This is a genomic window from Micromonospora sp. NPDC049060, from assembly GCF_040649055.1.
Classification (GTDB): Bacteria; Actinomycetota; Actinomycetes; order Mycobacteriales; family Micromonosporaceae; genus Micromonospora; species Micromonospora reichwaldensis.
The window spans coordinates 1-42,420 of record NZ_JBEZEV010000050.1 but is presented as its reverse complement, the minus strand read 5'-3'; the positions used below and the strand labels follow the sequence as shown (position 1 = coordinate 42,420).

The 42,420-nt window shown below is 73.1% G+C and carries 41 protein-coding genes; 24 read left to right on the top strand and 17 right to left on the bottom strand.

What is annotated here, in order from left to right:
- Nucleotides 1-83 precede the first annotated feature (83 nt).
- The 8 genes from AB0B83_RS18745 (at nt 84) to polA (ending at nt 9,345) form a co-directional block, all read left to right on the top strand.
- Nucleotides 84-1,034: a branched-chain amino acid ABC transporter permease gene (locus AB0B83_RS18745; RefSeq protein ID WP_357579256.1), complete on the top strand. Its 951-nt coding sequence runs from the start codon at nt 84-86 to the stop codon at nt 1,032-1,034.
- Entirely contained in the window at nt 1,031-2,140 is a 1,110-nt protein-coding gene (locus AB0B83_RS18740) for a branched-chain amino acid ABC transporter permease (RefSeq protein WP_151455512.1), read from the top strand. The genes AB0B83_RS18745 and AB0B83_RS18740 overlap by 4 nt, the downstream gene beginning before the upstream one ends.
- A 46-nt stretch (nt 2,141-2,186) precedes the next feature.
- Nucleotides 2,187-2,978: an ABC transporter ATP-binding protein gene (locus AB0B83_RS18735; protein WP_357579258.1), complete on the top strand. Its 792-nt coding sequence runs from the start codon at nt 2,187-2,189 to the stop codon at nt 2,976-2,978.
- Nucleotides 2,968-3,678: an ABC transporter ATP-binding protein gene (locus AB0B83_RS18730; RefSeq protein ID WP_357579255.1), complete on the top strand. Its 711-nt coding sequence runs from the start codon at nt 2,968-2,970 to the stop codon at nt 3,676-3,678. Before AB0B83_RS18735 ends, AB0B83_RS18730 begins: the two co-directional genes overlap by 11 nt.
- A gap of 33 nt (nt 3,679-3,711) precedes the next feature.
- Nucleotides 3,712-4,623 (top strand): ABC transporter substrate-binding protein, encoded by a 912-nt coding sequence (locus tag AB0B83_RS18725; protein WP_357579254.1) that lies wholly within the window; start codon nt 3,712-3,714, stop codon nt 4,621-4,623.
- A gap of 2 nt (nt 4,624-4,625) precedes the next feature.
- Nucleotides 4,626-5,606: an amino acid ABC transporter permease gene (locus AB0B83_RS18720; protein ID WP_357579253.1), complete on the top strand. Its 981-nt coding sequence runs from the start codon at nt 4,626-4,628 to the stop codon at nt 5,604-5,606.
- On the top strand, nt 5,603-6,412 hold the full coding sequence (locus tag AB0B83_RS18715) for an amino acid ABC transporter ATP-binding protein (protein ID WP_357579252.1): 810 nt from the start codon (nt 5,603-5,605) through the stop codon (nt 6,410-6,412). The genes AB0B83_RS18720 and AB0B83_RS18715 overlap by 4 nt, the downstream gene beginning before the upstream one ends.
- 233 nt (nt 6,413-6,645) lie before the next feature.
- Entirely contained in the window at nt 6,646-9,345 is a 2,700-nt protein-coding gene (polA, locus tag AB0B83_RS18710) for a DNA polymerase I (RefSeq protein WP_357579251.1), read from the top strand.
- Nucleotides 9,346-9,367: 22 nt separating this feature from the next.
- Here the strand turns inward: polA and AB0B83_RS18705 are convergent, their stop codons facing one another.
- The 6 genes from AB0B83_RS18705 to AB0B83_RS18680 are packed head-to-tail and all read right to left on the bottom strand — an operon-like array spanning nt 9,368 to nt 12,649.
- Entirely contained in the window at nt 9,368-9,733 is a 366-nt protein-coding gene (locus AB0B83_RS18705) for a MerR family transcriptional regulator (RefSeq protein WP_357579257.1), read from the bottom strand.
- 47 nt (nt 9,734-9,780) lie between these two features.
- A complete protein-coding gene (locus tag AB0B83_RS18700; protein WP_357579250.1) occupies nt 9,781-10,530 on the bottom strand; it encodes an SDR family oxidoreductase in 750 nt (249 codons plus the stop codon).
- A gap of 50 nt (nt 10,531-10,580) precedes the next feature.
- Nucleotides 10,581-10,931 (bottom strand): DUF3140 domain-containing protein, encoded by a 351-nt coding sequence (locus AB0B83_RS18695; protein WP_132236459.1) that lies wholly within the window; start codon nt 10,929-10,931, stop codon nt 10,581-10,583.
- Nucleotides 10,918-11,139: a DUF2945 domain-containing protein gene (locus AB0B83_RS18690; RefSeq protein ID WP_132236460.1), complete on the bottom strand. Its 222-nt coding sequence runs from the start codon at nt 11,137-11,139 to the stop codon at nt 10,918-10,920. Before AB0B83_RS18690 ends, AB0B83_RS18695 begins: the two co-directional genes overlap by 14 nt.
- Nucleotides 11,140-11,186: 47 nt before the next feature.
- Nucleotides 11,187-11,789 carry a Uma2 family endonuclease gene (locus tag AB0B83_RS18685; protein ID WP_357579249.1) on the bottom strand — a complete coding sequence of 201 codons (603 nt, stop codon included), beginning with the start codon at nt 11,787-11,789 and terminating at the stop codon, nt 11,187-11,189.
- On the bottom strand, nt 11,786-12,649 hold the full coding sequence (locus AB0B83_RS18680) for a class I SAM-dependent methyltransferase (RefSeq protein WP_357579248.1): 864 nt from the start codon (nt 12,647-12,649) through the stop codon (nt 11,786-11,788). Before AB0B83_RS18680 ends, AB0B83_RS18685 begins: the two co-directional genes overlap by 4 nt.
- A gap of 297 nt (nt 12,650-12,946) precedes the next feature.
- Here AB0B83_RS18680 and rpsA point away from each other — a divergent pair, with 297 nt between their 5' ends.
- Complete coding sequence (gene rpsA, locus AB0B83_RS18675; protein WP_151455503.1) at nt 12,947-14,542, top strand: 30S ribosomal protein S1; 1,596 nt, start codon at nt 12,947-12,949, stop codon at nt 14,540-14,542.
- A 94-nt stretch (nt 14,543-14,636) separates the two neighbouring features.
- On the opposite strand, the gene AB0B83_RS18670 is transcribed toward rpsA, so the two are convergent.
- On the bottom strand, nt 14,637-15,266 hold the full coding sequence (locus AB0B83_RS18670; RefSeq protein WP_357579247.1) for a GyrI-like domain-containing protein: 630 nt from the start codon (nt 15,264-15,266) through the stop codon (nt 14,637-14,639).
- Nucleotides 15,259-15,783, bottom strand: a complete 525-nt coding sequence (locus tag AB0B83_RS18665) for a PadR family transcriptional regulator (protein ID WP_357579246.1) — start codon at nt 15,781-15,783, stop codon at nt 15,259-15,261. Before AB0B83_RS18665 ends, AB0B83_RS18670 begins: the two co-directional genes overlap by 8 nt.
- A 94-nt stretch (nt 15,784-15,877) precedes the next feature.
- Between AB0B83_RS18665 and coaE the strand changes: the two genes are divergently transcribed.
- Nucleotides 15,878-17,059: a dephospho-CoA kinase gene (gene coaE / locus AB0B83_RS18660; RefSeq protein ID WP_357579245.1), complete on the top strand. Its 1,182-nt coding sequence runs from the start codon at nt 15,878-15,880 to the stop codon at nt 17,057-17,059.
- Between the two features lie 4 nt (nt 17,060-17,063).
- Here coaE and AB0B83_RS18655 read toward each other — a convergent pair whose 3' ends face one another.
- Nucleotides 17,064-18,515, bottom strand: a complete 1,452-nt coding sequence (locus AB0B83_RS18655; RefSeq protein WP_357579244.1) for a hypothetical protein — start codon at nt 18,513-18,515, stop codon at nt 17,064-17,066.
- Nucleotides 18,516-18,813: 298 nt separating this feature from the next.
- Here AB0B83_RS18655 and uvrB point away from each other — a divergent pair, with 298 nt between their 5' ends.
- Both uvrB and AB0B83_RS18645 read left to right on the top strand, forming a co-directional pair.
- Nucleotides 18,814-20,922, top strand: a complete 2,109-nt coding sequence (gene uvrB, locus AB0B83_RS18650; RefSeq protein WP_311413579.1) for an excinuclease ABC subunit UvrB — start codon at nt 18,814-18,816, stop codon at nt 20,920-20,922.
- 138 nt (nt 20,923-21,060) lie between these two features.
- Entirely contained in the window at nt 21,061-21,921 is an 861-nt protein-coding gene (locus tag AB0B83_RS18645; RefSeq protein ID WP_357579243.1) for a helix-turn-helix transcriptional regulator, read from the top strand.
- Between the two features lie 7 nt (nt 21,922-21,928).
- On the opposite strand, the gene AB0B83_RS18640 is transcribed toward AB0B83_RS18645, so the two are convergent.
- Together AB0B83_RS18640 and AB0B83_RS18635 are read right to left on the bottom strand one after the other, a co-directional pair.
- Nucleotides 21,929-22,687 carry an SDR family oxidoreductase gene (locus tag AB0B83_RS18640; protein ID WP_357579242.1) on the bottom strand — a complete coding sequence of 253 codons (759 nt, stop codon included), beginning with the start codon at nt 22,685-22,687 and terminating at the stop codon, nt 21,929-21,931.
- A 136-nt stretch (nt 22,688-22,823) separates the two neighbouring features.
- Nucleotides 22,824-23,117 carry an antibiotic biosynthesis monooxygenase gene (locus tag AB0B83_RS18635; protein ID WP_132240368.1) on the bottom strand — a complete coding sequence of 98 codons (294 nt, stop codon included), beginning with the start codon at nt 23,115-23,117 and terminating at the stop codon, nt 22,824-22,826.
- A 100-nt stretch (nt 23,118-23,217) separates the two neighbouring features.
- On the opposite strand from AB0B83_RS18635, the gene pnuC reads away from it, so the two are divergent.
- The 3 genes from pnuC (at nt 23,218) to AB0B83_RS18620 (ending at nt 26,340) form a co-directional block, all read left to right on the top strand.
- Nucleotides 23,218-23,871 carry a nicotinamide riboside transporter PnuC gene (pnuC, locus tag AB0B83_RS18630; RefSeq protein WP_357579241.1) on the top strand — a complete coding sequence of 218 codons (654 nt, stop codon included), beginning with the start codon at nt 23,218-23,220 and terminating at the stop codon, nt 23,869-23,871.
- Nucleotides 23,868-24,995, top strand: coding sequence for an AAA family ATPase (locus AB0B83_RS18625; protein WP_357579240.1), 1,128 nt, complete (start codon nt 23,868-23,870; stop codon nt 24,993-24,995). Before pnuC ends, AB0B83_RS18625 begins: the two co-directional genes overlap by 4 nt.
- 343 nt (nt 24,996-25,338) lie before the next feature.
- Nucleotides 25,339-26,340 (top strand): TerC family protein, encoded by a 1,002-nt coding sequence (locus AB0B83_RS18620; RefSeq protein ID WP_357579239.1) that lies wholly within the window; start codon nt 25,339-25,341, stop codon nt 26,338-26,340.
- A 64-nt stretch (nt 26,341-26,404) separates the two neighbouring features.
- On the opposite strand, the gene AB0B83_RS18615 is transcribed toward AB0B83_RS18620, so the two are convergent.
- Both AB0B83_RS18615 and AB0B83_RS18610 read right to left on the bottom strand, forming a co-directional pair.
- The gene (locus AB0B83_RS18615) at nt 26,405-27,322 is read right to left on the bottom strand and encodes an NlpC/P60 family protein (protein ID WP_357579238.1); all 918 of its coding nucleotides are present in this window, start codon (nt 27,320-27,322) and stop codon (nt 26,405-26,407) included.
- Nucleotides 27,323-27,380: 58 nt separating this feature from the next.
- Complete coding sequence (locus tag AB0B83_RS18610; protein WP_357579237.1) at nt 27,381-28,478, bottom strand: dipeptide epimerase; 1,098 nt, start codon at nt 28,476-28,478, stop codon at nt 27,381-27,383.
- Between the two features lie 125 nt (nt 28,479-28,603).
- Here AB0B83_RS18610 and AB0B83_RS18605 point away from each other — a divergent pair, with 125 nt between their 5' ends.
- Entirely contained in the window at nt 28,604-29,401 is a 798-nt protein-coding gene (locus AB0B83_RS18605; protein WP_357579236.1) for a tyrosine-protein phosphatase, read from the top strand.
- Between the two features lie 4 nt (nt 29,402-29,405).
- On the opposite strand, the gene AB0B83_RS18600 is transcribed toward AB0B83_RS18605, so the two are convergent.
- Complete coding sequence (locus AB0B83_RS18600; protein ID WP_357579235.1) at nt 29,406-30,266, bottom strand: serine hydrolase; 861 nt, start codon at nt 30,264-30,266, stop codon at nt 29,406-29,408.
- Between the two features lie 65 nt (nt 30,267-30,331).
- Here AB0B83_RS18600 and AB0B83_RS18595 point away from each other — a divergent pair, with 65 nt between their 5' ends.
- Nucleotides 30,332-30,997: a methyltransferase domain-containing protein gene (locus tag AB0B83_RS18595; protein WP_357579234.1), complete on the top strand. Its 666-nt coding sequence runs from the start codon at nt 30,332-30,334 to the stop codon at nt 30,995-30,997.
- An 81-nt stretch (nt 30,998-31,078) separates the two neighbouring features.
- On the opposite strand, the gene typA is transcribed toward AB0B83_RS18595, so the two are convergent.
- Nucleotides 31,079-32,947 carry a translational GTPase TypA gene (typA, locus tag AB0B83_RS18590; protein WP_357579233.1) on the bottom strand — a complete coding sequence of 623 codons (1,869 nt, stop codon included), beginning with the start codon at nt 32,945-32,947 and terminating at the stop codon, nt 31,079-31,081.
- A 137-nt stretch (nt 32,948-33,084) separates the two neighbouring features.
- Here typA and AB0B83_RS18585 point away from each other — a divergent pair, with 137 nt between their 5' ends.
- On the top strand, nt 33,085-34,482 hold the full coding sequence (locus AB0B83_RS18585) for a DedA family protein (protein ID WP_357579232.1): 1,398 nt from the start codon (nt 33,085-33,087) through the stop codon (nt 34,480-34,482).
- Nucleotides 34,483-34,610: 128 nt separating this feature from the next.
- On the opposite strand, the gene AB0B83_RS18580 is transcribed toward AB0B83_RS18585, so the two are convergent.
- Nucleotides 34,611-36,746, bottom strand: coding sequence for an efflux RND transporter permease subunit (locus AB0B83_RS18580; RefSeq protein ID WP_357579231.1), 2,136 nt, complete (start codon nt 36,744-36,746; stop codon nt 34,611-34,613).
- Between the two features lie 169 nt (nt 36,747-36,915).
- Between AB0B83_RS18580 and AB0B83_RS18575 the strand changes: the two genes are divergently transcribed.
- From AB0B83_RS18575 to AB0B83_RS18560, 4 genes are all read left to right on the top strand, one after another.
- On the top strand, nt 36,916-37,431 hold the full coding sequence (locus AB0B83_RS18575; RefSeq protein WP_357579230.1) for a MarR family transcriptional regulator: 516 nt from the start codon (nt 36,916-36,918) through the stop codon (nt 37,429-37,431).
- A 4-nt stretch (nt 37,432-37,435) separates the two neighbouring features.
- The gene (locus tag AB0B83_RS18570; protein ID WP_357579229.1) at nt 37,436-39,118 is read left to right on the top strand and encodes a CocE/NonD family hydrolase; all 1,683 of its coding nucleotides are present in this window, start codon (nt 37,436-37,438) and stop codon (nt 39,116-39,118) included.
- Between the two features lie 154 nt (nt 39,119-39,272).
- Nucleotides 39,273-40,181, top strand: coding sequence for a hypothetical protein (locus tag AB0B83_RS18565; protein WP_357579228.1), 909 nt, complete (start codon nt 39,273-39,275; stop codon nt 40,179-40,181).
- 122 nt (nt 40,182-40,303) lie between these two features.
- Complete coding sequence (locus AB0B83_RS18560) at nt 40,304-40,450, top strand: hypothetical protein (RefSeq protein ID WP_357579227.1); 147 nt, start codon at nt 40,304-40,306, stop codon at nt 40,448-40,450.
- A 50-nt stretch (nt 40,451-40,500) separates the two neighbouring features.
- On the opposite strand, the gene AB0B83_RS18555 is transcribed toward AB0B83_RS18560, so the two are convergent.
- A complete protein-coding gene (locus tag AB0B83_RS18555) occupies nt 40,501-40,704 on the bottom strand; it encodes a cold-shock protein (RefSeq protein WP_088961229.1) in 204 nt (67 codons plus the stop codon).
- Between the two features lie 163 nt (nt 40,705-40,867).
- Here AB0B83_RS18555 and AB0B83_RS18550 point away from each other — a divergent pair, with 163 nt between their 5' ends.
- Together AB0B83_RS18550 and AB0B83_RS18545 are read left to right on the top strand one after the other, a co-directional pair.
- Nucleotides 40,868-41,551: a 50S ribosomal protein L11 methyltransferase gene (locus tag AB0B83_RS18550; protein WP_357579226.1), complete on the top strand. Its 684-nt coding sequence runs from the start codon at nt 40,868-40,870 to the stop codon at nt 41,549-41,551.
- Nucleotides 41,552-41,648: 97 nt separating this feature from the next.
- On the top strand, nt 41,649-42,260 hold the full coding sequence (locus AB0B83_RS18545) for a VTT domain-containing protein (RefSeq protein WP_357579225.1): 612 nt from the start codon (nt 41,649-41,651) through the stop codon (nt 42,258-42,260).
- The last annotated feature ends 160 nt before the right edge of the window (nt 42,261-42,420 follow it).

Sequence of the window (42,420 nt, the reverse complement as noted above, 5' to 3'; positions counted from 1 at the left end):
CTGCTGCTGGTGGAGGACCGCGCCGAGGTGGAGCAGCGGCTCGCCGCGCTGGTGTCTCCAGACCCTGATGGAGTGTCCCTTCATTGAACTTCGACGACCTGTTCTCCAACTTCGGGACATACACGACGACCGGCCTGACGCAGGGTGCGATCTACGCCCTGGTCGCGCTCGGCTACACGCTGGTCTACGGCGTGTTGAGACTCATCAACTTCGCCCACTCCGAGGTCTTCATCGCCGGCGCGTTCGCGGCGATCTGGACCTGGAACGGCTTCGGGCTCGACCAGAACTCGCAGGTCAGCGGCATCGGGTCGATCATGTTCTACCTGCTGGTGGCGATGATCGTCGCGGCGATCGCCTCCGCCGGCACGGCCACCGTGATCGAGCGGGTGGCGTACCGGCCGCTGCGTAAGCGCAACGCGCCGCCGCTGGCCTTCCTGATCACCGCGATCGGCGCGTCGATCGCCATCTCCGAGGCGTTCGGCATCTGGACCCGCCGTCGCCCCGAGGGTGCCCCGATCCTGGTCAGCCAGGATCCGCTCTTCCACGTCTTCGGCGTGCCGATCGACGGGGTGCAGCTGCTCACCCTCGGCGCCGCGCTGGTGATGATGATCGCGCTGGACCTGTTCATCAACCGCAGCCGGGTCGGTCGCGGCATCCGGGCGGTCGCCCAGGACGCCAACACCGCCGCGCTGATGGGCGTGAACAAGGACCGGATCATCCTGATCGTCTTCATCGCCGGCGGCAGCATGGCCGGCGTCGCCGGTCTGCTCTACGACGTACGGATCCAGACCCTCACCTACAGCGTCGGCTTCCTGCTCGGCCTGAAGGCATTCACCGCCGCGGTGCTCGGCGGCATCGGCAACCTGCGCGGCGCGCTGCTCGGCGGCCTGCTGTTGGGCTTGATCGAGAACTACGCCTCCGGTCTGTTCGGCAGCGAGTGGAAGGACTTCGCCGCGTTCGCGCTGCTGGTGGTGCTGCTGATGTTCCGGCCGACCGGTCTGCTGGGTGAGTCGCTGGGGAGGGCACGGGCATGACGACCGTTCTGGAGAAGGTGCGCTCCGGCCGCGAGGCGGCCGGGGAACGGTGGCGCGGGGCGCCCCGCTGGGTGCGCTGGGCGCTGCTGGCCGCGGTGATCGTGTTCTTCTACGCGCTGCCGAACAAGGAGTTCTACCAGTACCTCGGGCCGATCCCGACCCCCGGTGCGAACTTCACCCAGGTGATGTTCACCGTCTCGATCTACGTGCTGCTGGCCGTCGGTCTGAACATCGTGGTCGGCTTCGCCGGCCTGCTCGACCTCGGCTACTTCGGCTTCTTCGCCGTGGGCGCGTACACCGTGGCGGTGCTGACGTCACCGAGCAGCAACCTCAAGACGCTCTGGCCGTGGCTGCTGGCGGTGCCGGTGGCGATCGCCCTGACGATGGTCTCCGGCGTGATGCTCGGTACGCCGACCCTGCGGCTGCGCGGCGACTACCTGGCGCTGGTGACGCTCGGCTTCGCCGAGATGATCCGCATCGGCGCGGTCAGCTCGGAGTTCCTCCGGGGGCAGCGGGGCTTCAACCAGATCCCGCACCCGCCGGGCGAGTTCGCCGACGGCAAGCCGGTCTTCGGCGTGCTCGACGCACGGCCGTACTACTGGCTGGTACTCACGCTGATCATCCTGGTGGTCATCGGGGTGCGGAACCTGACCCACAGCCGGGTCGGGCGCGCCTGGATCTCCATCCGGGAGGACGAGGACGCGGCGCAGCTGATGGGCGTGCCGACGTTCAAGTTCAAGCTGTGGGCGTTCGCCGCGGGTGCCGCGATCGCGGGCCTCGCCGGCGCGCTCTTCGCGGGCAAGCAGAACTTCGTCAACTCGCAGAACTTCGAGCTGCTGAACTCGATCATCATCCTGGCCGCGGTCATCTTCGGCGGCTCGGGCAACATCGTCGGCGCGATCGTCGGCGGTGGACTGGTGGCGTACATGATCGAGCGGTTCCGTGGCATCGAGCTGCTGGGCGTCGAGCTGTACGAGTACCGGTTCCTGTTCTTCGGCCTGGTGCTGGTGGTCATGATGATCTTCCGGCCGGAGGGTCTGATCCCCAACCGACGACGTGCGGCGGAGTTCAAGGATCGTCGCAAGGAGGTGACCGTCGGTGAGTGACACCGAGCAGACGCCGGTCGTTCCGGCGCAGGCCGGCGCGCCGGCCGTGGAGGCGGTGCCCACCCGGGAGCCGCTGCTGGAGGTCGACAAGGTCACGCTGCGCTTCGGCGGCGTGGTCGCCCTGAACGAGGTGGACTTCACCCTCTACAAGGGCGAGATCCTCGGTCTGATCGGCCCGAACGGTGCCGGCAAGACCACCTGCTTCAACGCCATGACCGGCATCTACCAGCCCACCGAGGGGCAGATCCGGTTCCGTGGCCAGAAGGTCAGCGGCAAGAAGCGGCACCAGATCACCAAGATGGGCATGGCGCGGACGTTCCAGAACATCCGCCTCTTCCCGGAGATGACGGCGCTGGAGAACGTCCTGGTGGGCGCGGACGCGCACAACAAGACGAGCGTCATCTCCGCGCTGTTCCGCCTGCCGCGGTACTGGAAGGAGGAGCGCGAGAGCCGGGAGAAGGCCGAGCGCCTGCTGGAGTTCGTCGGCGTCCGCAAGCGGATGCACGAGTTCGCCCGCAACCTCTCCTACGGCGAGCAGCGGCGGCTGGAGATCGCCCGCGCGCTGGCCACCGACCCGGTGCTGCTCTGCCTGGACGAGCCGGCCGCCGGCTTCAACCCGGCGGAGAAGGAGGAACTGCTCCAGCTCATCCGGCAGATCCGGGACACCGGCGTGACCGTGCTGCTCATCGAGCACGACATGCGCCTGGTCATGGGCGTCACCGACCGGATCGTGGTGCTGGAGTTCGGAAAGAAGATCGCCGAGGGGCTGCCCGCCGAGGTGCGGGAGAACCCGAAGGTGATCGCGGCGTACCTGGGGGTGCCGGACGATGCTGCTTGAGATCGACGATGTGAGCCTGCTCTACGGGCGGATCCAGGCGCTGCACGGCATCAGCCTGACGGTGGACGAGGGCGAGATCGTCGCCCTGATCGGCGCCAACGGCGCCGGCAAGTCGACCACGATGAGGGCGATCTCCGGGATCCGGCCGGTCGCCAGCGGCAGCATCCGGTTCGACGGTGAGGACATCACCAAGCTCCGGGCGGACCTGCGGGTCCGGCGAGGGCTGTGCCAGGCACCCGAGGGCCGCGGGATCTTCCCGGGCATGACGGTGCTGGAGAACCTCGACATGGGCGCGTACACCCGGCGCGACCGGGCCGGCATCGCCCAGGATCTCGACCGGGTGCTGGGCCTCTTCCCGCGCCTGGCCGAGCGGCGCAAGCAGCAGGGCGGCACCCTCTCCGGCGGCGAGCAGCAGATGCTGGCCGTCGGGCGGGCGCTGATGAGCCGGCCGAAGCTGCTGCTGCTCGACGAGCCCTCGATGGGTCTGGCGCCGATGCTGATCCAGCAGATCTTCGACATCATCGTCGAGATCAACCAGCAGGGCACCACCGTCCTGCTGGTCGAGCAGAACGCCCAGCAGGCGCTGGCCCGGGCCCACCGGGCGTACGTGCTGGAGACCGGCGTGATCGTCAAGAGCGGCACCGGTGCCGAGCTGCTGCACGACCCGGCGGTCAAAGAGGCCTACCTCGGCGTGGCCTGACCGGCCGTCACCCCTCATCGCAAGGAGTACCCCATGTTCCTCATCAGTGGTGGCCGCCGGGCCGCCCTCGGCGTCACCGGCGCCGCGCTGCTGGCCCTCTCGCTGGCCGGCTGCGGCGAGAAGGAGAACACCGAGCAGCCCGGCGCCGGCCCCAGCGTCACCGCCGCCGCCGACTCGGCGCTGGCCGCGAAGGTGCCCGACGCCATCAAGGCCGACGGCGTGATCAAGGTCGGCACCGACTCGACGTACGCCCCGGCGGAGTTCCTCGACGCCGACGGCAAGACGGTCGTCGGCTTCGACATCGAGCTGTTCAACGCGGTCGCGCAGAAGCTCGGCCTGAAGGCCGAGTACGAGTCGGCGCCGTTCGACGCGATCCTGCCCGGCGTCGGCTCCGGTAAGTACGAGGTCGGCGTCTCCTCGTTCACCATCAACGCCGAGCGGATGAAGACCGTCAACATGGTCAGCTACTTCTCCGCCGGCACCCAGTGGGCGACCAAGTCGGGCAACCCGGCCAAGGTCGACCCCGAGAACGCCTGCGGCAAGAAGATCGCCGTGCAGGTCGGCACGGTGCAGCTCGACGACATCACCGCCCGGTCGAAGAAGTGCACCGACGCCGGCAAGCCGGCGATCACCATCGACCAGTACCAGGCGCAGAGCGACGCCACCGCCGCCGTGGTCAGCGGCAAGGACGACGCCATGCTGGCCGACTCCCCGGTCGGCGCGTACGCGGTGAAGCAGAGCAGCGGCCAGCTGGAGCTGCTCGGCGACATCTACGAGTCGGCCCCGTACGGCTACGCGGTCAAGAAGGACCAGGCCGCGTTCGCCGAGGTGCTCAAGGAGGCCGTCGCGGCGGTCATCGCCGACGGCTCGTACGAGGGCGCGCTGAAGAAGTGGGGCGTCGAGGGTGGCGCCATCACGACCCCGGCGCTGAACCCGACCAGCTGACCATGTCGGTCGGAACAGACACACCCGAACGGGCACGGCCGGAACCCATCCGAGCCGTGCCCGTGCGGCATCCCGGGCGGTGGGTCGCCGTCGCCGTGATCGGGGTGCTGGTGGCCATGTTCGTGCACCTGCTGGTGACGAACGAGGCGTTCAACTGGTCGTTCATGGTCGACGAGATGTTCCGCCCGCCGATCATGGCGGGGGTACGCGGCAGCCTCGCACTGCTGCTGACCGCCATGCTGATCGGCATCGTGCTTGGCGTCGTCATCGCCATCATGCGGCTGTCGGAGAACCCGATCCTGCGTGGCGTCGCCTGGGCGTACACCTGGTTCTTCCGGGCGGTGCCCCGGCTGGTGCTGGCGATCCTCTTCGGCAACCTGGGCATCCTCTGGGCGCGCATCGAGTTCGGGCTGCCCTTCGACCGGCAGATCGGCGCCCTGTTCGGGGTCGACGACTTCGAGGCGCGGCTGTTCGGCTTCTCCGCCGTGGAGATCCTGACCGGGTTCGTCGCCGGCATGCTGGCGCTGGGCCTGTCGGAGGCCGCCTACATGGCGGAGATCGTCCGGGCGGGCATCCAGTCGGTCGACGAGGGGCAGACCGAGGCGGCCCAGGCGCTGGGCATGCGGCGCGGGCAGATCCTGCGCCGCATCGTGCTGCCGCAGGCCATGCGGGTGATCGTCCCGCCGACCGGCAACGAGACCATCGCCATGCTCAAGGACACCTCGCTGGTGGCCTTCGTGCCGGTCTCCACGGAGCTGTTCTTCCAGCTCAGAGCTGTGAGTAGCCGGACCTACCAGGTCGTCCCAATGCTGGTCGCGGCGACCATCTGGTACCTGCTGCTGAGCAGCGTGCTGCTGGTCGGGCAGTACTACCTGGAGCGGAACTTCTCCAAGGGCGTCGGGCGCGGCGCGCGGGCGAAGACCAAGCTGCGGGGGATCGCGGCCGAGAGCGGCGGCACGACCGGGAAGGCGGACGGCACATGACCGAGCTGACGGTGCCGACACCGGCTGACGGGGCGGCGGTGGAGTCCGCGCCGATGGTCCGGGCCGAGCAGGTGCACAAGTCGTTCGGGGCGATCGAGGTGCTCAAGGGCATCGACCTGGAGGTCCGCAGCGGCGAGGTGTGCTGCCTGCTGGGTCCCTCCGGCTCCGGCAAGTCGACGTTCCTGCGCTGCATCAACCACCTGGAGAAGATCAACGCCGGCCGCATCTGGGTGGACGGCGACCTGATCGGCTACCGCGAGCGCGGCGGCAAGCTGCACGAGATGCGGGAGAAGGACGTCGCCGCCCAGCGCCGCGCGATCGGCATGGTGTTCCAGCGGTTCAACCTCTTCCCGCACATGACGGCGCTGGAGAACGTCGCCGAGGCGCCGGTGCTGCTGGGCCGCGAGAAGAAGGCCGCCGCCCGCGAGCGGGCCGCCGCGCTGCTGGAGCGGGTGGGGCTGGGCGACAAGCTCGGCAACTACCCGGGCCAGCTCTCCGGCGGGCAGCAGCAGCGGGTGGCGATCGCCCGGGCGCTGGCGATGCAGCCGAAGCTGATGCTCTTCGACGAGCCCACCAGCGCGCTCGACCCGGAGCTGGTCGGCGAGGTGCTCGACGTGATGAAGGACCTGGCGCGCGACGGCATGACGATGATCGTGGTCACCCACGAGATCGGCTTCGCCCGTGAGGTCGGCGATTCGCTGGTCTTCATGGACGGCGGCGTCGTGGTCGAGTCCGGCGTGCCCCGCGAGGTGATCGCCAACCCCCGGCACGACCGGACGAAGGCGTTCCTGGCCAAGGTGCTCTGAGCGGTACGCCGGCGCGGCCCACCCCGGGCCGTGGCGGCGTGCGCCCCCCGCGGCCGCGGGGGCCGCGCCCGGGCGCCGCGCGGGCCCCCCCCCGGCCCCCCCCCGGGCCGTGCCGGCGTCCGCCCCGGGCCGCGCCGGCGTCCGCCCCGGGCCGCGCCGGCGTCCGCCCCGGGCCGCGCCGGCGTCCGTGCCGGTGTCCCGGAGTGTCGGAGCGGGCGGCTAGAGTCGCTGCCGTGACAGCTACGACGCCGCGCCTGCTCCTCGTCGACGGACATTCCATGGCATACCGGGCGTTCTTCGCCCTGCCCGTGGAAAACTTCTCCACCACGACGGGGCAGCCGACCAACGCCGTCTACGGCTTCACGTCCATGCTGATCAACGTGCTGCGCGACGAGCAGCCCACGCACATCGTGGTCGCCTTCGACGTCTCCCGCCGCTCCTTCCGCACCGAGAAGTACGCGGAATACAAGGCCGGCCGCAGCGAGACCCCGACCGACTTCAAGGGCCAGGTCAGCCTGGTCAAGGAGGTCCTGGCGGCGCTGCGCATCCCGGTGGTGGAGAAGGAGGGCTACGAGGCCGACGACATCATCGCCACCCTCGCCTGCCAGGCCCGCGACCAGGGCATGTCGGTGCTGATCAGCACCGGTGACCGGGACGCCTTCCAGCTCGTCGGTGAGAACGTCACCGTGCTCTACCCGCGCAAGGGCGTCTCGGACCTGGCCCGGATGGACCCGGCGGCGATCGAGGCGAAGTACGGCGTCGCCCCGGAGCGCTACCGCGACCTGGCCGCCCTGGTCGGCGAGACCAGCGACAACCTGCCCGGCGTCCCGGGCGTCGGCCCGAAGACCGCCGCAAAGTGGATCAACCTGTACGGCGGGGTCGACGGGGTCATCGCGCGGGCCGACGAGATCAAGGGCAAGGCCGGCGACAGTCTGCGCGAGCGGCTCGCCGACGTGATCCGCAACTACGAGATCAACTGCCTCGTGTCCGACCTGGAGCTGCCGCTGCGCCCCGAGGACACGCGCTGGGAGGGGTGGGACCGCGAGGCCGTCCACCAGGTCTTCGACACGCTCGAGTTCCGCATCCTGCGCGACCGGCTCTACCAGTACCTGGAGGCGGTGGAGCCGGAGGCCGAGTCCGGGTTCGACCTGACCGGCGAGGTGCTCACCGAGCCCGGGGCGCTCGCCGGGTGGCTGGAGACGCACGCGCCGGCCGACACCCCGGTGGGCGTGGCGGCGAAGCTCGACACGGGCCCCAACCGCCGGCACACCGCCTCGGTGACCGGGCTGGCGCTGGCCACCGCCGGCGGTGCGGCGGCCTGGTGCGATCCCGCCACCCTGGAGCCGACCGACGAGGCGGCCCTGGCGGCCTGGCTGGCAGATGCCGGGCGGCCCAAGGTGCTGCACGACAGCAAGCCGGCGGTGCTGGCGTTCGCCGCGCACGGCTGGCGCCTGGAGGGCATCCTCCGCGACACCCAGATCGCCGCCTACCTGGCCCGCCCCGACCAGCGCTCCTACGACCTGACGGACCTGGCCCTGCGCTACCTGCACCGCGAGCTGCGGGTCGACGCCCCGGAGACCGGCCAGCTCACGCTGGAGGGGCTCGGCAACGACGGCGAGGCGGAGCAGAACCTCATGCTCCAGGCCCGCGCCACCCTCGACCTGGCCGACGCGATCGACGCCGAGCTGTCCCGCGACGGCGAGCAGTCGGCGCGGCTGATGGCCGGGGTGGAGCTGCCGCTGATGCGGGTGCTCGCCGGCATGGAACGCACCGGCATCGCCGCCGACACGCACTACCTCTCGGAGCTGGAGGCGCACTTCGCCGCCGAGGTGAAGGCCGCCGCCCAGGGGGCCTACGAGTCGGTCGGCCGGGAGTTCAACCTCGGCTCGCCGAAGCAGTTGCAGGAGATCCTCTTCGGCGAGCTGGGCCTGCCCAAGACCAAGAAGATCAAGACCGGCTACACCACGGACGCCGACGCCCTCCAGTGGCTGCACGCGCAGAACCCGCACCCGGTGCTGGCCCACCTGCTGCGCCACCGGGACGTGGCGAAGCTCAAGACGACCGTCGACGGGCTGCTCAAGTCGGTCTCCGACGACGGCCGCATCCACACCACGTTCAACCAGACGGTGGCGGCCACGGGGCGGCTCTCCTCGACCGAGCCCAACCTGCAGAACATCCCGATCCGCACCGAGGAGGGGCGCCGGATCCGGCGCGCCTTCGTGGTGGGGGAGGGCTACGACTGCCTGCTGACCGCCGACTACAGCCAGATCGAGATGCGGATCATGGCGCACCTGTCGTCGGACGAGGCGCTCATCGAGGCGTTCAACTCCGGTGCCGACTTCCACGCCGCCACCGCCTCGTCGGTCTTCGGGGTGCCGGTCGGCGAGGTCACCGCCGACCAGCGGCGCAAGATCAAGGCGATGAACTACGGCCTGGCGTACGGGCTGAGCGCGTTCGGCCTCTCCCAGCAGCTCGGGATCACCGCCGAGGAGGCGCGCGGGCTGATGGAGAACTACTTCGCCGGTTTCGGGGGCGTGCGTGACTACCTCCAGGAGGTCGTCGCCCGCGCCCGGCACGACGGCTACACCTCCACCATCCTGGGCCGCCGCCGCTACCTGCCCGACCTGGTGAGCGACAACCGGCAGCGCCGGGAGATGGCGGAGCGGATGGCGCTCAACGCCCCCATCCAGGGCTCGGCGGCCGACATCATCAAGGTCGCCATGCTGCACGTCGACACGGCGCTGCGCGAGGCGGGGCTGCGCTCGCGGATGCTGCTCCAGGTGCACGACGAGTTGGTCTTCGAGGTCGCCCCCGGCGAACGGGAGACCCTGGAGGCGCTGGTGCGGCGGGAGATGGGCGGGGCGCACCCGCTGTCGGTGCCGCTGGAGGTCTCCGTCGGCGAGGGCCGGGACTGGAACAGCGCCGACCACTGACGGGCGCCGTCCCGCGTCGTCGTCAGGCGTCTGGGACGGTCGTGCCCGCCGCGCGCAGGGCCGCCGCCAGCCGGTCGCGTACCGCCGTCTGTGCGGAGATGCGGGCGTCGAGCACCGCGAGGCGGTCCAGTCCGACCCGGACGCCGGCCGGCGCGGGCGGGGCGGCGGCCACGTCCCCGTCCAGGCAGGGCAGGAACGTCCGCACGTCGTACAGCGTCAGGCCGGCGGCCAGCAGGTGACGGATGTTGCGCACGCGGCCCACCGACCGCTCGTCGTAGATCCGGTAGCCGTTGTGGGCCCGCCGGGAGTCGAGCAGTCCGTGCCGCTCGTAGTGCCGCAGCGCGCGCGGGGTGGCGCCGGTGGCCTCCGCCAGCTCGCCGATCAGCATGGTCCGCACCTCCGGGCACCGTTCTACCAGTGCGGCGGGCGACGCCGTCACGCGATCACGGCGCCACCGTCGACCGGCAGCACGACGCCGGTGACGAAGCCGGCCGCCGGGTCGGCGAGGCACCGGATCGCCCACGCCACCTCCTCGGGACGCCCGACGCGTCCCAGCGGCGTCCGCGCCACCTGCCACCGGCGGACGTCGGCCTGCTGCTGCGGCGTCAGCCCCTGGTGCGCGCCGATCGGGGTGTCGACGGCGCCGGGTGCCACCGCCACCACCCTGATCCCCGACGGCGCGAGCTCCACCGCCCAGCTGCGGGTCAGCGAATCCAGGGCGGACTTCCCGGCCGCGTACAGCGAGCTGCCCGGCCAGGCCCGCGCCCCGACCGACGTGGTGACGTTGACGACGACGCCCCGACTGTCGGTCAGCGCCGGCACCGCCGCCCGGGTGAGCAGGATCGGCGCCACCAGGTTCGTCGCCAGGTGGCGCGCGACGGTGTCGGGGGCGAGCGAACCGAGCGGACCGCCGCCGGCGACGCCCGCGTTGTTGACCAGCACGTCGAGGCGGCCGTGCCGCTGCGTGGCGGTGCCGACGATCAGCTCCGCGGCGCCGGGGGCGGTGACGTCGGCGACCAGCGGTTCGATGCCGGGGTGACCGGCGGCGGTCTCCGCCAGGGGCGCGGGCCGTCGGCCCACCGCGACGACGCGCGCCCCCTGGGCGCTGAACCCACGGGCGGTGGCCCGTCCGATCCCGGTGCCCGCACCGGTGACGACGACGATCCTGCGTGGCGCTCGACTCATGGTGCGGATCGTCGGACCCTGCCGTCAGTGGCAGGGTCAAGCGGCCGGGCTCAGCGCTTCAGGGGGTCGTGGCCCCAGTTCATCAGGGACCAGCGCCACTTCGTGTCGCGGACGTCGCCGGAGGGGCGCTGCGCCATGTGCCGGCGGACGTAGCCGACGACCTTGCGCATGTGCCGGTAGTCGCCCTCGGAGAGTTCGGCACGCTTGCGCCGCAGCAGCTCGATGATCCTGCGGCCCGACTCGTGCCCGACCGACTCGCCGCCGCCGGAGCGCCCACCCTTGTGCCAGCCGACCTGCTTCGACTCGTCGGTCTCCAGCCACGTCGACAGCTCGGCCGGCTTCATGTTCACCGCCTCGGTGAACTCCCGGTAGGTGTCCCGGCCCTCGTCAGCCCTGCTCATGGCGCAGCACCTCCGGTCGGTGTGCGACGTCCCGCCCCGAGTCGTCGTTGCGGATCCGGTACTGCGGGTCGTCCGGTGACGCGTTCACGGCGTGCCCGCGTACGTGCGTCCGTTCGGTGATCTTCTCCTTGACCACGCCGTACGCCCGGCCGCTGTGGCTGGCCCAGGAGACGTGGTCACCGCTGTGGAACTCGCTCTGCTCGGCCATGCGACGCGGGTACCCGGCGTCGATGCCCCGAAACGACGACCCGCGGGCTACGGCGTGATGTCGGCGATCGGCAGCTTGATCTCGAATGGTTCGACCAGCTCGATCAGCTCCGCGCTGTCGGCGATCAGTTCGTACTGTCGCTCACCGCCCGGCCCGAGCCGATCGCCCCGCCGGTAGGCGTAGAGGTGGATGGGGTCCTGTTCGATCCGCCAGTAGTAGGGGATGCCGGCGGCGGCGTACTCGCCGGGCTTGGCGAACCGGTCGGTGCGGCGGGTGCCGGGCGAGACGATCTCCACCGCGAGTACCACGTCCTCCGGCCGCAGCAGGGACCGGCCGGACGGCACCTCGGCATGTCGCAGCAACACGTCCGGCTGGCGGCTGGTGTTCGTGTTCAGCGCGACGCCGACCGCCTGGGCGACCCGCAGGTGCCCGGGCGTGTGCTGCAACAGCCAGTGCGCGAGCAGCAGTGAGATGTCCTGGTGGCCCAGGGTGGGGGAGGGTGTCACCTGGATGACTCCGTCGACGAGTTCGACGCGGGGGGCGTCGTCCGGCAGGTCGAGCAGGTCTTCCAGCGTGTAGTCGGCACGCTGCTGCCGGATCGGGTCCGGACACCATGGGCCAGGTGGTGTCGCGATCGGCTCGGCGCTCACCGGCTCAGCGTAACCCCGCGGTCCGCCTCGGACGTCGCACTGACTGTCCGGCTCGCGCGGGCGGGTTTCTCGGCGACGAAGATGGCGGTGCCGGGGAAGAGGCGGCCGCGCAGCGGGCTCCACTGCCCCCAGATCCCCTCGTGCCCCTCGGGCCACTCCGGTTCCACCAGGTCGAGCAGGCGGAATCCGGCGCCCACGAGCTCGCGGATCCGGTCGCCGAGCGTGCGGTGCTGCTCGACGTAGGTGGCGTCGCCGGCCTCGTCCTGCTCCACGTAGGGGGAGCGGTCGAAGTACGAGTGCACCGCGGTCAGCCCGCCCTCGCCGGGGTCGTCGAGGAAGATCCACCGCATCGGGTGGGTCACCGAGAACACCCATCGGCCGCCGGGGCGCAGCACCCGGAACACCTCGCGCATGACCGCCGCCGAGTCGGCCACGAACGGGACCGCCCCGAACGCCGTGCAGGCCGTGTCGAACGCGGCGTCGGCGAAGGGCAGCGCCAACGCGTCGGCCTGCACCAGCGGCACGCGTACGCCGGTGCGTCCGGCCGCCAGCGCGGCGTGCCGCAGCATGCCGGCGGAGAGGTCCAGGGCCACCGGCCGGGCCCCCTGGGTGGCGAGCCACCGCGCGGCGGCGGCGGCCCCGCAGCCGACTTCCAGCACCCGCCGCCCGGCCAGGTCGCCCAGCAGCCGCACGTCGGCCTCCCGCACGCCCTCCGGACACCAGACGAAGTCCAGGTCGCCGAGGAAGCGGCCGTGCTCGGCCTGGTAGTCGTCGGCGTCGGCGTCCCACCAGCGGCGGTTCGCCCGGCGGGCCTCGGCGTTGCCGACCCGGCGCCGGGTCACCCGGCTGTCGTCATCCACCCGCCCACGCTAGCCCCGCGCGCGCCGCGCGCCGGGCGACCCCCGGAGTGCGGGGTACGGCGCCCGGCGCTACCGTTCACCGGTGATGCCCCTGTGACGGACGCGACACCTGCGACGCCTTCCTGCCGATATCTCCGCTTTCGTAGCTGACGAGGCGGCGAGAGGACGGGAGGGCTTGCACGCTGTGGTAATGCAGCGGGTAGGCTAGATGATGCGCTCGCGGATCGTGTGCCTCGGCAGGGAGCAGGTGCGCGGTCTCCGGGACCACTGGCGGAGCCACATCCATGATCTCACGCGATGATCTTCCGGTGTGCCCGGCGACGGATCCGCTGGCGCGAACAGGTCACCGCGACACACCAGCCTGCTGTGACACACCATCCGACCGGAGCAACCGCCCACATGACGAGCAGCATCGAGGCCCCCTCGAGCGCCACCCGGGTCACCCACGACGATCTCGGTTCCGAGGAGGCTTTCCTCGCCGCGATCGACGAGACCATCAAGTACTTCAACGACGGCGACATTGTCGAAGGCACCGTCGTCAAGGTCGATCGGGACGAGGTCCTGCTCGACATCGGCTACAAGACCGAGGGTGTCATCCCCTCTCGGGAGTTGTCGATCAAGCACGACGTGGACCCGGCCGAGGTCGTTTCGGTTGGTGACCACATCGAGGCCCTGGTCCTCCAGAAGGAGGACAAGGAGGGTCGTCTGATCCTCTCCAAGAAGCGGGCGCAGTACGAGCGGGCCTGGGGCACCATCGAGAAGATCAAGGACGAGGACGGGGTCGTCCGCGGCTCTGTCATCGAGGTGGTCAAGGGCGGCCTCATCCTCGACATCGGGCTGCGGGGCTTCCTGCCCGCCTCCCTGGTCGAGATGCGTCGGGTGCGCGACCTGCAGCCGTACGTCGGGCGCGAGCTCGAAGCCAAGATCATCGAGCTGGACAAGAACCGCAACAACGTGGTCCTGTCCCGCCGGGCCTGGCTGGAGCAGACGCAGTCCGAGGTGCGCACCGAGTTCCTCAACAAGCTGCAGAAGGGCCAGGTCCGCAAGGGCGTCGTGTCCTCGATCGTCAACTTCGGCGCGTTCGTCGACCTGGGCGGCGTGGACGGCCTCGTGCACGTCTCCGAGCTGTCCTGGAAGCACATCGACCACCCGTCCGAGGTCGTCGAGGTGGGCCAGGAGGTCGAGGTCGAGGTCCTGGACGTCGACCTGGACCGCGAGCGGGTCTCGCTGTCGCTGAAGGCGACGCAGGAGGACCCGTGGCGTCAGTTCGCCCGCACCCACGCGATCCAGCAGATCGTGCCGGGTAAGGTCACCAAGCTGGTGCCGTTCGGCGCTTTCGTCCGGGTGGACGACGGCATCGAGGGCCTGGTCCACATCTCCGAGCTGGCCGAGCGCCACGTGGAGATCCCGGAGCAGGTCGTCCAGGTCGGCTCCGAGGTCATGGTCAAGGTCATCGACATCGACCTGGAGCGCCGCCGGATCTCGCTGTCGCTCAAGCAGGCCAACGAGGGCTTCGTCGAGGGCGAGGAGCACTTCGACCCGACCCTCTACGGCATGGCCGCGACGTACGACACCGAGGGCAACTACATCTACCCGGAGGGCTTCGACCCGGAGACGGGCGAGTGGCTCGAGGGGTACGACAAGCAGCGCGAGACCTGGGAGAACCAGTACGCCGAGGCGCGTCAGCGCTGGGAGGCCCACACCAAGCAGGTGCAGACCTCCCGGGCCGCCGACGCCGAGGCCGCTGCCAACCCGGCTCCGCCCGTCACCGGTGGTGGCACCACCACCTCGACCAGCGCGGCCCCGAGCCGTCAGGCCGAGGAGCCGGCCGGCACCCTGGCCACCGACGAGGCGCTCGCCGCTCTGCGGGAGAAGCTCGCCGGCGGCAAGTGACCCGCTGAACGACGACGGGCCCCGTCCCCGCGATCGCGAGATCGCCGGGGGCGGGGCTCCCGTCTTTCCGCAGCCGCTCCGCCCCCCGCCGCGCCTACGCGCTCGATGCGGGGGCGACCGGTTGCCTCAGGATGGTGCGCTGCCGCTCGGGCGCGACCCGGCGGAAGTCGCTGAGGTAGATCTCGTGGTGTCTGCCCACCATCCGCAGCCCGTTGCCCGGGACGAACTCATCGTGCAGCCGCGCCAGCACCTCGGCCTCGTCGTCGAAGGAGCCGACGTGCAGCGTCTGCACGCACCGCCCCTCGGACAGCGTCGCCAGGCGGACGTCGTCGAGACGCGCCGGGCGGTTCCTGGCCCCGGCCTGCTCGACGGCGGCGGTGAACAGATCCTGGCCGATCCAGTCCGGGACCATGATCATCAGCGTCCAGTCCCACCGTTCCTTGTCGCGCCGGGCGGTGAACGAGTCCATGTCCTCGGCCCACCACAGGCCCTCCAGGGGCGGGACGACGTAGTCCCGGCCGAGGTCTCGCCTGCTGGCGAACTTCAGCTTGTAGGCCACCGGGTAGAGGGCCTCGATGGCGCCGGTGAACGCCGGTGCGCCGTTCGGGTCGCCGTGGCCGTCGACCATGAGGTACCGCGTGTCGGGCACGTCCACGATCCGGAACTGCCCGCGCCCGGCCTGATAGGCGTCGAGCGTCTTCTTGAAGTCGGTCTTGTCAGTCATCAGGCACCTGGGCTCGGGCGGCGAGCCACTGCCTTTCCGCCTCCAGGAGGCTCAGCGAGTACGAGAAGACCTCCCGCGCCGGATGCGGGAGGGGGGCCTGCGCCTGCTGCGCCGACCGGAGCGACTCGATGCGGGCCTCGACCCCCGCCAGCCGGGTGCGCAGCGCCTGGGCGTACTCCCGGTCGGAGAGCAGGGGCAGGTTGGCGATGCCGACGAGAAGCGGGTGCCGGACCGGCTGCGGTTGCTCGATGAGCGCCAGCGCGGTGCGCGCCGCGGCCGCCCGGCCCTCGGCGGTGGCGTGGAACACCTGGCGGGACTTCGGGGCGGCGGGAGCCTCGGGTACGTGGACCAGGCCGCGCTTGTCCAGCTTGGCGAGCAGGTAGTAGATCGAGGAGAACCCGACGTCGGACCACTGGCGGATGCCGCGTCGCGCGATCACCTGCTCCAGGTCGTAGCCGTGCCGTGGTCGTTCGATGAGCAGGCCCAGCACGGTCAGCTCGGCGGTGGTCAGCTCCACCGCCCTATCCTAGTACTAGAATAGTGCTCCGGGAGGACCGGTCCGGGGTGCCCCCGGTGCCGGCGGCGCGGTGATCATCCGGTTGACTGGTGTCGTGCTGAAGGTGGGACTGACCGGAGGAATCGGGTCCGGCAAGAGCGCCGTGGCGAGGCGACTGACCGAGCGCGGCGCGGTGGTGATCGACTCCGACCACATCGCCCGGGAGGTGGTCGCGCCGGGCACGGAAGGGCTGGCCGAGATCGTCGCGGCCTTCTCCGAGCGGGTCCTCGACGCCGACGGCGCCCTCGACCGGGCGGCGCTGGGCGCGCTGGTGTTCGCCGACGAGACGGCGCGCCGCCGGCTGGAGGCGATCACCCATCCCCGCGTACGGGCCCGCGCCGCCGAGCTGGCCGCCGCGGCGGCACCCGACGCGATCGTGGTCAACGACGTGCCGCTGCTGGTGGAGGTGGGGCTCGCGCCCACGTACCACCTGGTGGTCGTGGTGCAGACGGAGGTGGCCACCCGGTTGGCGCGGCTGGCCCGCGACCGGGGCATGGACCGGGCGGAGGCCGAGCGGCGGATCGCCGCGCAGGCCGACGACGCCCGGCGGCGGGGCGCGGCGGACGTGCTGCTGACCAACGACGGCAGCCTCGACGACCTGCACGCGGCCGTCGACGCGCTGTGGCGCGAGCGGCTGCGGCCCTACGAGGCGAACCTGCGCGAGCGGCGGGCGGCCGGATCGGAGCACGTCGTCCTGACCGAGGCCGACCCGACCTGGCCGCAGCAGTACGCGCGGCTGGCCGCCCGGATCCGGCACGCGCTCGCCCCCGCCGACCTGCGCATCGACCACATCGGCTCGACCGCGGTCCCGGGGCTCGCCGCCAGGGACGTGATCGACATCCAGCTCACCGTCCCGACCCTCGCCGACGCGGACGGACCGCTGGCCGAACGGCTCGCGGAGGCGGGCTTCCCGCGCCTGCCCGGCGAGTGGTGGGACGACCCCCGCCCGCCCGGCAGCGGCCGGTGGGAGAAGCGGCTGCACGGCAGCGCCGACCCGGGCCGCCCCGTGCACCTGCACGTCCGCCCGGCCGACGCGCCCGGCTGGCGGTACGCGCTGCTGATGCGCGACCACCTGCGTGCCGACCCGGACCAGCGGTCGGCCTACCTGGTGTTGAAGCGGGAGCTGGCGGCCTCCGCCCCGGACAGCGCCACCTGGACCACCGCGAAGGACCCGTGGTTCGACGAGGAGCACCTGCGCGCCGAGCAGTGGGCGGCGCAGACCGGCTGGCGTCCCTGACCGGTCAGCGGCCCCCGGCCGGGGGCCGGGGCGGTGGGACGAGGCGGGGCACCGTGGTGGACGTCAGGTCGAGCTGGGCCCAGGCGCCGGTGCGGGTGCGCAGCTCCAGGCGGCGCAGCGCGCCGGACCGGTCGATCCAGTAGCGCAGCAGCCCTCGGGACGTGCGCAGCTCGACCACGTCGACGGTCTTCCCGGCGACGGTGTCGCCGCGCACCCGCAGGGGGGCGCCCCGCCCGCCGGGCGACCGGGCGGCCCGCAGCGCCGCGTCGAGCAGCAGGCCCAGGTCGCCCGCGCGCCGCGGGTCGGCCCCCCAGCCCTGAGCGGGCGGCGGCAGCGGCGGCCGGCCGGGCGATTCGACGGTGCCCGGGAGCGTCGCGGCCGGCACCTCCGCCCGGCGCACGCCGGCGCCGTCGACGCGCAGCAGCGTCCGGCGCTCCGGCACTGCGAGGTCGGCGACCGTCAGGTAAGCCGCCCGCCCGCTCCAGCTCACCCAGCCGGCTCCGCGCAGGTTCGTGGCGGCGGCGACCGGTGCGGTCAGGGTCACGGCGGCGCCGCCACGGGCGCGCAGCCGGGCGGGCAACCGGTCCAGCCGGCCCCGCTCGGCGGCGGTCAGGGCGCGGGGCTGCCCGGGACGGCCGCCGAGGGCGTCGACCGGCCGCAGCGTGGGCCGGTCGGTCCGGTTCAGCTGCACGGTCACCGGGCCGACGCCGGCCAGCCCGGTCTCCAGCCGGTGCAGCCGCGCGTCGTGGTCGAGCCAGTAGCGGGGGCGCACGTCAGGGGCCGGGACGCCGGGGCCGGGCGACGGTGCCTGGAGGATGTCGACCGGCGTCGCCCCGACCGTGGCCCCACCGATCCGGCGCGCGGCGTCGGCCGGCGGCTCCGGGCGGTCGGAGGCGAGGCGGAAGAGCAGGTCGAGCACGGCGGCCAGCCCCCGCCCGGCGGGCGGGTCGTGCAGCCGCCAGCGGTCCGCCGGCGGCACCAACGGGGGCGGCGCGGGGGTCGGCACCGCCGTCGGGTCGGGGCGCAGCAGGACCACCGTCGGGGTGGCCTGGAGCAGCCCGCGCTCGGCGCCCGCGCCGGGCCCGCCGACGTCGAGGTAGACCAGCGGCCGGGACCAGTCGACCCAGCCGACCAGTTCGGTACGCGCCGCGCCGGTGCCCGCGGTCACGCGTACCCCGGCCCGCAGGTCCCGGTAGTTGGTGACCCGCATCGCGGCCAGTCGGTCGCGCTCGTCGCCCGTCAGCGCCCTCGGCTGCTCCGGCCGCTCGGGCGCCCAGCTCGCCAGCCCCACGACCAGCGCGGCGGCGGAGAGCACGGCCACGGCCGCGAGCACCAGCAGGACGGTGCGCCGGCGGCCGGTCACCACCCGTGGGATGCCGCCGGTGTGCGCGTCGTCGTGCGTCGGCGGGCCCTGCAACGGGTCAGGCGGGCCGGAGCGGGCGGCGGAGGTCTCCACGGGAGGTTGAACGGGATTCACCCCCGTGGGGTGACGAGCAGGGGCGCTCGCGGCGGCCGGTCAGCGCCTCACGCGCGACCACGTCGGGTGCGCACGCCGGGAGTGCCGGGTGCTGCGACCCTGTGCCGGGGGCGGGCCGGCCGTGACGGCCTGGCCACCTGCCCGGTCGGCCGCCGCGAGCGGCCTACACGGAGAGCGTAGTCCGGTGAGATGCGCCACACAATGCGAATATTGAAGCCGATCACGGACCGGGCGTAGTCGCGCCGCGGTGTCGGACCCCCGGCGTACCGTTGGGGTCATGGCGCTCGACATTCCCCGGCTCGACGGCCGTTTCCAGGTCATCAGCGAGTTCCAGCCGGCCGGCGACCAGCCGGCGGCCATCGACGACCTGGAGCGTCGGGTCCGACGCGGCGACCGCAACACCGTGCTGCTCGGCGCGACCGGCACCGGCAAGAGCGCCACCACCGCGTGGCTGATCGAGCGGGTGCAACGGCCCACGCTGGTGCTGGCGCCCAACAAGACGCTCTGCGCGCAGCTGGCCAAGGAGTTCAGCGAGCTGCTGCCGCACAACGCGGTCGAATACTTCGTCTCCTACTACGACTACTACCAGCCCGAGGCCTACATCCCGCAGACCGACACCTACATCGAGAAGGACTCCTCGATCAACGAGGAGGTCGAGCGGCTTCGGCACTCGGCGACCATGTCGCTGCTCACCCGCCGCGACGTGATCGTGGTGGCCACCGTCTCGGCGATCTACGGGCTGGGCACCCCGGAGGAATACCTCGACCGCGCGGTGCGGGTCGCTGTCGGGCAGGAGCTGGACCGTGACCAGTTGCTGCGCCGGCTGGTCGACATCCAGTACACGCGCAACGACATGGCCTTCAACCGGGGCACCTTCCGGGTCCGCGGCGACACGCTGGAGATCATCCCGGCCTACGAGGAGCTGGCCGTGCGGATCGAGCTCTTCGGCGACGAGGTGGAGAAGCTCTACTACCTCAACCCCCTGACCGGCGACGTGGTCAAGGAGGTCGACGGGCTGGTCATCTTCCCGGCCACCCACTACGCCGCCGGGCCGGAGCGGATGGAGCGGGCGATCCGCGACATCGAGGCCGAGCTGGCCGAGCGGCTGGCCGAGCTGGAGCGGCAGGGCAAGCTGCTGGAGGCGCAGCGGCTGCGGATGCGCACCACCTACGACATCGAGATGATGCGCCAGGTCGGGTTCTGCTCCGGCATCGAGAACTACTCGATGCACATGGACGGCCGGCTGCCGGGCAGCCCGCCGCACTGCCTGCTCGACTACTTCCCCGACGACTTCCTGACGGTCGTCGACGAGTCGCACGTGACCATCCCGCAGATCGGCGGCATGTACGAGGGCGACGCGTCCCGCAAGCGGATGCTCATCGACCACGGCTTCCGGCTGCCCAGCGCCGCCGACAACCGGCCGCTGCGCTTCGACGAGTTCCTGGAGCGGGTGGGCCAGATGGTCTTCCTCTCCGCGACGCCCGGCCCGTGGGAGCTGGAGCAGGCCCAGGGCGAGTTCGTCGAGCAGGTGATCCGGCCCACCGGCCTGATCGACCCGGAGGTCGTCGTCAAGCCCACCAAGGGCCAGATCGACGACCTCATGCACGAGATCAAGCTGCGCACCGAGCGCGACGAGCGGGTGCTGGTCACCACGCTGACCAAGAAGATGGCCGAGGACCTGTCCGACTACCTCCTGGAGAACGGCATCCGGGTGCGCTACCTGCACTCCGAGGTCGACACGCTGCGCCGCGTGGAGCTGCTGCGCGAGCTGCGCAAGGGCGACTACGACGTGCTGGTCGGCATCAACCTGCTCCGGGAGGGTCTCGACCTGCCGGAGGTGTCGCTTGTCGCCATCCTCGACGCCGACAAGGAGGGCTTCCTGCGCAGCGGCCGGTCGCTGATCCAGACCATCGGCCGGGCGGCGCGCAACGTCTCCGGCCAGGTGCACATGTACGCCGACAAGATCACTCCGTCGATGGCCGAGGCGATCGGGGAGACCAACCGGCGGCGGGACAAGCAGATCGCGCACAACGAGGCGCACGGCATCAGTCCCGAGCCGCTGCGCAAGAAGATCCACGACATTCTCGACGACATCTACCGCGAGGCGGAGGACACCGAGAACAGCCGCGTCGGCGGAGCCGTACGGCAGCTCTCCCGGGGCAAGGCGCCGGTCAAGGAGACCCGCAGCCGCGCCCGTACCGGCGGCGCCGGGCCCGCGCGGGAGGGGATGGCCCGGGCCGAGCTGGCCCAGCTCATCCAGGAGCTCAACGACCAGATGCTGGCCGCGGCCCGGGAGCTCCAGTTCGAGCTGGCCGCCCGGATCCGCGACGAGGTCGCCGACCTCAAGAAGGAGCTGCGCGGCATGGACGCCGCCGGGGTGAAGTGAGCGGCCCGGGCCCCGCCTGACCTGGTCGGCGGGGCGGGCCGACCCACGCGGCCACCTGGCCCCTGATTGCGGTACGCGAGCAAGCTATTGCGCTGAGTGATCGTCCTGCCCTACTCTCCCTCGGTGGGGAGGCTGGGGATGCCGTTGCCAACGAGTCCGGTCATTCGTCGCGCCCGGCTGGGCGCCGAGTTGCGTCAGCTGCGCCGGCGGGAGGCGCTGACCCTGGAACAGGTCTGCGACCGGCTGGGTTGGGCCTCCACCTCGAAGCTGTCCCGCATCGAGCTGGGGCAGAGCCGGCCGGACCTGGCCGACGTGCTCGACCTGCTCGACGTCTACGAGGTGCCGCCGCCGCAGCGCGACGCGCTCATCGTCATCGCCCGCGACGCCGCCACCAGCCGGGGCTGGTGGAAGGCGCTGGGGGAGATGGGCGAGCGGCAGCGCACCTACGCCGAACTGGAGGCGGGCGCGGCGAGCATCGTGGACTGGCAGCCCGCCGTCGTACCGGGGCTGCTCCAGACCCCGGCGTACGCCCGGCTGCGGATCGCCGCCGGGCGGCTGCTCGACCCGGCCCTCGACGTGGAGGCCGACGTGCGCGCCCGGGGACTGCGGCACGAGGTGCTGCGGCGGACGGACCCGCCCCGTTACACGGCGCTGCTCGCCGAGGCGGCCTGCGACGCCGGCGACACCCCACCGCAGGTGTGGCGGGAGCAGTTGGGGCACCTGGCCGAGCTGGCCACCCTGCCGCACGTGACGATCCGGCTGCTGCCCCGGGGCGTCGCCGCGCGGGGCGGGGCGCAGCCGCTCACGCCGTACTCCTGCTACTCGTTCCCCGACCCGGCCGACCCGCGCACGGTGATGCTGGAGGCGCTGACCACCGACGTGCGGCTGGTGACGGCCGCCGACGTCGACCGCTACGAGCAGCTCACCGGCTGGCTGTTGGACGCGGCCCTCGGTCCGGAGGAGACGCTCGTGGCGCTGGACCGGCTCGCCGCCGGCTGAGTCAGGCTCACAGGTGGCGGCGGAAGCCGCCCTCCGAGTCGATCACCTGGCCGGTGATCCAGTCGGCGTCGGACGAGCAGAGGAACCGCACCAGCCGGGCGGCGTCCTGCGGCGTGCCCCAGCGTCCGCTCGGAAAGAGCTTGGCGACCTCGGCGTACGCCTCTGGCGAGGCGTATCCGGTGTCGGTCGGGCCCGGGTGGACGCAGTTGACGGTGATGCCCCGTGGCATCAGCAGCGGGCAGAGCTGGAAGGTCGCGTTCTCCACCGCCGCCTTGCTGACCGCGTAGGCGAGGGTCTGCGGCATCGGGCCGAGGCGCTGGCCGGTGGAGAAGAGCACCAGCCGGCCACCCGATCCGGCGGTGAACGCCTCGGCGAACGCTTCGGCGAGCAGCAGCGTGGCCCGCACGTTGACCAGCAGGTGCCTGTCGATCTCGGCTGGATCCAGCGCGCCGAACGGCGTGTCGGTGCAGTAGGCGTGCACGGCGACCACCGCGTCGAGCCGGCCGTGCCGGCGTAGCGCCTCGGCGACCAGGTTGGCGGGCGCGGCCGGGTCGAGCAGGTCGGCGCGGACGTGTCCGGCGTCGCCCAGCTCGCCCAGCAGGGCCGGCACGCCCTCGGGATCGCCACCGTAGGGCTGGGCGTCGTCGAACTCCGGCAGGCCGGTGAGCAGCAGCCGCCAGCCGTCCGCGGCGAGTGTGCGGGCGACCGCCGCGCCGATGCCGATCCGACGACTCACGCCCGTCACGAGGGCCACCCGTTGCGTCATGGTGGGCAGTCAACCGGCGTCGGCGACCGGGCGCCAGCGGATATCTCCGCGCGGCAACCGGGCCCGGCGCCCCCGAGCCCGTCGGGACCGGCGGCCGACGCGTGCACGGCGCACCCTAGGGCAGGGGTACGACAGCTCAGGCCGGCACGTCCACGAAGTGCTCGACCAGCGGCGGGTTGGCGAAGTACGGGCCGATCAGCGCCCGCCACTGCGCGAAGCGCTCGGTGGCGCGGAAGTTGTCGTTGTGCGCCTCGACGGAGTCCCACTCGACCAGCAGCACGAACCGGCTCGGGGACTCGACGCCCCGGGTCATCCGCACCGACCGGCAGCCGGGCGTGCCGGCGAGCACCGGATGCCCCTTGGCGTACGCGGCGGCGAACTCGTCCTCGTGTCCCGGCAGTACGTCGATGAGCGCGACCTCAAGCACCATGCCCGGGAGCCTTTCACGCCGCCGTGCGGGCCGGACGTCGCGGGGGCCTGTTCCCGCTGGCAGGGCGGATCTAGGGTGGGCGCGCGGAAAGGGGAGGCGAATGATCGACTGGCTGACCGGTACGGCGTTCATCGTGGCCGGTACCGGCACCACCTGGGCGGAGCTGCTGGGCTTCGCCACCGGGGTGCTCAACGTCTGGCTGGTGGCCCGGCAGCGGATCGCCAACTGGCCGGTCGGCATCGCCAACGTGCTGCTGCTGATGCTGCTGTTCTGGACGGCGGGCCTCTACGCCGACGCCGGCCTCCAGGTGGTCTACGTCGGCCTGGGCCTGTACGGCTGGTGGGCGTGGCTGTACGGCGGCGAGCGGCGCACCCGGCTGACGGTCGGCCGGACGGGCCGCCGGGAGTGGTGGGCGCTGGCGGCGGCGGGCGTGGTGCTGACCGGCGGGCTCTGGGCGCTGCTGGACGGGGCCACCGACTCCACCGTGCCGCTGCCGGACGCGCTGACCACCGCGCTGTCGCTGCTGGCGACGTACGGGCAGACCCGCAAGCGGGTGGAGAGCTGGTGGCTGTGGATCGCCGCCGACCTGATCTACATCCCGCTCTACGCCTACAAGGGCCTGTACCTCACCGCGGCCCTCTACGTGATCTTCCTCGGGCTCTGCGTGCTCGGGCTGCGCGAGTGGCGGGCGGACCTGCGGCGCGGCGCCGCCCCGACCCCGGTGCCCCCGGGCCCGGCCCCGGCGGCGGCGTGACCGGGGCGGCCACCGGTCGAACGCCGGCGGACGGCGTCGGCGCCGGGCCGGTGGCGCCGGAGTTCCGGCACGCGATGGTGGTGGGCAAGTTCTATCCGCCGCACGCGGGACACCACGCGCTGATCGAGGCGGCCGCCGCCCGCTGCGCGGCCGTCACCGTGGTGGTGGCGCCGTCCAGCCGGGAGTCGATCCCGCTCGCGCTGCGGCTGGACTGGCTGCGCGAGGTGCACGCGGCCACCCCGTGGGTCCGCTTCGTGGGCCGGTACGACGACCACCCGGTGGACTACGCCGACCCGGCGGTCTGGGACCTGCACTGCGCGGTGTTCCGCGAGGCGCTGGGCGGGGCGCCGGTGGACGCCGTCTTCTCCTCCGAGGCGTACGGCGAGGAGCTGGCCCGGCGGTTCGACGCGGCGTCGGTCTGCGTGGATCCGGGGCGGCGCGGCGTGCCCGTGTCGGGGACGGCGGTGCGCGCGGACCCGGCGGGCCACTGGGACCGGCTCAGCGCGCCGGTGCGGGCGTGGTTCGTCCGGCGGGTGGTGGTCGTCGGCGCGGAGTCGACAGGCACCACCACGATGGCCGCCGCCCTCGCCGCGCACTACGGCACCCGCTGGGTCCCGGAGTACGGCCGGGAGCTGACCGCGCGGAAGCTGGCCCGGCTGCGCGGGCGGGACCCGGCGGCCACGGTCTTCGACGTGGCCTGGGACCGCGACGACTTCGCCGAGGTGGTCCGGGAGCAGCAGACGGCGGAGGACGCCGCGGCGCGCTCGTGCGGCCCGCTGCTGTTCTGCGACACGGACGCGCGGGCCACGGCCGTCTGGGAGGAGCGGTACCTGGGGTCGACGTCGGCGCGGGTGCGCGCGGCGGCCCGGCGGCCCGCGCTGTACCTGCTGACCGAACACGTCGGGGTGCCCTTCGACGACGACGGGCTGCGCGACGGCGAGCACCTGCGGGCGTGGATGACGGGGCGGTTCCGGGCGGAACTGGCCGGCTGCGGGGTGCCGGTGGTCGAGCTGGCCGGCCCGCACCGGCGGCGGCTGGCCCGGGCGGTGGCCGCCTGCGACGCGGTGCTGGCGGCGGGCTGGTCGCTCGCCGATCCACTGGTCGCGCCCGACCCGGAGCACTAGCCTCCTAGGATGCCTTACGGATGGTGCGGCCGGTCTCGATGCCCGCCGCCGACCGGCGTCGATGCGTCAGGGTGGGAAAGGACACTCACGACCCGAGATGCGGCCACTGGCGGCGGTGGGCCAGAATGACGGGCGAGGAGGGGAGTATTCCCCCGCGACGGAGTCGTCAGCACGGTCGAGCGCCGATCCCTGGACGCACGACCCGGCCCGTCGGTCGCCGCCCCCTCGGGGACGGCGACGGAAGAGACCTCCGACAGTCACCAGAGTCAGCGTCGCCGGCACACCGCGTCCACGAAGGGCGTACGGTGTGCCCGTCGTTGCGTGTCTGCCGGAGGAATGAACCTTGGACGTGTCCGGACTGGTCTGGGTGGGGACGCTCGTCGCCCTGACCGGGATCCTGCTCGTGGATCTGCTGATCGTCGGTCGGCGGCCGCACGAGCCCAGCGTGCGTGAGTCGAGCCTCTGGGTCGGCTTCTACGTCGCCCTGGCACTGATCTTCGGCGGTGGCGTATGGCTGGCCTCCGGGGCCAGCGCGGCCGGGCAGTTCTACACCGGCTGGCTGACCGAGTACAGCCTCTCGGTCGACAACCTGTTCGTCTTCGTGATCATCATGGCGCGGTTCGGGGTGCCCCGGCAGTACCAGCAGAAGGTGCTGCTCATCGGCATCGTGCTGGCGCTGGTCATGCGGGGCGGCTTCATCGCGGCCGGCGCGGCGCTGATCTCCCAGTTCTCCTTCGTGTTCTACATCTTCGGCGCGTTCCTCATCTACACCGCGATCAACCTCGCCCGGCAGGGCGAGCCCGACGAGGACGAGTTCTCCGAGAACCTGCTGATCCGGTGGAGCCGCAAGGCGCTGCCGATCTCCCGGGACTACGACGGCGCCAAATTGACCACCCACACGGCGAAGGGCAAGCGGATCTTCACCCCGATGCTGATCGTCATGATCGCCATCGGCACCACCGACCTGATCTTCGCGCTCGACTCGATCCCGGCGATCTTCGGCATCACCCAGGAGCCGTACCTGGTCTTCACCGCCAACGTCTTCGCGCTGATGGGCCTGCGGCAGCTCTACTTCCTGCTCGGTGGCCTGCTCAGCCGCCTGATCTACCTCAGCTACGGCCTGGCCGTGGTGCTCGGCTTCATCGGCGTCAAGCTGGTGCTGGAGGCCCTCGCGGACAACAAGCTGCCGTTCATCAACGGCGGCGAGCACGTCTCCTGGGCCCCGCACATCCCGATCTGGCTCTCGCTGACGATCATCCTCGGCACCCTCGCGGTGGCCACCGTGGCCAGCCTGGTCAAGTCCTCCCGCGACCGGCGGCGGGTGCTGACCGACGCCCGCCACTGAGGCGTACGCGACGCGACGAGAGAGGGGCGCCCCACCGGGGCGCCCCTCTCTCGTCGTCTGCGGGTCAGACGCGGTGCACGCCGACCAGGGTGGCGGTGCGCTCGTCGGGCAGCCGCTCCTCCAGCACGCGGCGCCGCAGGTAGCAGGCGTGCAGCATCCGCCGGTCGTCGCCGGGGCGCGGGTCGGCGGTGACGATCCCGATGTGGTGGATGCTCCGCCCGGGGCGGGCGAAGAAGTAGAGGTCGCCGGGGCGTTCCGCGCCCAGCGGCACCGGCGTGGTCACCGTCGCCTGGTCGCTGGCGTCGCGCGGCAGCAGCACGCCGAGCCGCCGCCAGGCCAGGTGGACCAGGCCGGAGCAGTCGATACCGTACGCCGACACCCCGCCCCAGATGTAGACGACGTCGACCAGGCGCTGCGCGACGGCCAGCACCTCCTCGGCCGACGGGGGCGCGGTGGGCACCGGCACCGCGTCGCCGGCGGGCAGCCAGAGCGGCGCGGAGTGGCCCGGCGCGTGCACCGGCTGCCAGCCGTCGACCGCCGGCCCGGCCGGGATCAGCCGGGTGCCCAGGATCACCCCGGAGAGCAGCTCGGCGCCGCCCGGCGCGTCACGCAGCGCGGTGACGGTGGCGTCGACCACGAGCGGGTCCGCCTCGGAGGCGCCGGCCCCGGGGGCGAGCTGCTCGGTGGGCAGCCAGCCGGGGTAGCCGCGCGGGTGCAGCCGGGGGGCCGGCTGCTCGACCGCCACCACGTGGGCCCAGCCGTCCGGGCGCACTTCGGTGACCAGCACCCGCTCGCCGAGCAGCAGTTGGCTCAGTACGCAGTCGCCGACCTGCTGGTCGGTGTCCATGCCGGAGATCCAGGCGGCGATGTCCGTACGCGCGGCCAGGGCGGGGCCGTCGACGGGGCGTACCGCCTCGGGGCAGCTCCAGAGGGTCGCGACCGCGACCCGGACCACGGCCTCCCGGCCCGGTTGCAGCTCCACGTCCACCCCCAGCTCGCGCCGAATGTCCCCGCGACCATATGAAAGTTTTCGACGAGCATCAACCAGCAGTCTGCATCTTTACTTCAGTCACGGAGCTGATGCCCAGGCCCGGCGCGTCCGGCAGCACGACTGTCGCGCCGTCGTACCGCAGGCCGCCGCGCACCGGCGACCAGGCCAGCCACCAGGCGGCGTCCAGGTCGGCCACCGCGGTGGTGCCGTAGGCGCCCACCAGGCTCGCGGCGGCACCGATGCCCACCTGGCTCTCCATCATCGACCCGACGACGGTGCCGAGGCCGTGCGCGGCGGCGAGGTCGAGCAGCGTCCGGGCCGGGTGCAGGCCGCCGCACTTGGCGAGCTTGACGTTGACCATGTCGGCGGCCCGGCGGCGGATCACCTCGACCAGGTCGCGGACGCCGAAGACCGACTCGTCGGCGAGGATCGGCACGTCCACCCGGTCGCTGACCCAGGCCAGCCCGTCCAGGTCCCAGCGGGCGACCGGCTGCTCGACCAGTTCCACGTCCAGCCCGGCGTCCTCGACGCCCCGGATCACCCGGACCGCCTCGCGCGGGGTCCAGCCCTGGTTGGCGTCCAGCCGGATGCGGACCCCGTCGCCGACGGCGGAGCGCACCGCGCGGACCCGCTCCAGGTCGCCGGCCGCGTCGGTGCCCACCTTCAGCTTGAGCACGCCGAAGCCCTCCGCCCGCCGCTGCCGGGCCGCCGCCGCCAGGTCCACCGCGTCGCCCACGGCGAGCGTGACGTCCGTGGGCACCCGCAGGGCGGTGCCCCCGAGCAGCCGCACCAGCGGTACGCCGAGCCGCCGCGCGGCCAGGTCGTGCAGCGCGACGTCGACGGCCGCCTTGGCCGCCTCGTTGCCGACGACCGCCCGTTGCACCTCGGTGCAGCGGGCCACCAGGTCGTCGGCGTCGCGGCCGGTGAGCGCCGGGCCGAGCAGCTCGCGCACGCACGCCTCGGAACCGGCGACCGACGCCCCGGTGACCTGCCACACCTGCGGCGCCTCGCCGAAGCCGGACCGGCCGTCGGCATCGACCACCTCCACCACCAGGGTCTCCACGGTGGTGGTGCGGCGCAGCGCGGTCACGAACGGCGTGTGCAGGGGCGCAGAGAGCCGGTGGGCGCGTACCGCGGCGATGGTCATGTGCGGCACCCTATACGGGCACGGGCAGGCGAAGGGGAGGCCGGCATGAGCGAGCGGAGTGGGCGGATCATCGGGCGCGGGGCGGTGGTGCCTCGTGGCGGCACGCGGCGCGGCGGAGCGCCGGCATGAGCGGGCGGGACTGGGAACTGGTGGGCGCGCCGAACGCGCGGGACCTCGGCGGCCTGGTCGGCGCCGACGGCCGCAGGGTGCGCCCGGGGGCGCTGATCCGCACGCCGGCGCTGGGTCGGCTGACCGACGAGGACCTGCCGGTGCTGGCCAAGCTCGGCCCGGCCTGTGTGGTCGATCTGCGGGACCACTCGGAGACGGCGGTCGCCCCGCCGGACCGGCTGACCGGCCAGCCGCGGGTGGTGCACCTGCCGGTGCACGACGCCGAGCACCCCGTCTTCACGTACGTCTCGGCGGTGCTGCTCGGCCACGACCTGGGCGCGTACGCGGGCCTGGCGGAGCAGGGCACGCCGGCGGCGATGGCGGCGATCTACCGCTGGTTCGTCAGCGGTGAGTCGGCGCGGGCGAACTTCGGCACGGCGGTGCGGCTGGCGGCCCGGGCGGAGAACCTGCCGCTGGTCTACCACTGCTCGGCGGGCAAGGACCGCACCGGCTGGTTGACGGTGCTGCTGCTCAGCGCGCTCGGCGTGGACGAGGCGGCGATCCGGGCGGACTACCTGGCGAACAACCGGCTGACCGAGAGCCTGCGGGAGGTCCTGCTGGAGGCGATGCGGCGGCGGATGCCGGAACTGGACGTCGAGGCGGTGCGCCCGGTGCTGGAGGTGCGCGAGGAGTACCTGGACGCCGCGTACGCGGAGGTGCGTCGGGTGCACGGGTCGTTCGGGGCGTACCTGCGCGACGGCCTCGGCGTGACCGACGACGTGGTGACGACGCTGCGGGCACACCTGCTGGAGTGAGGCCTCAGGCCAGGTCGTGCCGCGCGGCCCAGGCGGCGGCGGACACCCGCGCGATGAGCCGGCACGCGTCGTCGTCCTCCTCGCCGCTGGGGCCGCCGTCGGCGATGTCGGTGGTGGTGCAGACGACGACGGCGTACGGCGGGGCGTCGTTGGGGAAGACCACCCCGGCGCCGTGCCGCACGCCGCGCACCCAGCCGTTCTTGTGCGCGATGCGGGTGCCCTCGGGCAGCCCGGCGGCCAGGTCCTCGCGGTGCTCCTGGGCGAACAGCACGTCGAGCATGGCGGCGCAGCCGGCCGGCGAGGCCAGCGGACCTCGGGTCTCCGCGCCGGCGGCCAGCGCACCGAGCAACGCGGCGAGGTCGGCGGCGGTGACGAGGTTGGTGACGCCCGCCTCGCGGGCCGCGAAGTCCTCGATGCCCCGGCCGGTGACGCTGTGCCGGGCCCCGGCGAGGTCCCACACCCGTGCCACCGCCGGCAGTCCGACGTGGCCGATGACCAGGTTGGTGGCGAGGTTGCTGGAGCGGACGATCATGCGGCGGGCGAGCCAGCGCAGTGTCGCCTGGGCGCCGACTCGCTCCCAGACCGCCTCGTCGTTGTCGTAGTGCCGGGCGCAGGAGAACCGGGGCGCGCCGGGCAGCGCCGAGTCGAACTCGTTGCGTACCGGCACCGGGGCGTCCAGGTCGAGGGCGCCGGCCTCGGCGGCGCGGTGCAGCGCGACGAGCACCGCCGCCTTCATGGTGCTGGCCGCGTAGTGGGTCGCGTCGGCGTGCCGGGTCCAGGTGGGGGTGGCGCCGACCCGCCCCACGTACGCCGACACTGTGCCGAGCACGCCGTTCAGGTGGGCGTCGAGCTCGTCCCAGGTCATGCGGCTGACCGTAACGGATCGCCGACGGGGCAGCGGGTCGGGGCGTCCGGCCGTACCGTGCGGGGGTGACGGTTGCCGCCTACGACGCGCACGCCGACTGGTACGAGGCGTTCGCCACCGACACGTCCAGCGACTACATGACCCGGGTTCGCGGCCAGCTCCGCGACCTGCTCGGCACCGGCCCCGGCCGCTGCCTCGACCTGTGCTGCGGCACGGGGCTGCAGGCGGCGGAGCTGCGCCGGCTGGGCTGGCAGCCGGTGGGGGTCGACCTGTCCGGCGGGCAGCTGCGGCACGCCCGCCCGCGCCTGCCGGTGGCCCGCGCCGACGCGGCGGCGCTGCCGGTGGCCGACGCCTCGGTGCCGGCGGTGGCGTGCGTGCTGGCCCACACCGACGTGCCCGACTACGCGGCGGTGATCGCCGAGGCGGCGCGGGTGCTCGCGCCCGGTGGGCGGTTCGTGCACGTGGGGGTGCACCCGTGTTTCGTGGGGGCGTTCGCCGACCGCTCCGATCCGGCGCGGATCGTGATCGACGGCGGCTACGCCGACCGGGAGCGCAGCTTCCGGGCCTGGTCGCCGCACGGGGTGCGGGTGCGCGTCGGCGCCTGGCACGTCCCGATGGCCGGCCTGCTCAACGCGGTCACCGACGCCGGCCTGACGCTGGTGCGCACCACCGAGGCGGGGTCCGGCCGGGTACCCGACCTGCTCGCCTTCCTCGCCACCCGCCCGGCCTGACGCCCCCGCGCCGGGGCCGTGACGGGCGGAGCCCGGACCGCGTGGTGCGGTCCGGGCTCCGGGGGAGACTGCCGTCGTACGTCAGCCGGCGTGCTTGCGACGGGCGGCGGCCCGACCGCGGAGCTGCTGGTCGAGCACCACCTTGCGGATGCGGACCGCGGCGGGGGTCACCTCGACGCACTCGTCCTCGCGGCAGAACTCGAGGGCCTGCTCCAGCGACAGCTTGCGCGGCGGGATCAGCTTCTCGGTCTCGTCGGAGGTCGACGCGCGCATGTTGGTGAGCTTCTTCTCCTTGGTGATGTTGACGTCCATGTCGTCGGAGCGGGAGTTCTCCCCGACGATCATGCCCTCGTACACCTCGGTGGTCGGCTCGACGAAGAGCTGGCCGCGCTCCTGCAGGTTGATCATGGCGAACGACGTGACGGCGCCGGACCGGTCGGCGACCAGCGAGCCGTTGTTGCGGGTGCGCAGCTCGCCGAACCACGGCTCGTACGACTCGAAGACGTGGTGCAGGATGCCGGTGCCCCGGGTGTCGGTGAGGAACTCGGTGCGGAAGCCGATCAGGCCCCGGGCCGGGACCAGCCACTCCATTCGGATCCAGCCGGTGCCGTGGTTGACCAGCTGTTCCATCCGGCCCTTGCGGGTCGCCAGCAGCTGGGTGATCGCGCCGAGGTACTCCTCCGGAGCGTCGATGGTGAGCCGCTCGACGGGCTCGCAGGTCTTCCCGTCGATCTCCCGGGTGACCACCTGCGGCTTGCCGACGGTCAGCTCGAACGACTCGCGGCGCATCTGCTCCACCAGGATGGCCAGGGCCAGCTCGCCACGGCCCTGCACCTCCCACGCGTCGGGGCGCTCGGTGGGCAGCACCCGCAGCGACACGTTGCCGATCAGCTCCTTGTCGAGCCGGTCCTTGACCATCCGGGCGGTGACCTTGGCGCCCTTGACCCGGCCGACCAGCGGCGAGGTGTTGGTGCCGATGGTCATCGAGATGGCCGGCTCGTCGACGGTGATCAGCGGCAGCGGGCGCGGGTCCTCCGCGTCGGCCAGGGTCTCACCGATCATGATCTCGGGGATGCCGGCGACGGCGATGATGTCGCCGGGGCCCGCCGAGTCGGCCGGCTTGCGCTCCAGGCCCTCGGTCATCAGCAGCTCGGAGATGCGGACCCGCTGGGTGCTGCCGTCGGTGCGGCACCAGGCCACCGTCTGGCCCTTGCTGATGGTGCCCTGCCGCACCCGGCACAGCGCCAGCCGGCCGAGGAACGGGGAGGCGTCGAGGTTGGTGACGTGCGCCTGCAGCGGCGCCTCCTCCTCGTACGAGGGCGGCGGGATGGTGTCCAGCAGGGTGCGGAACAGGGGCTCCAGGCTGGTGCTGTCGTCGGGGACCGCGCCGTCGGCGGGCTGGGTCAGGGAGGCGATGCCGTCGCGGGCGCAGGCGTAGACGATCGGGAAGTCGATCTGCTCCTCGTCGGCGTCCAGGTCGAGGAAGAGCTCGTAGGTGTCGTCCACGACCTCCTTGATCCGGGCGTCGGGGCGGTCCACCTTGTTGATCACCAGGATGATCGGCATGCGCGCCTTGAGCGCCTTGCGGAGCACGAACCGGGTCTGCGGCAGGGGGCCCTCACTGGCGTCCACCAGCAGCACCACGCCGTCGACCATGGTCAGGCCGCGTTCGACCTCGCCGCCGAAGTCGGCGTGGCCGGGGGTGTCGATGATGTTGATGGTCACCGGGTCGGAGCCGTCGGCCGGCAGGTAACGCACGCCGGTGTTCTTGGCCAGGATGGTGATGCCCTTTTCCCGTTCGAGGTCCATCGAGTCCATGACCCGTTCGGTTACCTCGCCGCGGGCGCCGTAGGCGCCGGCCTGCCGCAACATGGCGTCGACCAGGGTCGTCTTGCCGTGGTCGACGTGGGCGATGATGGCGACGTTGCGGAGGTCGGTGCGAAGCTGCATACCCTCCATACTCCTGTCTGCGGTTGCCGGGCACGCGTCGGGGGGTGTTACCCCCAGATGACCCGGATCTCTGCCGAAACTGATGTTCCGACCGTTTCAGCGCCTGGCATGCTGACCCCCGTGGGAATGGGGGCCCGATGCACGACCTGCTGACCTCGCTGCAGGGCCTGCCGCCCCTGCTGATCTATGTGATCGCCGCGATTGTCGTCGCGGGGGAGACCGCCGTGATCTTCGGTCTGCTGGTGCCGGGCGAGGCGACCCTGTTGCTGGTCGGCTTCCTAGCGTACGCGGGGACGCTGCGGCTCGTACCGGCGCTGTTGGTGATGATCCTTGCAGCAGTGATCGGCGACACACTGGCGTACCGGGCGGGCCGGCGGCACGGGCCCCGGCTGCGCGCCGGCCGGCTGGGCGCGCGGGTGGGTAACGAGCGGTGGAGCCGGGCGGACGCGATGCTCGGCCGGCTGGGCGGGCGCGGGGTGCTCACCGCCCGCTGGGTGGCCTTCGCCCGCACCCTGGTGCCCCGGCTGGCCGGGGCGGCCGGGATGCCGTACCGGCGGTTCGCGCCGTGGAACCTGGCCGGGGTGGTGACCTGGGTGGGCGGCTCGGTGCTCGTCGGCAACCTGGCCGGCGAGTCGTACGAGACGGTCTCCCGGCTGCTCGGGCGGGCCACCGGCGCGGTGCTGGTGCTGGTGGCCGCGCTGGTCGCGGTGGTGCTGGCGGGGCGGTGGCTGGGCCGCAACCCGGATCCGGCCCGGGCGCTGGCGTCCCGGGCGGCGGGGCTGCGGCCGGTGCGCTGGCTCAGCAGCCGGTACGGGGTGCTGTTCTTCCTGCTCGCCATGCACGTCGGGCCGGCCTGGACGCTGCTGATCAACCTGGTCGCGGGCCTGCTGCTGCTCTTCCTGGCCGGGCTCGCCATCGCCTGGGTGCTCGGGGCGGTGGTCCGGCACAGTGGCCTCGCGGTGCTCGACAGCGCGATCGCCGACTGGTTCGCCGACCGGCGTACGCCCGGGGCGGTCGACGTCACGCTCGCGGTGGTCTCGGCGCTGCGCGGATCGTCGCTGATCGTGCTGGTGGCCGTCGTCGCGGCGGTGCTGGCCTGGCGGCACCGGCCCTGGCGGGCGGACCTGCTCAGCGTGGTCGGCACGGTCGGGGCGTTCGTGCCGCTGGTGGTGCTGGCCGTGGTGGTCGACCTGGCGGGGCCGACAGCGGGCGGGCCGGACGGCCGGGACGCCGCCCTGTTCCCGACGCAGAACGCCGTGGTGGCGGCCAGCCTCTGCACCCTGGCCTGGCTGCTGTCCCGGGGGGCGCGCTGGCCGGTGGCGGTGACCGCCTGGACGGCCGCGGCGGCCGGCGTGGTCGGCATCGTCGGCGCCCGCCTCTACCTGGGGCTGAGCACCGCCAGCGGCAGCGCCACGGCGGTGCTGCTCGGGGTGGCCTGGACGGCGTTGTTCGTGGTCGCCTGGGCCACCCGTGACAGGGCGGCGGGTGGCGACGTGACCGAGCCCGAACCGGTGGCGGCCCGCGCCGACGCGTGAGCCGCCACCGCCATCGCCGAGCCGCGCACGAGGCCGCCTCCACCAGCCCTCGCGGCGCGGCGGACGGCGTGCCCGGGGCGCGCGAAGGGGCCGTGGCGATGCCGCCACGGCCCCTTCCGGCGGGCCGGTCAGTCCCGGGTGGTCACCTGCTCGCGTCCCGTCGGCGCGTCGTCGCCGCCCCCGGCGGGCTCGCGCGAGACCCGTCCCGGCCACCAGAAGCGGTCGCCGAGCGTGAACGCCAGCGCCGGCACCAGGACCGTCCGCACGAGCAGGGTGTCCAGCAGGACGCCGATGCAGACGATGATCCCGATCTGGGTCAGCAGGATCAGCGGCAGGACGCCGAGGACCGCGAAGACCGCGGCGAGCAGGACACCGGCGCTGGTGATGACGCCGCCGGTGACCCGCAGGGCCGAGAGCATCCCGGCGCGGGTGCCGCTGCGCCGGGCGTCCTCGCGGGCCCGGGTGACGAGGAAGATGTTGTAGTCCACGCCGAGCGCCACGAGGAACACGAAGGCCAGCAGCAGGACGCCGCTGTCGAGCGCCGGCATGTCGAGCACGTGGTCGAAGAGCAGCCACGACGCGCCGATGCTGGCGAAGAACGACGCGATCACGGTGAGCACCAGCAGCAGCGGGGCGACCAGGCCGCGCAGGAGCAGCACCAGCACCGCGCCGACGAGCAGCAGGATGATCGGCAGGATCAGCCGCAGGTCCCTGCCGTTGGCCTCGTTCTCGTCGTAGGTGGCCGCGACGTTGCCGCCGACCACCGCGCCGTCGAACGCGGGCGCGCCCTCGACCGCGGGCGGGGCGGAGCCGGGGACCGCCGCGACCGCGTCCCGCAGGGCCTCGACGGCCCGGCTCGCCGCCTCGGTGCCGGGCTCGGCCTCCAGCACGACGTCGACCTGGGCGACCTGGGCGCCGGCCTCACCGGGACGCGCGGAGGCGACGCCGGGGACCCCGGCGGCGGTGTCCGTGACGGCCCGCACCGCCGAGGGGGTGGTGAGCACGGCGACCGGCTGGGTCGTGCCGGCGGGGAAGGACCGCGCGAGGGTCTCCGCGCCGGCGACCGCCTCCGGCTTGACCCGGAACTGCTCGGTCTCCGACAGGCCGGTGCGGATGCCCAGCCCGCCGAGGGCGAGCCCGGCGAGCAGCAGCGTCGCGAGCAGCGCGACCGGCACGGGACGGCGCTCGACGGCGGCGCCGAGCCGGCCCCACAGCCGGCCCTCGCGGATCTCCCCGCCGACGCGGGGCACGAACGGCCAGAACAGGCCGCGCCCGAAGATCACCAGGACCGCCGGGAGGACGAACAGCGCCGAGAGCATGGCGAGGACGACGCCCGTGGCGCAGGCCACGGCGAGGGCGCGGTTGAGCTCCTGCTCCGACAGCAGCAGGGTGAGCACGCCGAGGACGACGGTGGAGCCGCTGGCGAGGATGGGCTCGGCGACCCGCCGCTGCGCGGCGCGCATCGCCACGAAGCGGTCCTCCTCGCGGCGTAGCTCCTCGCGGTAGCGGGCGATGAGCAGCAGCGCGTAGTTGGTGGCGGCGCCGAAGACGAGGACGCTGGCGATGCCGGTGACGGCGCCGCCGGGCAGGTTGATGCCGACGGCCGGGACGACCGTGTCGAGGGCGCGCAGCGTGAGCTGTTCCGTCGCCGCGACGACGACGAGCGGCACGATCCACAGGAACGGGCTGCGGTAGGTGATGAGCAGCAGCAGCGCCACGACGCCGGCGGTGACGGCCAGCAGCGTGGTGTCGGCGCCGGCGAAGACCTTCGTCAGGTCGGTGGCGAAGGCGGGCCCGCCGGTGACCTCCACGTTCAACCCCGCCGGCGCGTCGTCCAGGGACGCGCGGAGCTGGTCGATCCGCTCCGCGACCGCCTCCTGCCCGCCGGCGGTGGACAGCGGCACGGCGACGAGCGCGACGGTGCCGTCGGGGGAGACCTGCGGCGGGCTGACGCGCCCGCCGACGGCGAACTGGTTGAGGTCACCCGACTGGCCCGTCAGGGCCGCGCGGTCGGCCTCGGTGAGGGCGGCCCGGTCGGCGCGGCTGACCACGACGATCGCCGGCTGGACGTCGCGGGAGGGCAGTTGGTCCTGGAGGCGCTCCACCTGGGTCGACTGCCACTCCACCGACAGGCCGGTGGCGGAGACGGCCGCCGGGTTGTCGGGCTTGGGCAGCACGAAGACGGCCGCCCCGAACACGATCGCGGCGGCCACGGTGAGCCACGCGGCGAGCCGTCCGCGCGCCACGCGGGTGAACACTGACATCGGATGCCCTCACGGTCTCTCGACGGATTTCCTTCGACGGTCAAGACCTCGCGAACGATGCAAAGGGTCGACCGTCGAGTATCTTGATTAACGAGATTATCGACTGCTGAGTTATGCTGCAACCGGAACGGACGGGCAGGAGGCGGCGACCGACGTGGCAGGTCACGGCATGTACCGGCGGCGCGACACGCGCCGCGAGCGGCTGGTCGCCGAGATCGGCACCGGGCTGCGGCGCTACTCGGTCGACGCGCAGCACATCGGGCACGCCTTCGCCGCCCTGCACGGGCTCAACGCCACCGACCTGCAGGCGCTGATCGCGGTGATGGACGCCGAGCTGGTCGGCCGGCCGATCACCCCCGGCCGCCTGGGCGAGGCGCTCAACCTGTCGTCCGGCTCGGTCACCGCCCTGATCGACCGGCTGGAACGCGCCGGGCACATCCGCCGCGACCGCGACACCACCGACCGGCGCAAGGTCTTCCTGCACTACGCCGAGCAGGGCGCCGCGCTGGCCATGGAGTTCTTCCGGCCCCTGGGCCGGCGCACCGACGACGTGATGGCCGGCTTCAGCGACGACGAGCTGGAGGTGGTGCACCGGTTCATGACCGCGATGACCGCCTCGATGGGGGAGCACCGGGACGCGGTGCGCGCCGCCCGCGACGAGCCGGCCCGGCGCGCGAACGGCTGACGTCGTGCTCGACCGGCTGGCAGCCCGCCTCGCCACCGCCGCGCTGCGGTTGCCGCCCGCGCGCACCCGTCGGGTCACCCTCACCCGGGGCATCTCGGTACGGGTCCGCGACGGCGTGCCGCTGCGCACCGACCACTACGCCCCGGCCCTGCCCGGCGCGCCGACCGTGCTGATCCGCACCCCGTACGGGCGGGGCGGGCCCATGCGGCTGCTCGGCCGGCTCGCCGCCGAGCGCGGCTTCCACGTGGTGATCCAGTCCTGCCGCGGCACGTTCGGCTCCGGCGGCACCTTCGCCCCGCTGGTGCACGAGCGCGAGGACGGCCTCGACACCCTCGACTGGCTGCGCCGCCAACCCTGGTGGTCCGGCGCGTTCGGCATGTTCGGCGCCAGCTACCAGGGCTTCGTGCAGTGGGCCCTCGCGGCCGACGCGGGGGAGGAGCTGCGGGCGATGGTCGCCGTGGTGACCGCCTCGGGCACCCGCGACTCGACGTACGCCGGGGAGTCCTTCGCCCTCGACACCGTGCTCACCTGGGCCGAGCTGCTCCAGGCGCAGACCGTGCCGTGGCTGGCCCGGCAGTGGGAACTCAAACGCGGCCAGCCCCGGCTGGTCGCGGCGCTGGCCCACCTGCCGCTGGCCGAGGCGGACCGGGTGGCCACCGGCGTCACCGTGCCGTTCTTCCAGGAGTGGCTGCGCCACCACACCCCGGATGCCGGCTACTGGCGTACGCGCGTCTTCGGCGACCGGATCGCCGAGGTCCACGCGCCGGTGGCGATGGTGAGCGGCTGGCACGACATCTTCCTGCCGGCCCAGCTGCGCGACTTCGCGGCGCTGCGCGCGGCCGGCGCCCGGCCCCGGCTGACCGTCGGACCGTGGACCCACGGCAGCCCCGGGCTCTTCCTCGCCGCGCTGCGCGACGGGCTGGACCACCTCGACGCCCACCTCGCCGGGCGGACGACCGGTGCCGGCGTAACGGCCCCCGTGCGGGTGCACGTCGGCGGTGCCGGTGGCGGCTGGCGGGACCTGCCCGACTGGCCGCCCCCGGCGGTGCCGACCCCGTGGCACCTGCACCCGGATGGCGGGCTGAGCACCGCCGCGCCGGTCGCGTCGCCCCCGGACCGCTTCCACTACGACCCGGCCGACCCGACGCCCTCGCTCGGCGGGCCGCTGCTGGTCGCCCAGCGCGCCGGCCCGGTCGACAACCGCCCGGTCGAGGCCCGGCCCGACGTGCTCACCTTCACCAGCGCCCCGCTCGCCGCGGCCGTCGAGGTGATCGGCCCGGTACGCGCCGAGATCCACCTGCGCAGCGAGCTGTCCCACCTGGACGTCTTCGTGCGGCTGTGCGACGTGGACCGGCGCGGCCGGTCCTGGAACGTCTGCGACGGCCTGGTCCGGGTCGCGCCCGACCGGTTCCCCACCGACTCGGCCGGCGTGGTGCGGGTGCCGGTGGAACTCTGGCCCACGGCGCACCGGTTCGCGCGGGGGCACCGGCTGCGGGTGCAGGTCTCCGGCGGCGCCCATCCGCGCTACGCGCGCAACCCCGGCACCGGCGAGCCCCTCGGCACGGCGGTCACCCTGCGTGCCGGATGGCGGGAGATCCTGCACGATCCACAGTGTCCGTCCGCTGTGCTCCTACCGATCATGTCGCCGGGGTCGCAGGTTTCCGAGGGCCGAAAAAACCTGCTCTGAACTGGGCATTTATCAATCGATGGAGCTATGGTTGGGCCCTGCCCGACGCCGTGCACCAGCCGGTCGGGCCCGCGCGTGAGGCTCCCACACCGCCTACGCGGTGTCACTGCCGTGCCCGGCCCCCGAACCCGTCCCCGACCCCGAGGGGGAACCCATGACGCGGGCACCGCAAAACCTGTTGGCCGTCCGCCGCCTGTTGCTCGACCACCTCAACGTCGACCCCGACACCGTACGCGAACAGGACCTCGAACCCGCCGAGGTCGGCATCGTCGGCGACCCCGCCCACCGGGGCGGCTACCACTGCGGCTCCGACCGGGTGGTGCCCAGGGACTACTCCGTCGTCGAATCGCCCCGGGACTCCTCCGGCCTGACCCTCGACGCGGCGGCGCTCGACGTCGGCCTCTTCCGGGTCGTTGTGGCAGGCCGGGCGCACGACCTCCGCAGCTTCTCCACCTGGTGCGTCGCGCAGTGCACCGCGGGCACCCCGGACAGCCGGGACCTCCGAGAGATCATCTACTCCCCGGACGGCAAGGTCGTCCGGCGGTGGGACCGCCTGCGCAAGCGGACGAGCGGGGACAACTCCCATCTGTGGCACACCCACTTCAGCTTCTTCCGCGACTCGATCACGGCGAACCGGGACCAGACCCCGCTGTTCCGCCGCTACCTGACGACCATCGGATTGATCGCACCGCCAGCAGAGGAGTCCGACATGGAACAGACCGACAAGCTCGCCTACAACACCGGTTCGCCCACCCGTACGGTCGGCCAGGTTTTCGCCGACCTGGAGAACCTGCGCAACTGGCTGATCTCGCCCGTCGGGACGCAGGGTCTGCTGACGCCGCCGCTGGCGGGTTCGCCGTTGATGCTCCTGCTCGCGATGGCGCAGGCATACCCGGCCCTGGTCGCCCAGGTCAAGGCCCTGTCCGAGAGCGACTTCAGCGACGAGCAGGCGATCGTCGCCGGTGTGCTCGCCGGCCTCTCGCCGGAGCAGATCGCGGAGGCGATCCCGCCCACCATCGCCCAGCAGGTCACCGACGAACTGGCCCGCCGCCTGGCGGCCTGACCCCGCCGCGTCCGGCGGGCGCGTTCAGGCCCGGTCGGGCGACGGCGGTCCCGGAGGTCTTCCTGGTCCGGGAGGCGCGACTCGCGCCGGACCGGCGGTCGGCGGGATGCTGGTCAGCCGCCGTGCTGGCCGAGGCGATCGGCGCGGCCCGCGGGGCCAGCACCGCGATCGCGGTGATGACGGCCTGGCTCGCGCTCACCCCGGCGATCCTGCTGATGGGGCCGCTACGGCGGCGACGGGACCTGCCCGTCGCGCCGAAGCGGCCCTGAAACGCGCTGCGGCGGCGACCGTCAGCCGGCCGCCGCCACCGGCACGGGATCTACAGCGGACGGACGTTGTCCGCCTGCGGACCCTTCTGACCCTGGGTCACCTCGAACTCGACCTTCTGGCCCTCGTTCAGCTCCCGGTAACCGCTCGACGCGATGGCCGAGTAGTGGACGAACACGTCCGGCCCTCCGCCATCCTGCTCGATGAAGCCGAAGCCCTTTTCCGAGTTGAACCACTTAACCGTGCCGGTTGCCATGCATCTCTCCCTGTTCCAAAGCGGGTGAACCCCGGTCGTCGACCGATGATCGCCCGGTGCCACCCCGAGAGTAACCGGCCGAACCGCGATCCGCTGGCCGAACTCTCGGCGCGGCGACGCGAAAGCCGGGCGAGACGAGGTCGGCTGGGGCATGCTTGCCCCGATGAGAGGTGCCACAGCCGACGCGCTGACCGAGATCGAGCGGGAGATCGACGCTCCCGGCGGCGGGCTCGACCGGCTCCGGCTGGTGCGGATCCCGTTCGTCCCCGAGGTCCGGCTGCACCTGGCCGAGGACGCCATCGTCTGGTGGGCCCGGATGGAGGCGCAGGCCGGGCACGCCCTGCCCGCGCCGTACTGGGCCTCGGTCTGGGCCGGTGGCCAGGCCCTCGCGCGCCACCTGCTCGACCACCCCGACCTCGCGGCCGGCCGCCGGGTGCTCGACCTCGCCGCCGGGTCCGGCCTGGTGGCGATCGCGGCCGCGCTCGCCGGCGCCGAGCGGGTGGTCGCCAACGACATCGACCCGTACGCGGTCGCGGCGGTCACCGTCAACGCCCGGGCCAACGATGTGACGGTCGCGACCACCGGCGGCGATCTGCTCGACTCCGATCTCGACGGGGTGGACCTGCTGCTGGCCGGGGACGTCCTCTACGACGCGACGATGGCGGCGCGGGTGCTGCCCTTCCTGCGACGGGCCGCCGCCGGCGGCGCCGAGGTGCTGGTGGGCGATCCCGGGCGGGGCCACCTGCCGCCGGGCGTGCTGGCGACGGTGGCGAGCTACCCCGTGCCGACCACCGAGCCCGCCGTGGACTCGACCGTGCGCCGGGTGCAGGTGCTGCGCCCCCGGTGACCCCGGGCTCTCAGGGTCGACCCCGAGCCCGATACCAGGGGGCGGTGGGGGATCGGACCCGATGTCCCGGGTGGCCGGGCGGCCATAGCGTACGGGCATGGCGGATTGGCTGACCCAGATCGGAGAGCTCCCCACCACCCTGCTCATGGGGGTGCTCGGGGTGGTGATGCTCTTCGACGCCGTACCGCTGCTCGGGGTGCTGGTCCCCGGTGACGTGGCGATCCTGGCGGCGACGGGCGTCGGCGGCCCGACCACCGGTGCCGCCACCTTCGCCGTGGTGGTGGCCGGCTGCCTCGCCGGCTGGTCGCTGAGCTTCCTCGCCGGCCGCCGGTACGGCGACCGCCTGCGGCACAGCCGCCTCGGCGACTGGATCGGGGAGGCACGCTGGGCGGCGGCGGAGGGGATGCTCCAGCGCGGGGGCGGCCGGATGGTGCTGGTCGCGCCCTTCCTGCCGGTGTTCAACGCGCTGCTGCCGCTGGCGGCGGGCGGGCTGCGGATGTCGTACCCGCGCTTCCTCGGCTGCGCGACGCTCGGCGCGGCGGCCTGGGCCGGTCTCTACCTGGTGCTGGGCACCGCCTCGCGGTCGCTCGCCGGGCTGCTGCCGGGGGAGTCCAGCCCGATGCTGGTCACCATGGCGGTCGGCCTGCTGCTGGCGGGCGCGGTGCTGATGGGCACGCGGCGCCGGGTGCGCGCGGTCACCGGGGCCTGACCCGGCACCCGACGGGGAGCGCGGAAGCCGGGAACCGACGGGGGAGCCCGGGGACCGAGGGGGAACCGGGGGAGCGGGGGGACCGACGGGGGGAGCGGGGCCGGGCGCGGATCGCCCCCGGCCCCGCTGAGGTTCACCAGCCGCGGGCGCGCCACTGGGG

Bases quoted from the DNA above. Each gene is read 5' to 3' on its own strand.
- pnuC (WP_357579241.1), top strand. From the start codon at position 23,218: ATGATCGACTGGCTGACCGGTACGGCGTTCATCGTGGCCGGTACCGGC.
- AB0B83_RS18640 (WP_357579242.1), bottom strand. From the start codon at position 22,687: ATGACGCAACGGGTGGCCCTCGTGACGGGCGTGAGTCGTCGGATCGGC.
- AB0B83_RS18690 (WP_132236460.1), bottom strand. From the start codon at position 11,139: ATGGCCGAGCAGAGCGAGTTCCACAGCGGTGACCACGTCTCCTGGGCC.
- AB0B83_RS18700 (WP_357579250.1), bottom strand. From the start codon at position 10,530: ATGAGTCGAGCGCCACGCAGGATCGTCGTCGTCACCGGTGCGGGCACC.
- AB0B83_RS18740 (WP_151455512.1), top strand. From the start codon at position 1,031: ATGACGACCGTTCTGGAGAAGGTGCGCTCCGGCCGCGAGGCGGCCGGG.
- AB0B83_RS18705 (WP_357579257.1), bottom strand. From the start codon at position 9,733: ATGCTGATCGGCGAGCTGGCGGAGGCCACCGGCGCCACCCCGCGCGCG.
- AB0B83_RS18605 (WP_357579236.1), top strand. From the start codon at position 28,604: ATGAGCGGGCGGGACTGGGAACTGGTGGGCGCGCCGAACGCGCGGGAC.
- AB0B83_RS18580 (WP_357579231.1), bottom strand. From the start codon at position 36,746: ATGTCAGTGTTCACCCGCGTGGCGCGCGGACGGCTCGCCGCGTGGCTC.
- AB0B83_RS18645 (WP_357579243.1), top strand. From the start codon at position 21,061: ATGCCGTTGCCAACGAGTCCGGTCATTCGTCGCGCCCGGCTGGGCGCC.
- AB0B83_RS18715 (WP_357579252.1), top strand. From the start codon at position 5,603: ATGACCGAGCTGACGGTGCCGACACCGGCTGACGGGGCGGCGGTGGAG.
- AB0B83_RS18695 (WP_132236459.1), bottom strand. From the start codon at position 10,931: ATGAGCAGGGCTGACGAGGGCCGGGACACCTACCGGGAGTTCACCGAG.
- AB0B83_RS18550 (WP_357579226.1), top strand. From the start codon at position 40,868: ATGAGAGGTGCCACAGCCGACGCGCTGACCGAGATCGAGCGGGAGATC.
- uvrB (WP_311413579.1), top strand. From the start codon at position 18,814: ATGGCGCTCGACATTCCCCGGCTCGACGGCCGTTTCCAGGTCATCAGC.
- AB0B83_RS18635 (WP_132240368.1), bottom strand. From the start codon at position 23,117: ATGGTGCTTGAGGTCGCGCTCATCGACGTACTGCCGGGACACGAGGAC.
- AB0B83_RS18720 (WP_357579253.1), top strand. From the start codon at position 4,626: ATGTCGGTCGGAACAGACACACCCGAACGGGCACGGCCGGAACCCATC.
- AB0B83_RS18725 (WP_357579254.1), top strand. From the start codon at position 3,712: ATGTTCCTCATCAGTGGTGGCCGCCGGGCCGCCCTCGGCGTCACCGGC.
- AB0B83_RS18600 (WP_357579235.1), bottom strand. From the start codon at position 30,266: ATGACCTGGGACGAGCTCGACGCCCACCTGAACGGCGTGCTCGGCACA.
- AB0B83_RS18545 (WP_357579225.1), top strand. From the start codon at position 41,649: ATGGCGGATTGGCTGACCCAGATCGGAGAGCTCCCCACCACCCTGCTC.
- AB0B83_RS18565 (WP_357579228.1), top strand. From the start codon at position 39,273: ATGACGCGGGCACCGCAAAACCTGTTGGCCGTCCGCCGCCTGTTGCTC.
- AB0B83_RS18610 (WP_357579237.1), bottom strand. From the start codon at position 28,478: ATGACCATCGCCGCGGTACGCGCCCACCGGCTCTCTGCGCCCCTGCAC.
- AB0B83_RS18555 (WP_088961229.1), bottom strand. From the start codon at position 40,704: ATGGCAACCGGCACGGTTAAGTGGTTCAACTCGGAAAAGGGCTTCGGC.
- rpsA (WP_151455503.1), top strand. From the start codon at position 12,947: ATGATCTTCCGGTGTGCCCGGCGACGGATCCGCTGGCGCGAACAGGTC.
- AB0B83_RS18670 (WP_357579247.1), bottom strand. From the start codon at position 15,266: ATGACTGACAAGACCGACTTCAAGAAGACGCTCGACGCCTATCAGGCC.
- AB0B83_RS18585 (WP_357579232.1), top strand. From the start codon at position 33,085: ATGCACGACCTGCTGACCTCGCTGCAGGGCCTGCCGCCCCTGCTGATC.
- AB0B83_RS18575 (WP_357579230.1), top strand. From the start codon at position 36,916: ATGTACCGGCGGCGCGACACGCGCCGCGAGCGGCTGGTCGCCGAGATC.
- typA (WP_357579233.1), bottom strand. From the start codon at position 32,947: ATGCAGCTTCGCACCGACCTCCGCAACGTCGCCATCATCGCCCACGTC.
- AB0B83_RS18730 (WP_357579255.1), top strand. From the start codon at position 2,968: ATGCTGCTTGAGATCGACGATGTGAGCCTGCTCTACGGGCGGATCCAG.